Source organism: Flavobacterium subsaxonicum WB 4.1-42 = DSM 21790 (genome assembly GCF_000422725.1).
GTDB classification, from domain to species: Bacteria; Bacteroidota; Bacteroidia; order Flavobacteriales; family Flavobacteriaceae; genus Flavobacterium; species Flavobacterium subsaxonicum.
Genome location: NZ_KE383912.1, coordinates 1 through 57,671, shown reverse-complemented (window position 1 = coordinate 57,671; position 57,671 = coordinate 1). Strand labels below are relative to the sequence as shown.

Genomic DNA, 57,671 nt, shown 5'->3' with positions numbered 1-57,671 from the left:
TGTAAGCAGGTTTCGTTTTTGGCCGTTCTGCTGTTCGTAGGTAAGTTTTTGATAGGTAGTACCTGCAAGGGCAGTAATACTGTGCTTGCCAAAATCTTTAGTAAATGTAATAGTATTTTCAAATAGTTTGTTTTGAGATTGTGCCCTGTTCTGGTTGGTTAAAGAGGGGTCTGCCGGTTGGTTAAGCGTCCAGTTGCCCACCCTGCGCAGGTATACAAAATGGTCAAAACTGGTTTCGTAACCAAAGTTAAAGCGGTATTTTAAAAATTCCCACGGCTGTATCTCTGCCCAGAAATTACCCCTTACCCTAAAGTTTTCTACGTTTTGATCTATCAGGTTGGCAATAGCCACGGGGTTAGCTGCAAACGTGTTTGCCACACCCTGTTCGCCATATCCATAGCCGCCCGGGTTACGGTCGTCTCGTACCGGTATGGTTGGGTACATGCGTATGGCATCAATAAAAGGGTTACCCCTCATGGCTTCCGGCCCACCGGTTTCGTTAACTTTAGAGTTAGACAGAGCCAGGTTTTCGCCCACGCTAAAAATACCTTTTTTGCCGCTGGTGTTTACACGAAAAGACAGCCTGTCAAAATCAGTATCTATAACAGTACCCTCGTTACCAAAATAGTTGGCCGACATAAAAAAGGTAGAATTATCGCCACCGCCCGAAAAACTTACGTTCTGGTCCTGTATCATACCGGTGCGAAATACTTCTTTTTGCCAGTCGGTATTTACGCCAAGATTAAGGTTTTGCCTTGGCGCACCTGCGTTGTCATACGCCATGTTTGTAATGGCTACAAACTCGTCTCTACTGGCAAGGTCGTAAGTAGGCACACTGGTAATACTTAATTTAGAGCTTGCCTCTATTTTAAGCGGCCCTTTTTTACCTTTTTTAGTAGTAATAATAATTACCCCGTTTGCCGCACGCGACCCGTAAATGGCTGCTGCTGCCGCATCTTTAAGTATCTGGATGCTTTCTATATCATTAGGGTTAAAATCACGGTTAGCCGTGGTAATGTTACCATCTATTACATACAGCGGGTTAGAGTTTTGCAGGTTTTTAAGTCCGCGAATTTCAATCCTTGCTTCCTGCCCGGGCTGCCCGCCGCCGCGCACGCTAACACCCGTTGCAAGGCCCTGCAGGCTCTCTGCCACTGTGGTGCTCTGCCTTTTTTGTATCTGGCTGGCATCTACAATAGATATAGCGCTGGTTAGGTCTTTCTTTTTTTGTGTACCGTAGCCCACAACAATTACTTCTTCCAGCTGGGCAACATCTTCCATCAGGGTCACGCTGATAGTAGACTGGTTGTTAACCGCGATTTCCTGGGTCTGGAAACCAATGCTGGTAAACACCAAAATAGCATCTGTAGATGCATTAATAGAATAATTTCCATCCATGTCTGCCGATGTGCCGTTAGACGTACCCTTGACCACAACGTTGGCAAAGGGCACCGGTTTTCCATCTGATGAATTGATAACGCCCGACACCGGCTTGATATCCTGCGCACACATATATTGTGCGCATAGAACAGCCAGCAGTACGAGGCATTTTGTGTTAAAAACAGATTTTAAAATAGTTCTCATAAAATTTCATTTTAGAAATTGTACTGGGTTAGGTTGGTTGAAACGATTTGACGAAATAATTGTACTGTTTTGCGGCTTTAATGCTACTTTTACTATTATAGGGCTATTGTGCAATTGCCAATAAAACAATTAATAGCAGCCTTTTTAATAAATAATAAATTTTAAGCGTAAAAATTTTACAACTATATCGTTTTCAAAAGTAGATTAATTTCGTGCCACACAATAGTATAGAAATGTTTCAATTTTTGTTCAAAACGTGTCAAATGGCATTTTAAATTTTCAAAAAAGCGAATGTGACAGGATTTGTTGAAAAATGACACGCTGTGTATGCTCACGAAAACGTTAACTTGACTTATTTTGCAGGTATGAAAAAGATGTACTTATATGTGTTGCTGCTTCTGATATGTACCGTTGTAAAAGCGCAAAATTATTCGTTTAAGCACTTGCAGGTAGAAGACGGATTGTCTCACAATTCGGTTATTTGCATGTTGCAGGATAGTAAGGGCTTTTTGTGGTTTGGTACTAAAGATGGCCTTAACCGGTACGATGGTTACAGCTTCAAGCTTTTTCAGCACAATGTTAAAGACCCAAAAAGTATTGGCAGTAATTTTATACGCTGCCTGTATGAGTATAACGATTATTTGTGGGTGGGCACAGAGACCGGTTTATTTAGGTACGACGAAAAAACTGAGTCGTTCTCGTTGATAGAAACCACTCGCAACCTGCCAATTATGGATGTGGAGAGCAACATAAACGGCAGCCTGTGGTTTGTGGCCGCAGGTGCCTTGTATAAGCTGGATGGCGATGGCGTGGCTGCAAGGCCGGAGAAATACAATCAGTTTTACGCCAACTTTGTAACCCATAATAAAAAGGGGGAGGTTTTTGTAGCATCGGCTAATGAGCTTTTTAAATATGTGCCCGAAAATAACTCGTTCCAGAAAATGCACGTTGATTTTGGCGATAAGGCGCCTCACGCAATTATTACCTCAATTGCCACCAACGGCAACAACGCTATTTTAATAGGCACTAATAATAACGGTGCATTTACCTATAATTTATCTAACCAGTCGCTGCAATCTATGTTTCCCGAAAAGGAAAACCCGCTCTTCATTCGCGATTTTTTGGTAAAGGGCACCAACGAGCTTTGGGTGGGCAGCGAGTCGGGTATTTTTATTTATGATACTAAGAATCGTACCTACAAAAATTTCAAGAAGAATTATAACGACCCCTATTCGCTATCAGATAATGCTATTTACAGCCTTGTTTTAGATAAGGAAGAGGGCGTTTGGATAGGCAGCTACTTTGGCGGCGTTAACTACTACCCAAAGCCGTATACGCCCATTAACCGCTATTTTCCGAGGGTGGGAGAGAACTCCATAAGCGGCAATGCCGTACGCGAAATTAAAAAAGACAATTTTGGCAACCTGTGGATTGGTACCGAAGATGCCGGGCTCAATAAACTGGACCTTAAAACGGGTGCGTTTGTAAACTATTCATCGTCTAACAGGGGCGGATTATCGCACTATAACATTCACGGGCTGCTGCCGCGCGGCAACGAACTGTGGATTGGCACTTTTGAGCACGGCCTGGACGTAATGGATATTAAAACCGGAAAAATAATCAAGCATTACGGCACAGGGCAGGGCAGGGGCGGCCTTAAGAGCGACTTTATCTTCTACCTTTACGAGACTAAAGCTCACGATATTTATGTGCTTACATCGTACGGGGTGTATAAATACCTGCCGGAGTCGGACTCTTTTAAGCCGGCTGAGGGTTTCCCGGAAATGTTTCATTACACCTACCTTATAGAAGACCACAACGGTGCCCTGTGGGCCGGTACCTACTGGGATGGCCTCTATTACTACAACCCCAAAACCAAAAAGAAAAGCTTTTACCGCTACGAGCGTAATAATGCCACGAGCCTGAGCTCTAATGTTATTAACGGTATTTTTGAAGACAGCCAAAACCGCCTGTGGGTTACTACAGAAAATGGCCTGAACCTTTTTAACCCATCGTCTAAAAATTTTAAGCATTACACTAAAGCTGATGGCCTGCCCAGTAACGTTACCTATTCTATTTTAGAAGATGGGCATCAAAAATTATGGATAAGCAGCTCTAACGGGCTTATAAAATTTGACCCGAAAACCAACGACCTTAAAGTATTCTCTAAATCTAACGGGTTGCTTAGCGGCCAGTTTAACTACTGTTCGGCTTTTCAGGATAGCAATGGCGAAATGTATTTTGGCAGCGTTAAGGGCCTGATTAGCTTTAACCCCGATGCTTTTACCAAAAACACTTTTAACCCGCCGCTTTACATTACCGATATTTTTATTGATAATAAAGATGTGCCCGTGGGTAAAGACGATTCGCCTTTGCAGAAATCAATCATTTTCTCAGATGCTATTACTTTGAGTAATCAGCAGTCTACTTTTAAGCTGGAGTTTGCATCGCTTAGTTTTACATCGACCGAGATGACGCAGTACTGGTATAAAATTGAAGGGCTTAACGATAACTGGATGGCACTGGGCAAAAACCATGAAGTAAGCTTTACCGAATTGCCTGCCGGCGATTATGTTTTTAAGGTAAAATCACTTAACAGCTACGGGGTCTGGAATAAAGAGTATGGTGTGCTGGCTATTACCATTTTACCACCATTTTATGCCAGTAAAGTGGCTTATACGTTGTATTTTATATTGTTGGTTGTAATGGCTTATTATTCGCTGCGCTACTATCACAGGTACACCCGTAATAAAAATAACCTTAAGATTAGCCAGTTAGAGAATGAGAAGGAACGTGAGATTTACCAGGCTAAAATCGAATTTTTTACCAACATAGCGCATGAAATACGTACGCCGCTAACCCTTATTAATAGCCCGTTAGAAAAGCTATTGAAGCAGAAATACAAGTCGCCCGATATTCCTAAAAATTTAGGGATCATGGAAAAAAATACATCGCGCCTTTTAAATCTTGTAAACGAATTATTAGATTTTAGAAAAGCCGAAATGAAGCATATGAAACTAAGCTTTGTGCAGGTTAACGTTGCTGAAGTTTTAGAAGAAACATACGTGCGTTTTAGCCAGCTGATACAGGATAAAAACCTGAATTTCGAGATAAAGAACGACACTCAAAATTTATTGGCATTTGTAGACGAAGAAGCTTTTAGAAAAGTGCTAAGCAACCTGTTTAGCAATGCCATTAAATATTCTAAAAAAAATATTCAGGTGGCACTGCAGTATGATGACACCCATTTTGAAGTCATCGTAAAAAACGATGGGCATATCATCCCTTCGCATCTTAGAAAACGGATTTTTGAGCCATTTTTCCGCCTTCCGGCAGACGCGCAAAGCACGGGTACGGGTATCGGGTTATCATTAGCGCATTCGTTAATAGAATTGCACAACGGTACACTACAGGTAGATGCCAACGAAACCAGGATGAACGCCTTTGTGCTGCGGTTACCCATACATCAAAACGAAGAATTTACCGCCATTAAGGGCTCTCAGGGGGCTACTAAGGCTGTTGCCGAAAATGTTACGGTTAAATTTGACAGACAGGCCCCCGTAATTTTAGTAGCCGAAGACAATGAGGAGTTAGCAGAGTTTATCTATTCTGAACTTTCTGAAAGCTATAATGTGATCCTGACCAAAAATGGCGACGAGGCCTGGAAAATGATCAACAAACACGAGGTGCAACTGGTTATTAGCGATGTAATGATGCCTGTTAAGAATGGTATCGAGCTGTGTAAAGAGATTAAGAAGACCGAGAAAACCAGCCACATTCCTGTTATCTTATTAACGGCTAAAAGTGCCCTTAATGCCAAGATAGAGGGGTTGGAATCCGGAGCCGATGCTTATATTACCAAGCCGTTTTCTATAGATTATCTGTTGGTTCAGATATTTAATCTTATAGAGAACCGTAAAAATATTTTAGGGCATTTTTCGAGTTCGCCATTGGCGCATTTAAAATCGCTTGCCACATCCAATTCAGATAAAACATTCCTTTCTAAACTGGATAAGGCTATAGAAGACAACCTTAAAGACCAGGAACTAAGCGTAGATAAATTAGCCGATTACCTGAACATGAGCCGCTCTACATTATACAGGAGCATTAAAGAGATATCGCATTTATCGCCTAACGAACTGATTAACCTTAGCCGCCTTAAAAAGGCCGCACAGCTTATTAAAACCACCAACATGAAGATTTATGAAGTAGCCGAAATGGTGGGCTATAAATCGCAGACAAGCTTTGGCAGGAATTTCCAGAAGCATTTTGGAATGACACCTACTGAGTTTGAAAAGAGTGACCTCCTGATAGAGGAAAATCAAAAAGCAGAATAAATTACACCGTACGTTTAAGGCATAAAAAAATCCCCAGATCTAAAAGAAATGGGGATTTTTTGTAAAATGCTTTTATGCTTAGCTTGCCGGATTTTCAGCTTTCTTAATAACAACAGAAAGTTCGGTTCCGTTCTCTTCAAGATCCATAAAAATCTCATCGCCACTTGATATTTTAGATGTAATGATCTCTTCCGCCAAAACATCTTCAACATATTTCTGGATAGCCCTTTTAAGCGGCCTTGCACCATACTGTTTGTCAAAACCTTTTTCGGCAATAAAGTTCTTGGCGTTATCGCTAAGCGCAATGTTGTAACCAAGGTCTTTTATCCTTGCATACAGCTTGGCAAGCTCAATATCTATAATCAGGTCTATGTGCTCTTTTTCAAGGGCATTAAACACAATAATATCGTCTATACGGTTAATGAATTCCGGAGCAAAGGTTTTTTTAAGGGCAGCCTCAATAACACCTTTATTGTGGTCTTCGGCCTGTAATTTTTTAGCCGATGTTCCAAAACCAACACCCTGGCCAAAGTCTTTAAGCTGCCTTGCACCAACGTTAGACGTCATTACAATAATAGTATTCTTAAAGTCAATTTTGCGGCCTAAACTATCCGTTAAAAAACCATCATCCAATACCTGCAACAGCATGTTGAAAACGTCCGGGTGGGCTTTCTCGATCTCGTCTAAAAGCACTACACAATACGGTTTCCTTCTTACTTTTTCGGTAAGTTGTCCACCTTCTTCGTAACCCACGTATCCCGGAGGCGCACCCACAAGTCGCGATATGGCAAATTTCTCCATATACTCGCTCATGTCTATACGTACAAGGGCGTCTTCGCTATCAAAAAGCTCTTTTGCAATTACTTTAGCAAGCTGTGTTTTACCAACACCGGTCTGACCAAGAAATACAAACGACCCAATTGGTTTGTTAGGGTCTTTAAGACCCGCACGGTTACGTTGAATAGATTTGGCAATTTTGTTAACCGCCTCGTCCTGGCCAATAACCTTACCACGAATAAGCTCCGGCAGTTTAGCCAGTTTGTTGCTTTCAGTTTGTGCAATACGGTTAACAGGAATACCTGTCATCATACTAACCACATCGGCAACATTATCTTCGGTAACGGTAATACGGTTATTTTTAGAATCTTCTTCCCACTGCTCCTGGGCAATAGCAAGGTCTTTCTCTATGCGTTTTTCATCATCCCTAAGTTTAGCAGCCTCTTCATACTTTTGTTTTTTAACAACGGTATTTTTAAGCTCACGAACCTCTTCAAGCTGCCTTTCAAGATCTAAGATCTGTTTAGGTACATCGATGTTGGTAATATGAACGCGAGATCCTGCCTCATCTAAAGCATCAATAGCTTTGTCCGGCAAAAAGCGCTCGCTCATGTACCTGCTTGTAAGTTTAACACAGGCCTCAATAGCTTCCTGCGTATAAATTACATTGTGGTGATCTTCGTATTTATTTTTAATGTTGTTTAGAATAGTAATCGTTTCTTCTACCGTAGTAGGCTCTACAATTACCTTCTGGAAACGTCTTTCTAACGCGCCGTCTTTCTCAATATACTGGCGGTACTCATCTAATGTAGTAGCTCCAATGCATTGAATTTCGCCCCTTGCCAAAGCAGGTTTAAACATGTTAGATGCATCAAGAGAACCTGTAGCGCCACCGGCACCCACAATGGTATGAATTTCATCTATAAACAAAATTATATCATCGTTTTTCTCAAGCTCGTTCATAACCGCTTTCATACGCTCTTCAAACTGGCCGCGGTACTTAGTGCCGGCAACAAGGCTGGCAAGGTCTAAGGTAACTACACGTTTGTTGAAAAGGATACGCGATACTTTCTTTTGGATAATGCGTAGTGCAAGACCCTCGGCAATAGCCGATTTACCCACACCCGGCTCACCAATAAGCAGCGGGTTATTTTTTTTACGGCGGCTAAGAATCTGAGATACACGCTCAATTTCTTTTTCACGGCCTACAACAGGGTCAAGTTTACCTTCTTCGGCAAGTTCTGTAAGGTCGCGGCCAAAATTATCCAGCACCGGGGTTTTAGATTTTTTATTGGTCTTATTGCCGGCAGCAGGGTTGTTAAATGTGCTTTCGCGCATACTGTCATCCTGTCCGGGATCGTCGTTATAGGACTCCGCTTTTGGCAGATTCTCCATATAGTCTTCTTCGTTTGATGTCATGCTGATAAATTGTTCTTTAACTGTTTCGTAATCAATTTTTAGTTTGTTGAGCAATTTTGTAGTAGGGTCGTTCTCATTGCGCAATATGCATAGCAATAGGTGGGCGGTGCTTATAGAGGTGCTCTGGAAAACTTTTGCTTCCAGGAACGTAGTTCTAAGAGCCCTTTCGGCCTGGCGTGTTAAATGAAGGTTTTTCTTTTCATTATTGCGCTCAGCGTTAGGGTTTGCAGGGCTTAATATTTCAACTTTTTTGCGTAAATGTTCTAAATCTACCTGTATGCTGTTAAGGATAGAAATAGCTTTGCCGTTTCCATCCCTTAAAATTCCCAACATTAAGTGTTCTGTACCAATAAAGTCATGGCCTAAGCGCAGAGCTTCCTCTTTGCTGTAGGTTATTACATCCTTGACCCTTGGTGAAAAATTGTCATCCATAATGTTATCTTTAATAGTGTAAATTTAACTATTTAGTTTAAGAATTTACAAAAACCATACCTACTTAAATACACTGTCAGTCTGCTTAAAAAGTACTGTCATGCTAAGAGACAAAAAATATACGAATAATAAAAGCGTTTTTGTATTAGTTTATGAACTTTTATTTGAGGCACCAATGTTGATAAATGGTTTAAAAATCTTGATTAAAACCAACAAAATCGTAATAAAATTGCGTATATTGGCACGTTTTGAAATAACTATAAATTTTAATATAACTACTTATGGCAGAAGGAGAAAAGTTAATTCCCATTAATATAGAAGACCAAATGAAATCGGCTTACATTGATTATTCAATGTCGGTTATTGTTTCCAGGGCACTTCCAGACGTTAGGGATGGCTTGAAACCCGTGCATAGAAGGGTACTTTTTGGTATGTATGAGCTGGGCGTTTTTTCTAACAGGGCCCACAAAAAATCGGCAAGGATAGTAGGAGAGGTATTGGGTAAGTACCACCCGCATGGCGATACATCTGTATACGATGCCATGGTGCGTATGGCCCAGGACTGGAGCCTTAGGTACCTGCTGGTAGACGGCCAGGGTAACTTTGGATCTATAGATGGCGACAGCCCTGCAGCAATGCGATATACTGAGGCAAGGATGCGAAAAATATCTGAAGATATTATGAGCGACCTTGATAAGGAAACAGTAGACTTTCAGTTAAACTTTGATGATACCTTACAGGAGCCTACGGTAATGCCAACCAGGGTGCCTAACCTTTTAATTAATGGTGCATCGGGTATTGCGGTAGGTATGGCAACCAACATGCCGCCACACAACCTTACAGAGGTTATAGATGGTACTCTTGCTTACATAGATAACAACGAGATTGAGATAGACGAGCTTATGCACCATATTAAAGCACCCGATTTTCCTACGGGGGGTGTTATATATGGGTATGAGGGCGTTCGCGAAGCCTTTAAAACAGGCCGTGGCCGTATAGTGGTGCGCGCTAAAGTTAACTTTGAAGAGGTTGACGGGCGTGAGTGCATTATTGTTACCGAAATTCCGTACCAGGTTAACAAGGCCGAAATGATCAAGAAAACGGCCGACCTTGTAAACGATAAAAAAATAGAGGGTATTGCCAATATTAGAGACGAGTCTGACAGGAACGGTATGCGTATTGTATACATCCTTAAGCGCGACTCTGTGCCTAACGTTGTGCTTAATACCTTATATAAGTATACACAGCTACAATCTTCTTTTAGTGTTAACAACATTGCTCTTGTAAAAGGCAGGCCGCAAATGCTTAACCTAAAAGACATGATCCATTATTTTGTGGAGCACAGGCACGATGTGGTGGTTAGAAGAACTAAATTCGAACTTCGCAAAGCCGAAGAGCGTGCACACATATTAGAAGGTTTAATTATAGCTTCGGATAATATAGACGAGGTTATTAGATTAATAAGAGCCTCTAAAGATGGCGAAGAAGCGCGTAATAAATTAATTGAGCGCTTTAAATTATCTGAAATTCAGGCCCGTGCCATTGTAGAGATGCGTTTAAGGCAGCTTACCGGACTGGAGCAGGATAAACTGCGTGCCGAGTACGAAGAGATAATGAAATTAATTGCCGAATTAAAAGCCTTATTAGAAAGCAAAGAGCTTAGAATGGAGCTTATTAAAGAGGAGTTAATTGAAATTAGGGATAAATATGGCGATGAGCGCCGTTCTCAGATAGAATACTCCGGTGGCGATGTTAGTATAGAAGATCTTATTGCCGATGAAAATGTGGTTATTACCATATCTCATGCCGGTTACATTAAGCGTACCCCGCTATCTGAATACAAAACGCAAAACAGGGGTGGTGTAGGCCAAAAGGGTGTGGCAACGCGCGACCAGGATTTCTTAGAACACCTGTTTGTGGCTACCAACCATAACTACATGCTGTTCTTTACCCAAAAAGGAAAATGTTTCTGGATGAGGGTTTACGAAATTCCGGAAGGTACCAAAACCAGCAAAGGCCGCGCTATACAAAACCTTATTAATATAGAAAACGACGATAAGGTTAAAGCATTTATTTGTACGCAAGATCTTAAGAACGAAGAGTACATAAACAGCCACTACGTAATTATGGCTACCAAGCAGGGTATTGTTAAAAAAACCTTGCTGGAGCAGTACTCGCGCCCAAGGTTAAACGGTATTAATGCTATTACCATCCGCGAAGACGATATGCTACTTGAAGCTAAATTAACCACAGGCGAAAGCCAGGTGCTTATTGCGGTTAAATCGGGCAAGCTGGTTCGATTCGAAGAAGGTAAAACACGACCAATGGGCCGTAGTGCGTCGGGTGTACGTGGTATAACCCTTCAGGATGATAAAGATGAGGTAATTGGCATGGTATCTGTAAATGATATGAACAGCGAAATACTTGTAGTGTCAGAAAAAGGATATGGCAAGCGTTCGAGCCTTGACGATTACAGGATTACAAACCGTGGTGGTAAAGGTGTTAAAACCCTTAATATTACAGATAAAACCGGTAGCCTGGTATCTATTAATAATGTTACCGATGCTGATGATCTTATGATCATCAACAAATCTGGCCTTACCATCAGGATGGCAGTTTCTGACCTTAGGGTTATGGGCCGTGCCACACAGGGTGTACGCCTTATTAATATTAAAGGTAACGACTCTATTGCTGCTGTAACTAAAGTTATGCGCGAAGAAGAAGCAGTAGACGAGGCACTGGCCGAAGGTGATATTGATGCAGAAAATGGTGTAAATGGTATTATTGTACCTGAAGGATCTGATGTGGAAGATCTTGATATAGACCCTGCTGACTTTACAGACGAAGAAGAAACAAACGAATAAATAGTAAATATATGAACATTAAATATGCACTTGTAGCGTCTTTATTGGTATCAATGAGCGCATTTGCACAAAAAGACGAGCTTAAAGCACTTAAAAAATTAAACGAAAAAGGTGCTGCTACGCAAACATATACTCCGGAGTATAAAACACTTTTAGATAAAGCTGAGCCTTTAATTGGCAGCGCATCTAACGACCAAAAGGCTGATTTTTATTTTTACAAAGCACAGTATGCTATTGGCGAAATTAAAAAGAACCAAACGTTAGCGCCGTCGTTGCTTCCGGGTGCTATAGCCGATTATAATCAGGTTTTGGAATTAGAAAAAGGTGGCAAGCAAAACCACACTAAAGATATTAAAGAGGTAATATTACCTACCATTAAAAATATGGTGGTTGGTACTGCAAATACTTTAAACCAGGAAAAAAAATACAAAGAGGCTGCTCCTGTATATGCTTTGGCTTATGAGGTTGATAAAACAGACGGTTCTGCACTTTACAATGCCGCTGCAATGGCCGTTAACGGCCAGGATTATGACAATGCCCTTAAATATTACTTAGAGTTAGACAGGGTTGGTTTTACCGGCGAGGGTACAAACTATTCTGCAACTAATAAAGAAACTAAAGCAGTAGAGTATTTTCCTAACCAGCAAACAATGGACCTTTCTGTAAAGTCGGGTGCATATATTAACCCTCAGCAAGAAAAAATACCTTCGGTAAAAGGAGATATTGTTAAGAACATTGCGCTTATCTATGCCCAAAAAGGCGAGATCGAAAAAGCAAAACAGGCAATGGCTAATGCCAGAAAAGCTAACCCTAACGATACTAACCTAATTATTGCCGAGGCTGAGCTTTACCTTAAAGCTAACGATATGGCGAGTTACAAAAGGCTGATTGCTGAAGCTTCTCAGAAAAGCCCTAACGATCCGGTACTGTTTTATAACCTGGGTGTAGTTAGTGCTGCTGCAGATCCTGCAGAGGCTGAGAAATATTACAAAAGGGCTGTGGAGCTTAAACCAGATCATTTTGATGCGCTTGTTAACCTGGGTGTTCTTGCCATTCGCGATGAGAAGAAAATCGTTGACGAAATGAACAAGCTTGGCAATACTGCTAAAGACAATCAGCGTTACGAAGCACTTAAAAAACAAAGAGAAGGCCTTTACACCAATGCAATTCCGTATTTAGAAAAAGCACACAAAGTAAAACCGAACGATCAGTACGTAATATCTGTGCTTGCAGGTATGTACCAGGCGCTTGATAAAACTGCCGAATACAAAGCAATGAAAGCTAAACAAACAAAAGACTAACACTCTTTGGTTAATTATATTAAAAATGCCCACGCTAAGCGTGGGCATTTTTTTTACATACTAATACATTTAATACAGGATTATTATAATACCTACAAGGTCTTGAAGACCTTGCAGGAGCAAACGTAGTGTAACAAGTACTCTCAACCTGCAAGGTTTCAAAAACCTTGTAGGTTTAAATGAAATAAAACTCAGGTTACAATTGATAGCTTCAGCATACAAAAAATGCCACCCGGTTAAAGGTGGCATTTAATTATAGTATAATAAGTATTATCGTAATTGGGCTCCTGTTTGGGTTTCAAGGTTTTGCCTAATCTTATTCATAATCTTATCTATCTGCTCATCTGTAAGCGTTTTGCTGCTGTCTTGCAGGGTAAAGCTAACTGCATACGACTTTTTGCCTTCGGGCAGGTTCTTGCCCTCGTAAACGTCAAACAGGCTAATGTCTTTAAGCAATGCTTTTTCCGTTTGGCGGGCAACATCAAAAATACTTTCAAAAGTAACACCGTTGTCTACCAATAAGGCAAGGTCGCGGCGCACCTCTGGGAATTTGGATATCTCGGTATACTTAATTTTACCGGCAACCAGTTTAGCAATGGCATTCCAATTAAAATCGGCAAATAAAACCTCCTGCTTAATATCAAAATGCTTAAGTATCGTTTTTTTGATGGTACCAAATTCAACAATAATCTCGTTACCAATAGCAAGTGCAATACCTTCGGCAAAAACATCGTTGGTTAAAGGTTGTGTTTGCACTTTATTAAAACCAAGTCGGCTTAATATCGTAGTCACATACCCCTTAAACATAAAGAAATCGGCATTTTTTTGTTGGTGTGCCCAACTCTCGGCCTGGCGGTTTCCGGTAACGGTAAGCGTTAAATGCTTGTTTTCATCATAACCCGATGGCATTTTGTGGTAGGTCTTGCCAAATTCAAAAAGCTTCAGGTCGGCACGGCGGCGGTTAATGTTAAACGACACAGCCTCCAGTGCACTAAACAACAGCGATTGCCTCATGGCCGAAAGATCGTTACTTAGCGGGTTAAGCATAAGCACGTTAAATTCTTCCTTAAGGTTCTCAGATAATTTAATATATTCTGGCGTTGTAAGCGAGTTGGCCATCATCTCGTTAAAGCCAAGAGCAGTAAGCTGACCGGCAACAACGTTTTGAAGTTTATAATCTTCAGTACGCGATGAGTTGGCAATAGAGGCATTAAACTTTTGGGTAAAAGTAATGTTATTATAACCGTACACACGAAGTATTTCTTCTATAACATCAATTTCGCGCTCTACATCAACACGGTACGAAGGTATAACCAGTCCAAGCCCTTTTTCTGACATGGTGCTGATCTTTATCTCTAACGACACCAGTATTTTCTTGATGGTTTCTTTAGGAAGTTCCTGGCCTATGACACGTGTTACGTTATCAAAGCTAAGAAAAACCGAATGGTCTTCTATTTTTTTAGGGTAAATATCCTCAAGGTCGCAGGTAATCTCGCCACCGGCAGTTTCCTGTATAAGCAGGGCGGCACGTTTAAGCGCATATTGCGTAATGGTTGGGTCGATACCCCTCTCGAACCTAAACGATGCATCGCTGCTAATGCCGTGGCGTTTTGCCGTTTTACGAATTGATACCGGGTTAAAGTAAGCGCTCTCTAAAAATATAACCGACGTACCATCAGATACTCCCGATTTTTTTCCGCCCATTACACCGGCAATAGCCATAGGGCCGTTCTCGTCGCAAATAACAATATCTTCACTGCTCAGGGTGCGCTCAACATCATCAAGGGTAGTAAATTTAGTACCCTCAACTGCATTTTTTACCAACACCTTAAGGCCTTTAATTTTTGCAGCATCAAAGGCGTGCAGTGGCTGGCCCAATTCGTGTAAAACGTAATTGGTAACATCTACCACGTTGTTTTTCGGCGTAAGCCCGATAGATTTAAGCCTGTTCTGTAACCAGTCCGGCGACGGTTTAACCGTAATGCCGCTAATAGTAACCCCGCAATAGCGCGGCACCATTTTATTATCTTCTACCTTAATGTCGATCTTTAGGGTACGTTTATCTACCCTGAAGTTACTAACCGAAGGCGTTATAAGTTCTGTCTGTACATTTTTTTGTGTAAGCCCTGCCCTCAGGTCGCGTGCTACGCCAAGGTGGCTCATGGCATCAGCGCGGTTAGGGGTAAGGCCAATTTCAAAAACCTCATCGGTAACAATATTAAAAACGGTAGAAGCAGGGGTACCCGGCTTTAGGTCGTCTTTAAGTATCATAATACCGTCGTGGCTTTCGCCAATGCCCAATTCATCTTCGGCGCAAATCATACCGTGGCTGTCTTCGCCTCTAATTTTGCCTTTCTTAATCTGGAAACCGTTGCCGTCTTTATCATACAGCGTGGTGCCAATAGTAGCAACAGGCACTTTTTGGCCTACAGCAACATTGGGCGCACCGCACACAATTTGCACAGGTATGCCATCGCCAAGGTCTACGGTAGTAACCCTAAGCCTGTCGGCATTTGGGTGCTGCACGCAGGTAAGCACGTGGCCCACTACAACACCTTCAAGACCGCCTTTAAGCGACTCAAATTTGTCTACACCCTCAACCTCAAGGCCAAGGTCGGTTAGCAGGGCAGCCGTTTCTTCTGATTTCCAGTCTAATTTAATGAATTGTTTTAACCAGTTATAGGATATGCGCATTGGTATCTATTTTTTTAAAGCACGCAAAGATAAGAATTACAGCGCAAAGATTGGCTTAAATAACCTTATGAATGCCTAATAAATTTTACCGGAAAATCTACTTTATTGTACTCATATAATTATTGTACTACTTATAATCGTTAATAAAGTAACGCAGGCTAATGTTTGTATTATTGATTTCCATGAAACAAAAATCGTTGCTCATGTATTTTTTGGATATTAAAAACTGGCTATCTGTATCAAATTGTTGCTGTAGTATTGAACCTGCATTTTGGTTAAAGCTAAAAATTGGCTCTAATTGATTATCTTTTATTTTAGATATGTAGGTTTTGTTTTTACTATAATGTAAGTGGTAAAGAGTATTATCTATAACCAATGATGTTGATATATACACTTCAAAAATATCTATTAATGTTTTTTTTCCTGTGTTAGATTTGCTTTCATTTCTACGCGTTACTCTCTCAATTTTTTTGTTCATTAATAGAGGATTTTCAATTTCAAATACTTGTGATTGCCCCATCATGTGCCCCATATAATCGGTAACAAAATATTTGTTGCGTATCTTGTTGACAACAGTTGGTCTGGAAGAACTTACCTCATAGTTTTTGCCGGATATTTTATGTTTAAAATATGTTGTTCCACCCCATTCTCCACTATAAGTGTATGTAACGCAATAGTTGGCGTCTTCATAAATAAAATTCTCTGTGGGCTTAATTGGCTCAAATGTCAATTTTTGCCTGTCAAAATAAAATGCTTTTTTAAAGATAACGTTATTTAATATAATGCTATCATTCTTAAAATAAATTTTATAGCCATAGCTGTCAAGCACTTTGGGTAGCGCTATATCTTTTTCTACAACACCTTTTTTAGAGATAATATAAAATTGTTTGTATGGAGCGGTGCTAACTGTGGAGTCGGTTTCAAAAAGGGCATAATACTTATTATCAGTGAGAAATGCCGCGGATAAATTGCCTTTTAAATTTACATGAACAGTATCTGCAGTCACGTTAAATTGAGGTTGCTGGGCAAAACAAGTTATAAAATTTATTAATAAAGCAAAAGGTATCAGTCGTATCATATAACATTGATTTAAACAAATATAACAACATATTATTTAGGATTACAAGGCACTGTAAATTTCCTTACATTTGGGTTTTTAACCGCACAACATGAAAAAATTATTTTCGGTATTTATACTGTTGCTAAGCCTTACATTGCAGGCACAGCTTAAAAGCCCCGCCGAATTTTTACCCAACTACGGTAAACAGGTAACCTACTACTACCAACTGGAAAGCTACTTTGCACAATTGGTTCAGAATTCAGATTACATACAACACAAGCCTTACGGGCAAACCAGCGAGGGCAGGGGGCTTAATACCTATTATATATCTACCCCGCAAAATTTAAAAGACTTAGAGAACATCCGCCAAAACCATTTGTACCAGGCAGGATTATCGGATAGTAAACCCGCTGCCACGAGCGATAAAGCCATTATATGGCTTAGCTTTAATGTGCACGGCAATGAACCGGCTGCGGCCGAAAGCGCCATGAATGTAGCTTTTGAGCTTATTAATCCCGATAACGCGGCTACTAAAGAGTGGCTGCAAAATACCATTGTAATTATAGACCCCTGCCTTAACCCCGACGGGTTTTCGCGCTATGGCAACTGGCTGCGTACTGTTAGCGGTAAAGATACCCACCCCGGCCTTAACGACAGGGAGCACATGGAGCCGTGGCCCGGTGGCAGGCAAAACCATTATGCGTACGATCTTAACCGCGACTGGGCGTGGCAGGTACAGCCCGAAACCCGCCAGCGGATGCTACTATATAACGATTGGATGCCCATGGTGCATGTAGATGTGCATGAAATGGGGTATGATGAACCGTACTTTTTTCCGCCGCCGGCAGAGCCTATGCACGATTTTATTACGCAGTCGCAAAAAGATTTTCATACCGCTATTGGCGAAATGACGGCCAAAAAGTTTGATGCCCAGGGTTGGAGCTACTACACCCGCGAGGTGTTCGACCTGTTTTACCCCAGTTATGGCGATACCTATCCAACCTTTAACGGGGCGGTAGGCATGACGTATGAGCAGGGTGGCATTGGTGCAGGCCGTGCCGTGCAAATGAGCAACGGTGGCATACTTACACTACAGGACAGGATTACGCACCACACCACAGCGGTTTTAACTGCGGTAGAAACTACGGCATGGCAAAAAGATAAGCTTATTAAAAACTTCAGGGCCTATTTTAAAGACAGCCGCGAGCATCCTAAAGGCAAATACGAAACATATATTGTTAAGAACAGCGGCAAGAACGAAGAACTGGCTAAACTGCTTACGCGGAATAAAATTCAGTTTGCGTATGCCAACGAAACTAAAAAACTGTCGGGGTACAGCTACCAGGCAGATAAGGATAAAGATTTTACTTTAGAACCTAACGACCTTATTGTTAGTGCCAACCAGCCTAAAGCGGTGCTTACACAGGTTTTGTTTGAGCCGGTACAGCATTTAAGCGATAGCCTGTCTTACGATATTACAGCATGGGCACTACCACACGCTTTTGGGGTTGAGAGCTACGCTGTAAAAAGAGCTATTCAGGTATCAACAAAAAAAGAGGTAAGCTACAAAGGCAAGTTTGAATACGAAAGGGTATATGCCTACTACGTTCCGTGGAATGGCAGGGCATCGGCAAGGGTACTTTCGCTGCTTCATAAAAATAAGATCAATGTACGGTCTGCTACTAAGGCGGCTTTGTACAGGGGCATAAAAGTGAGTCCGGGCGATTTGGTTATCCTTAAAGGCGATAACCCTAATTTGACAGAATTTGAGCAAACCATGAACGTAATGCTCGAAGGCAAACGCGATTTTGAGATTATAGAAAGCGGTTTTGCGGTAAGCGGTGCCGATTTGGGTGCCGAATCGTATCCGCTGCTAAAAGCACCAAAAGTGCTGCTGCTATCGGGCAGCGATGTTAGCGCTACCGATTTTGGGCAGGCCTGGTTTTATATGGACGAGATTATAGACTATCCGGTTAGTATTGTAGATATTCAAAACCTTAAACGTGTGGAGTTTTCTGAATTTAACACCATTATACTGGCCGATGGCTGGTATGATTTTTCGGATACCGAGAAAATGCAACTTGACACCTTTATTAATAATGGGGGCAAGGTAATAGCTATAGGCAGTGCCCTGAATATTTTTGAAGACCGCACCGGCTACAGCCTTACCAAATTTGCCGAAGAAACGGGTAAGGTAACAGAGAAAGAACTGGACGACAAAGAGAGCCTTGATGCCCGTTTTTTTACTACAGAGAGTATGCTGAGGAGAGGGCTTTCGGGGTCGGTATCAGGGGCTATAGTAGAGAATGTTATTGATGCTTCGAACCCGCTTTGTTACGGGCTGGGCAGTAGTTATTTTAGTATGAAAACATCATCGGCATCTTATCAATTACTTAAAGGAGTGCAGAATGCCATTTATATCCCGGCAAAATATAAAAGCTTCGGCTTCATCGGCAGCAACCTTAAAAAGAGACTGGAAAATACCGTAACTTTTGCTGTAGAACAAAAGGGTAGTGGCCAGGTAATTTATATGGTAGATAATCCGCTGTTTCGTGGTTTTTGGGAAAATGGCAACCTGCTGTTTAGTAACGCTTTGTTTTTAGTGCATTAATTGTAAAAGCGAGTTTATGAAAGCATTTTTAAGAAAATACCTTTACATAATTACTATACTGGGCGGGATAGCCTTGACGCTGCCGTTTGTGCAGATAATATCAGATGCCAGTGTTGATGAAGCCCGCGAAGATGGCTACAGCCACATAAGCTACGACCGGCTAAGTGGTTTGGATATACTTTGGGAACGTGCCATAACTTTTTTTGATCAGGGAACGTACCTGCCGGAACAATTAGTTATAGTACTGCTCGTCTTGCTATTTTTTATGAATATTGCACAGATAGTTTCGGCTGTCCGCAGAAATAATAAAATTGTATTGTACACAGCCATAGTTTTGTTTAGTGCACTTTTTACCTTTATGGTATTTATAATAAGGAATACGTTTCAGGTAAATATAACTTATGGTTATTATACCTATCTTATTATGCAGGCAATAATTATTTGGGTAACACCATCATCGACAAAAATTAAAGATAAGCAGGATACCGCATCTTAAAAAATCACTTCATAAAATAAAATCCGTTCTTTGGGGTTATAGTTTTAAACTCCCTTTTATGAAAAATGCAGCTATGGCTTTACTGGTTCTCCTTATTGTTGGATGCAGTAATAATGATGATGATAAAGATACATCCGGAGCTGTGGGCGACCGTGATTTTAAGCAGGACATGCGCGACTTTGTTATCGGCATAAGCCAGACGGCCAAAGCTGTCGATGCCGACTTTTTTATAATTCCGCAAAACGGTATTGAGCTTGTAACTACAAAAGGGGAAGAAGATGGCGCGCCTGCCACTGCTTACCTTAATGCCATAGACGCCAATGGTCAGGAAGATTTACTTTTTGGTTATGATAACGACGATCAGGCAACACCTGCCGAAACGGTATCGTACCTTAAAAGCTACCTTGATATTTCTAAAAACAGCGGCAATACTATTTTGGTGACCGATTATGTTAGTACGCCATCCAAAATTACTACCTCCTATCAAAACAATGCGGCTTCGGGCTATATATCGTATGCTGCGCCAGAAAGGGCGCTAAATGTTATTCCGGCATCGGCACCGCGTAACGAAAATGCCGATGTAATAACATCGTTATCTCAGGCTAAGAACTTTCTATACTTAATCAATCCCGAAAATTATAGCTCTAAACAAGCCTTTATAAATGCCGTTTGCGCCACTAATTACGATGCCCTTATAATGGACTTGTATTTAGAAGATGTCACTTTTACGGCTGCCGAGATAGCCCAGCTAAAAAATAAGGCCAACGGCGGCAAACGTGTAGTTATTTGCTATATGTCTATTGGTGAGGCCGAAGATTACCGCTATTACTGGGATGCCTCCTGGAACAGCACTAAACCATCGTGGATTGCCGCCGAGAATCCTGACTGGCCCGGTAATTATAAAGTACAGTACTGGAATGCCGACTGGCAGGGTATTGTATATAAAAATTCTGATTCGTATTTAAGCAAAATACTGGCTGCCGGTTTTGATGGAGTTTACCTTGATATTATAGATGCTTTCGAATATTTCGAGTAATAAGAATGGCCTAATTGCTTTGGTATTTGGCTATAATTTCTTCGAGTGCCTTTATGGTTAAAGGCTTGCTTTTAAAATCATGGAGGATGCCCTGTGTTTTAGCTAAAGCAAAATCGTCTGGTTGGCCCGTGCTTAGCATTACCACTATAAGGCTGTTTTGTAAAGATGCATCCAGGGTTTTGTAATGGTCTATAAACTCCCAGCCATCCATGCCGGGCATATTAATATCTAAAATTATAATGTCAGGAATGTTAACCTCTGATGATAAATATCCCAAAGCATCTTCTGCCATTGTTTTAGCAACTGTTTTTATTTGCGGATCGTATTTTTTAATAACCCTTTCATGAAAAAAGTTATCGATCTTATTATCGTCTACAAGCATTATACAGTTAACTAATTTCATGGCTTAAGTGCTGCTATTGTAAATTTAAAAGTGCTGCCATTTCCGGGTTCAGACTCCACCCAAATTTTACCGCCATGCATGTCGGCTACTTTTTTGCAGTTAGCAAGGCCAATACCGTAGCCTTCAAAATTATCGTTTTTATTTAACCTTTCGAATATATTAAAAATGCCCTCGCGGTACTCGGCATCAATGCCAATACCGTTATCGGTAACTTCAAACATAAAAAAGCCGTTATGCTTTGTACAACTAATTTGTATTTGAGGCTGCTGCCCTTTTTCACCAAATTTTATAGCGTTGTTTATAAGGTTCTGAAACAATTGTCTTAGCTCTGTATCATAAGCATACAGCGGGGGTAACTCTGTGGTGATAGTGATTAAGGCATTGCTGGATGTAATAAGGCTGTTTAAATCGGCAATAACATTATTAACCAGTAAAGTACAATCTGTCAGGGTTAGCGTTCTGTTATTGCCAAGTTTACCAAAATCTAATAACGACCGTACCAAATGGCTCATTCGGCCCGTAGCGGCACCCATAGCTTGCAGGTGTGCCTTAACATCGGCAGATATTAATTCAGGATAATCTTCTTCCAGCAGCATAATGTAGTTAGACACCGTTCTAAGCGGTTCCTGCAAATCGTGCGACGCTATGTAATTAAAATGCTCCAGCTCTCTGTTCTTAACCTTTAGTTCTATAAGCTGGGTTTTAATAATACTTTCGTTCGTTTTTCTTTGGGTAATATCGGTAATCGATGTAAGCACCATATTGCCCTTACTTGTTTTTACGGGTGTCAACACCAATTCTATAGGAAACTCGGTACCATCTTTATGTTTAGCAAACAACTCTTCGTCTATACCTAATGATATAACCTTGGGCGATTTAAAAAAGTTTTCGTTCATACTACGGTAGCTCTGTCGCAGTTTTTCGGGTATCAAAACCTCAAGGTTGTTGCCGGCCAGGTCTTTACGGCTGTAACCGTAGAGTTTTTCGGCGTGCGGGTTAATGTGTACTATATTAGAATTGGCATCGGATATTATGAGCGCATGCGGAGAAGACTCAACACCAAGCCTAAAGTTTTCTACAGCCACTTTTTTATTAAGATGCAGTTTATTAAGCAGGGTACAGGTTTGCCATACTAATAACAAAATAATAATTATAAACGATATGGTTAGCAGCGCAATGCTAAGTTCTTTTTCAATCCATTGGTACTTAGAATTTAAAAAATGCAGGTAAGCAATAGACAGTATGGCAGTAAGCATTGGCAAAAAAAGCTTTCGTGCCATAACATTGCCAATAAGGTTGCCGCTAAAAATAGCCGCAATACCTTTATCGGGGTTTAGCAGCGATATTGCAACAGACAGCAGCAACAATGCTATAGCAGTGGTAAAAGGCATGGCAGTAAAGTAAGATAGCCTGTAAAAAACAGGCACATTAAATATATAGCCTATTAAAACAACAAAAGCTACTAACGTTACAATGTGCAAACAGTATTGCAATACGGTTTTATAATAGCTTTTAGAGGTGCTAATAATAAAAACAGATGTTGCCACAACGCCAAAACAAATCGCGGTAAGTGCCGACATTCCACCCGGGTGTATGTAATTTTCGCTAATTGCTTGTTTATATGCATTAAATAATGGGTACTTGTGTGTGGTATAGGCTAAAATTTCCTGTACTAAGGCTACTGAACAGCAGGTTGTTATTAATAGGGCAAGTATTCTTGTTACCGGGGTGCCTACTTTATTGTTGTATTTAAAATTAAGTAAAGCCATACCCAGCACAGCTACACAAAAAGCTGTTTTAAACCTCATAGGATAATATCCAGGTACTATACTGGTTAAAATGCTTATGCCGGTTAGCCAGCCAAAAATAACCAGTATGCCAAGTAGTGTAACTGTTAGGCCCGCAAATATTATAAAACGCCTGTATGTAATAGAATCTATAGAACCCATGAGTAGTAGTAAATGTGTAATTTATGTTGAATGGCAATCAAAGTCAGATAATTATACTATCCGGAAGGCGTGCAAATTTATTATATTTATTTAATTTCAATAAAAATTCGAGAAATTTCTTAATCAAAATAAGTAATCATTGATAATTTTATTTACAAAATGAATATTTATTGAATTAGTAACTTGTTTGTGTCATCTTGTCATATTTTTATGCCATTTGCATAATAAATATCTTTGGCACAATCATTGTCTACTACATGTCAAGGTTAAGAATTGTAATTAAAAAATAAAATAAATTTATAACAAGATGAGTAAAATAATCGGAATTGACTTAGGTACAACTAACTCTTGTGTTGCCGTTATGGAAGGTAACGAACCGGTAGTTATCCCTAATGCTGAAGGAAAAAGAACTACTCCGTCAGTAATTGCCTTTGTTGACGGCGGAGAAATCAAAGTTGGTGACCCGGCTAAAAGACAGGCAGTGACCAATCCTACAAAAACCATCGCTTCTATTAAGCGTTTTATGGGTAACAAGTTTACCGAAAGCTCTAAAGAAGCAGGCAATGTACCTTACAGTGTGGTAAGGGGAGACAACGATACACCACGAGTGGATATCGACGGACGCCTTTACACTCCACAGGAGTTATCTGCAATGACATTGCAAAAAATGAAAAAAACTGCCGAGGATTACCTTGGTTACACAGTTACAGAAGCCGTTATTACTGTACCTGCTTACTTTAACGATGCGCAGCGTCAGGCTACTAAAGAAGCCGGAGAAATTGCTGGCCTTAAAGTTAGAAGGATTATTAACGAGCCTACTGCTGCTGCTCTTGCTTACGGTTTAGATAAAGCCGGTAAAGACCAGAAAATTGCTGTTTACGATTTAGGTGGTGGTACTTTTGATATCTCTATCCTTGAGCTTGGAGACGGTGTTTTTGAAGTACTTTCTACTAATGGTGATACTCACCTTGGTGGTGATGACTTTGACCAGGTAATTATCGACTGGTTAGCAAACGAGTTTAACAGCGAAGAAGGTTTAGACCTTCGTAAAGACCCAATGGCACTACAGCGCCTAAAAGAAGCTGCAGAAAAAGCTAAAGTTGAGTTATCTTCTTCTACACAGACTGAGATTAACCTTCCTTACGTTACTGCTACTGCTTCAGGTCCAAAACACTTAGTTAAGCAATTAACAAGGGCTAAATTTGAGCAATTGGCAGACGAACTTGTAAAACGTTCTATGCAGCCGGTAGCTAAAGCATTAAAAGATGCTGGCCTTTCTACATCAGATATCGACGAGGTTATACTTGTAGGTGGTTCTACACGTATACCAAGAATACAAGAAGAAGTAGAGAAATTCTTCGGCAAAAAACCATCTAAAGGTGTTAACCCGGATGAGGTTGTTGCAATTGGTGCTGCCATACAAGGTGGTGTACTTACAGGAGACGTTAAAGACGTATTGTTATTAGACGTTACTCCGCTTTCTCTTGGTATCGAAACTATGGGTGGCGTTATGACTAAATTAATTGAGTCTAACACAACTATACCAACTAAAAAATCTCAGGTATTCTCTACGGCGTCAGATAACCAGCCATCAGTAGAAATACACGTTATACAAGGTGAGAGGCCAATGGCTACAGATAACAAAAGTATCGGCCGTTTCCACTTAGACGGTATTCCACCTGCACAAAGGGGTATCCCGCAAATTGAAGTTACTTTTGATATTGATGCCAATGGTATCATCAAAGTATCGGCTACAGATAAAGGTACAGGTAAATCACACGATATCCGTATCGAAGCTTCATCAGGCTTAACTCCTGAAGAAATCGACAGGATGCGTAAAGAGGCTGAAGCTAACGCTGATGCTGATAAAGCAACCCGCGAGAAAGTTGAAAAACTTAACGAGGCTGATGCTATGATTTTCCAAACAGAAAAACAATTAGCTGAGTTTGGCGACAAACTATCTGAAGGTAACAAAAGTACCATTGGTATGGCGTTAACCGAGCTTAAAATAGCTTACGAAAACAAAGACGTAGCTACAATACAGCCGGCTTTAGACAGGATTAACGAAGCATGGAAAAATGCATCGGAAGAAATGTACAAACAAGGCGGAGACGCTCAAGGCGCACCACAGGGTCAACCTGAAAGTGCACAACCTGAAGGCGACAACGTACAGGATGTAGATTTTGAAGAAGTGAAATAGTTACTGATTAACATCGGTTAGCAATAAAGCTAAACCACTGTGAACTTTAAGTTTACGGTGGTTTTTTTATTTTCATTACTTTTTGTTTCTACTATTTTTTACTTATTTTTGATTATAAATTTGTACCACATTTGTACCGGCACTTAAAAGGAGACAATGTGGCACTTATGTATACTTATGGTACCTTAATGGAGATATATGGGCGATGAAAAGAATAAATAAACAATGTCTTAACTGCGGTGTGGAATTTTTGCCGAAAACAGTGGCTTCTGTTTACTGCTCTCATATATGTAGTAAGAAAGCATACAAACAAAAGATGAAGCGGCGTAAAGATGAAGCAGAGGTCAAAGAGCGGGCAGATAAAATACCAAAGAGCAGGGCATTTATTTCTGTTCCTGAAGCTGGCATACTTTTTGGCATTGCCAAAAGAACCCTTTACCGACTTGTTGACCAGGGAAAAATTCCATCAGTTAATCTGGGGACTAGACTTGTACGGATAGACCGCAGCGTTATGGAAGGAATGTTCGGACCTGCCCGCAACCTGCCGCAGCCTGAGAGCGCACCGAAGAAGAAATTATACAGCCTTGAAAAAGAAGACTGTTATACCATTGGGGAAATATCCGAAAGATTTCAAATATCTGAAAGTTCAGTTAACAGCCATATCAGGAAATATTCAATCCCCACTAGACAGATCGGAAAACATGTATATGCTCCAAAAGGCGAAATTGATAATTTATATAACGGAAATGATTTTATATGAAACAATTAGCAAAAACCAAGGTGACTGTACGTCTTCGAAAAGCAGAAGACCGAAAAGAATGGTATGTTTACATAGAAAGTTATCCTGTCCTAGTTTTCGGAAGGGATACTCCGCAAAGGATCCGTGAATATTTAAACAGATCAGTAACAACAGTGGAGTGGGACAAAAAAAGAACTGCCCGTACAGATGCAGAGGGAATAAAATCCTACAAGCCAAGACGCAGCGATAACGGAATAATCATGTGTAGAAGCGAGAGCGATCGAGAGATAATGCTGTATGCTGAAGGGGTGCGTAAAATACGGCAGAAAGAATACGACAACATAGATTTGTTCACTGACTCTGAGACCTTATTGGCTGAACAGAAAGAAAGAGGCAAAGAGGATTTTATTAAATACTTAGCTGAGACTGCGGCTAAAAGGCACGCGCGAAGTTCAAAATCTATTCAAATAAATTGGGATCGGACCAAAGAGATTTTAAAAAGCTATTCATCAGGCAGTCTAATGTTTTCCCAGATTAACAGCAGAATGGCGGAAGATTTTAAACTGTTTTTGCTGGCTGCACCGCTCGGAGGAGGCAAAAAAGGAACCATTTCGCGCAACACTGCGGCAACATATTTTTCTATATTTAAAGCGGCTTTGAAGCAGGCTTTTATCGACGGATTTTTAACTGTTGATTTAGCTTCAAAAATAAAGGGCATCCCGGAACAGGAATCAAGACGCGAATATCTTACAATAGAAGAATTGAACGGGTTGGCATCAACGCCATGTGAAAAGGATGTCCTTAAAAGGGCAGCGCTTTTCTCAGCGCTTACAGGTCTGAGGCATTCGGACATTCAGAAGCTACGCTGGAAAGAGATTAGTGTGGAAAACGGTATGGCTAAATTGCATTTCACTCAGAAAAAGACAAAGGGTGTCGAATATATGCCTATTTCTGAGCAGGCTTTCCAGCTCTGCGGAGAACCACGACATCTCGACCAGCTTGTTTTTGAAGATCTTACAGACCCATCATGGATTTCAAGGCCTCTGAAAAAATGGGTCGAGTCTGCAGGTATTAAAAAAAATATTACCTTTCACTGTTTCCGCCACACGTTTGCAACTTTGCAGCTGTCGAGCGGGACAGACATTTATACAGTCAGTAAAATGCTGGGGCATACCAATGTAAAAACTACTCAAATCTACGCAAAAGTGATAGATGAGAAGAAAAACAGAGCTTCGCAGGCAATTCAATTGGAATCTTTAAAAAAGAAAGAGCCATGAAAATAAAGTACTTCGAATATATTACAGTTTATCTGTCTGTTTTTTTGGTCTGTATTTTTATAGGCGTGATGGTAAGATCTGTGCTGATTGAAATAGGTATAGATCAGTATACAGCAGGTGTATTTTTCTGGATCAGCAGTGGATTTGGAATTTTAGTGTTTGCAATTCTAAGTTTATTGTTTAACGATTTGGCTGAAAGATTACTGAAGCGTTTTTTAAAGGCTAAAAAAAACGAATCTCCAGAAAACCCAATTCCGAGTGAAGGCTTTGAGAAATTACAAGTGAAGCAGCTGGATGCTTTAGTTGAACCCGAATTGGCTGAAAATAAAAATTCAGACATCGATATTAAACTGGTTAGGGAGGAGCATCAAAATATAGTCAAAAATCAAAGACTAGCTAGAATTGATAGTGCCATCCGTTACGCACAAAAGCAATTTGCACTATATACATCAGACGATGATTTGAAGCAATTGTGTGAGAATCTGATTATATATGCTGAAGACCTAAATTTCGAAAAGATTAAACCGGTAAAAGTAAAAGATTTGTCCAATCTCGATTTATATCATTTTGGCTGGAATATCTGGAATTTTTTTAGAGTTAGCAGGCAGGAAAGAGCCGCAAAATTTTTAAAACTGAGTTTTGCTAACGCTTTAAAAGATGTTGAAGAGAATAGCATAAAAACGCATCTCAAAGACGATGAACATAAAGGGCTTATAAAGATAATTGCAGATTTTAGAGATTTTTAAACGCAAATCATTGTGAAGCACCGTGTTTTTCGAGTGTTTCCTCTGTGATGAAGCACACAGCTGAAACACTTTTTTCATTTGCACCTTAACTATTAAACACGATAGGTATGGACATAAATGAAATATCTTTTGAGAACCTGCCCAAAGCAGTAGCACACTTAGTGAAAGAAATCGGCGAGATTAAACTTCTGATTCAGAATGTTCAGGTATTTGAATCTAAAGAATTAAGTATTCCCATTGGTATTGAAGAAGCAAGCCGGCTGATAGGAAAAGCAAAACCTACAATTTACGCTCTTGTAAGGCAGAGAAAAATTCCATCCTATAAATATGGCAAAAAACTGTATTTTTTTAAAGAAGAACTTTTAGAATGGATTTCGAAAGGAAAGAAGAAAACAATACAGGAAATTGAATCAGAAGTATTGAAATACAATCATAATCGAAATAGAGAAAGTAACCGGAAATAATAGTTATGCCACCCATTAAGCGTTTATTGCAAAGCAATAACTTATCGATGCAGAAATTAGCAAGCCTTGCTATTGCTGAATTTAGTGTGTTTAGGTATATATATGGTACAGCTTTTATCGAAATAACGAAAAACATCACAAACAAACCATCAGTTTGTTAATTAGACGTTTGTAAACTCATGATAGCGGTTATATATGAAAATATAAAGCTTTTAACTAAATTTCATCAATTTTGCGACTTTCTGATGACTTGTGATTTTGTCTAGAGTGGTGACCCCAACAGGACAAATTTCAAACCATCTTATGCAGGATTTGAAGAATTTAGCCTATTTTTTGTTATAATTTGTAAGGTAATTTTTAAATTTAGCGGTTTGGTTGTCCTGTTGGGGATTAGTGCTTTTACGTATCTAGATTTGGCAAATTCATGGCGATTTCTTTTTAGCAAGGACAATCATGTAATCGTGTTCGGTTTCTATTTAGGGTTCGACCTAAGTCCCATCTTGAATTTTTATCATATAGATTCTTGTGGCCTACTACCAATAGTGTAATCTAATTTTAAATATTAAAATGATTAAAGTTCCTTGTAAATTATTGTATAAATTAGCTATATAACTTTTTTTAAGAATAAATATGGAAATTGATAAATTATCTCTAGCTGATTTAAAAGCTGCCTACGATTTTGTATTAATAGACTTAAAAGATCTTGAAACCGCGTCGCGCAGCAAGAATATTAACCCTGAAGATATCCCAGCTTATAAAGAGGTGAAAGCAGTGGAGCATGGTCTGTATCATCAGTTATTAAATATAACAAGAAGTTTACACTAATGCACGAGGCTGAACTATACAATAAAACAAAGGCTATTGTTTTCAGTATACTAAACAGAGATGACGTATTGCCCGCCTATAAAATGCTGGAAAACTATCGCTCAAAACTCCCTATACAAGGTTGGTACGGATTAAAAGCAGAGTTAGATTTTTATACCAAGTATAAGGACAAGTATACCCTAGATCCAACTTTTGACTTTGGTATCAAGTGTGATTTTTCTGGAAATATCGACGGTGACAACAATTGTAGGATAGATATCACAACCAACCTTGATTATAAGAAGCTTGAAAATTATGATGCAATTCAGCGAAAGGATAAGCGGAAATATAAAATCGTGGTTATGGATAAGAATACAGGTGAAATCGCAGATATATTTGACCTTAATTTCCCAATCGACAGTTCCGGTGAGGGGAGAATATTTGAGGTGGCAATTTTTATGCCATCAAGCTCAGGATCCGATGGTTTAAAATATGATTTTTACCAAGATATTATTCAACTGAGCAGCTCAGATCCGGAGGATGATAGTATACTTAAAGAAACGTGTACAGATTGGTATATTCCTGATTTTGAATACATGCTTTCCAATCTTCCCGAAGATGCTGATTCAAGTCAAGAAATTTTAAAGCGTTCTATATCAAGTGCAAAAGTTTTGGATAAATCCACCAGTAGTAATATAGTAGCTTGCGGACAACGGTTCTATGATATATTTGATCCGCACACCGGAGATGGAGAATGGATAACTAAAATTTATTGGAAACATCCAGTGATTGAAAATTACATAGATGATTACATTGATGTTGACCTAAGTGTGTTATATTAAGTATTTTCTTAATTCGCGAATAGCGGGCAATTATTTGCTATAATACGTCAGGGAGTAAAGTATTTTACAACGCCTAATTCATATTATTTTTATTTGGTGTTTTCGGACATTAAACCGTCTGGTATTCCCGAAGACGAACTTGATTTTTTCTTGGAAGTGATGCCTGGCAAATTTATAGAACCGTTAGAGAGTGAAACTCGTATTTTAAAATTTGCTAATCAAGATGCTAAAGACATACACTTACCGCACTTATTAGATAAAAAAGATTTATATCTTAACTTTTTTAAAAATAAATGACGAAATAAAGATAAATATACTACTATTTGTTATGTGTAATATACAACATTAAAATTTCTTAACTAAAATTATAGATGAACATTTCAGAGGTTATAACGGCGGTAAATTCTTATACGGTAAAAAAAATGTCATCGAATTTAGTAAACAAGAATATTACTGATATTGAAGGCATTTTGAAAAAGTTGATCCTTTTTTATATTCGGGAAATGGAGAGTACCTATAAAAACCATTCTCAGTTTTCCAGAAGAAAAAAATTGCCATATAAACTTTATCTTGAACACTATCACTATATTGCATGTATTATAGGAGCAAGATTTGAAAAACACGGCACTATCGGAACTTCACAAGGATTTGTTGATAATTATAAGACATTTGGAGCGGTAAATTCAAAATTGAAACTGTTAGGAAATGTAGGGGCGAGGAGTCCAAAAAAAAATAAAAACGGAAGATTTAATATTATTGGTAAATGTGCTGAAATTAAGGCCGCATATCAATTGAACAGTAAAAGTAAAATTTCACAATTAAAGGATATTGAATTTACCAATGCTTACAGACCCCGTACTTCCCAAATTATAGAAAGATGTTCAACTTGTAAATTCGTCTTCGGAAATGTATAAGCCCTCAACTTATTACGATTATGATTTGTTTATTTTTACTTCAACAGTAAAGATACATATTGCAACTGGCGGAGCCGAAATCCCATGGTCACTGATAAACTTAACCAAGAATAACCCGGCTATTTATGAGTTCTATTCTAAATTTGAAAATGAAGAAATTGAAGTAAACTCAAATTTACAAGATATAGTCTATAGAAGGCAATTTGAGCTAAACAGAGACTTTAGCGTTGAAAACTATCTTAGAAGCTTCGAAAAGTTCGCTAGATATGGATTTTATTCATTTGATAAAACCAATATATCTAATACTAAGGATGCATCCTATCATCTAGTTGCCTACCCTAAAAATCAAAATTTCGAAAAAGTATCACAATTTATAGAAACACAGGAAAATCAAAAGATACTTGGCCGTAGACACTTTATGGATCCATTAATTAAAGAAATAGCATCTTTAAATTTTCAACCGATCCAGTTGATGTACTAGATTAATTATTCTAAAAAGCAAGAAATGAGGATGAATGGCACTCTTTACCAACAAGATGGCAAAAATTATTTTCTACTGAATGATACTGAAATTTATTATAAAAATTTAGAGATAACTTATAACCATATTGTAAACGATATACAGGCAAGCTTTTTATATTTCGCTTATGTTACGTTGTGTGCAAGTACACTGGAAGCTTCATTAAACCAGATCATTTTTGCTTTTTACATAGACAAGTTCGGACCAAATAGTTATAAAAAGTATTCGGAGAGTTTAATTAATATGGGGTTCAGTAATAAGCTACATACAATTCCTAACATAGTTTCAAATTCTAAATTTTGCATAGATACCAATTGTTTTACAATTAAAAAATTGGATGAGTTAATTGTTTTGCGAAATAGAATTCTGCATAAAAAACCAATGTTGAGAGAAACAGATTATGATTTAAATAACATTGAGACTGGAATGGAAGTAACTTTCAAACATGACAATTATATTGAGAAAATTGATAAAAGCCATTGCTTACACTTTCATAAAGCTATAATGAATTTTAAAAAAGATTTTGTGAATCCTTTTTTTGATAAAACTTTATCTCCAAACGGGCTTATCATGGCAGTTTAGATAACTGAGGTATGGAAAAACAGGTGTTTTTACTTATTCCAAACCTAAGTTTATTTTCGTACTTTTCACGATGAAAAATGATACACTTGAGAGTAGTAAGCACTTTTTACTTTCTTTGAAAGTAAAAAGATTGTTATGAAAATTCCATGATGATAAATATGACTGACAAACTTCTTCAACTGCTTAAAGATCGTGATTTCGATCAACTGTTCAGTCTATTAAAAAATGACAGAATTTTTAATAATCTCACGTCCGATCCGGTATTCAAATCGGTTTTCGGAACGTACTTTATTGATGAGCTATTAACGAGTTTCCCTGGTGATCTAAAATATCCTACTTTTCTATTTCACGCTCATAAATCACCGGATTATAAATATGTCTTGCAGGCAGAAGAGTTCGATAAGATCTTGCAGCATTTGATTATCAAGACAGGTGAATATAAGTACGCTAAAGAACTGCCTGATTTTGAGCTTTCAAAGAAAATTATTTCAGATTATAATGAAACAATAACCCGCGAAGCCGAACTCGGAGCGCGTAATGCTGAAAAGAGGAAAGATTTGGATCTTGTTGAGCTATATTCTCAGGACAAAGATTTAATTAAGAAATCAATCTTTAATTCTGAGCAGGAAAAGCAATTCTATCTTGCCAGCTTAGAAGTTTTTCCAGAGTATTTAGTACTACCTAACGTATCATTGACCACCTTATTTAATTCAAGATTTGTACTTGATAAATATCCCAATTATTTCAATTACTACCTAAAAGCGAATGTAGATTTTGTCATAGTAGAAAAGCAAAATTTTGTACCCCTTTACTTTTTTGAGTTGGATAGTGCGACATTCCACGGACAAGAAATGGATACGATGCGTGATGAGATTAAAAATATCCTGATCACCGATTTTGGCGGCAATCTAAATCGTATTACAAGAAGACTGAATAGTCAGGGTTTTAACGAGTTTCGCGATTATTTAAAGATATTTAGAGAGGACAATTGTCGATAACTTGACACTTTTTTCTCTTACGAGTTAATAAGTATTTGATATATATGTATTGTTAGTTTTGAAGAAGTAAAATAATTCTGTTCGATTTAAACATAACAGATTTTAGATTATAGAGAGCGTCCCGCAAATTTGCGGGACGTTTTTGTTATATATAATGCCTGCCTATTTGTAAGATTTAGCTCTTTAAGCAGAGGTTTAGTAGGCTTTGTATAAAAGTAGCGGTAAGTACAGTTTTTGTGTCGGTTAATGCACTTTTTTAAGCTTTTTGGTTCTAATCATTCATGGTATTTTTGAAAATATTTAAATTTTTACCATGAAAAAACAACTATTTTTAGGTGCACTGCTTTTAGGTGCATTTTTTACATTGCATGCGCAAACCCTGTTTTCTTTTGAAACTGCTGAGGCTTTTACAACGGGTACCATTAGTGGGCAAAACTACTGGAGCCTTTATGGCGACACCCCCGAAGAAAACACCCTTGTATCTACAGAATGGGCATCGGCGGGCAGCCAGTCGCTTAAGCTTCAAACATCTCAAAGTTATTTTAGCGACGGAACTGAGTACGGCGTGGTAAGCCCTTTACTTTCGTCGGTTATTACGGCTGATTCGTACACTATAACTCAGGATGTAAGTACCGATTTAGTTAGCTCTAACGGCTCTAACATGTACCTGTACTCATACTATTATGATGCGGATGAATCTACTTATACTATTGTATCTATTGTGTATTTTAATTATGATGGTACTATTTATGTTTACGACATAGAAAATTCTGAATCGATAGAAGTGGGTACTTTTGAAGGAGAGGAAACCTATACTATTACTACCCAGTTTAACGAGGCAGGTACAATTGGCTATTACATTAACGGCGAGTATGCAACATCTATAAATGCGGCTAACGGAACCACTACCAACCTTTTGGTTTACACGATAGATGATTGGGATTCTTCTTATTTTGTAGATAATGTTGCTTACAGCACTTCATTACTTGGGGTAAAAACATCGCTATTGTCTTCGTTATCAGTATATCCAAATCCGGCTAAAGATGTTGTTACCATTTCTAACAACGAAAATGCCCTTATAAACAACGTAGAGGTTACCGATATTAACGGCCGTGTTGTTAAAACTGCTAATTACAGTGGTGTTACCAATGCACAGGTTAATATAGCCGACCTTGCTAATGGTGTTTACATGATGACTATAGCATCAGACAAAGGTACTTCTACCCAAAAGATCGTTAAGAACTAATATACATATGATTGTAAAGCAAAACGCCCCACAATTGTGGGGCGTTTTTGTTTTTTATAATTTTATTGATATTATATTTAACATCAAATACGCAGATATGAAGTTTATCATACTATTATTACTTTTTGCTCTCCAGGGTTACTCCCAAAAGACAAATTTTTACGAAGAAGATACCAAAGTAAATTTGTTTGCTTTTATTGGGCAGAAAATTTCAATTGAAGAGTTTGATCCCAATTTGGATAACAAAAAAACAATAATTGAAATTGATAAAAATACCGGTGATACAGTTACAAGTGTTAAGACTTCTTATTCTATGGATAGGGCTTTCATCGCAAAATATAAAGTTATTCAGCCAGTATTTAATAATCTAAAACAGGATACAATTTCTTTTGCTGTTTATGATCATTATGGAACTCCGGAATTTGCAGAGTTTGACAATGTAATTATTTACATATCTGCCTACAATTAAGAAGGTAAATCCGGATATTATCATCAAAAATATCAGTTTGATCCTGTATTTGTAAATTCACAAGGGGACTGGACAGCAATATTTATATTTAGAAATGTGAGCTCTCATGATAGTGCACTTAAAATCAAATCATTTCCAATAAATACAAATTTATTTGATGAAGATATTAGTGATTACAATCAGGAGTATATCAATATTGCTTTTCCAAAACCATTTTACAAGATTAAAAACAACATTGCTAAGCCAGTTTTAGGAACTACAATTAAAAGCGTTTTTGAAGAAAGGAAACAAAGAGTATTTAAACCTAAAGGTTTATTTTGAAAATAGAGAAGCCGCACATTTTGCGGCTTCTCTATTAATATGACAAAAGAAAAATTTACTCAACTTTCAGTCCTAATCCTTCAATATATCCTTTATTCTGGAAGCAGTTCTTGTATAAACTATTTTTTAAAAACTGGTTAAGTGCTTTTTGAACCTTAACCCTGTCCGGCATATTTTTACGTACATTCTCGAAAGAGCTACGGTCGCTATCGGCATATTTAGTGATTAGTGAGTAATCTTCCGGTTGCTTGAAGTTCATGATACCGCGCAGGTTGTCCATTTTTTTATACGGCCAATATGCCCAGTTAATTTGGTTTTTGTCGAGCAGGATAGTAAACTCCTTAATCCACTCATCGGTATTCTCGCCGGTTTCGCCAATATAAATGGGCACATTGTGCTTGTCTCTAAAATCGACATATTTTTGGATGGCCTCTTGGTTAATATCAAACCAGTACTTGTGGAATTCGTATACCACGTTATCGTCCAGCACCCTTTCAAAAACACCAAAATCGCCTGCCCAGACAGATCCGTTAAGAAATATGGCGTGTTTTTTATCGACTTTTCTAATATCGGCCACAACGCGCTCGTAAACCATAAAAAGGCGGTGGTTGTAATCTTTTATATCTGATGTAAAATAATGCGCGAAAGGCTCGTTAACAACGTCGTATCCTATAACAATCGGGTCATTCTTGTAGCGCTCTGCAATTTTCATCCAAATGTCGCTCAACTGGTCCTGGCTCGATTTGCTAAAGTACAGCCATGGGTAGCCCATGCTATCGTCTATATTATCGCCGGTCTGGCCTCCGGGGGCACAATGCATATCCAGCAATACATAAACATTTTCCTGGCGGCACCATTCAATAACCCTGTCAAAATACTCAAAGCCGGAGTTGCGCTTGCCCATATACAAATCGTTAGTAAACATTTTGTAATGAAATGGCAGCCTTAAGTGGTTAGACCCAATACGCTTTAAATACTTAATATCGTCGTGCGTAACATAGCTGTTAAGGTAACGGTCCCAAAAAGTGGCAAGGCTGTCGGGGCCAATCATTTCGTGCAGCAGCTCGTCTATTTTTGTAGGAGAGCTAACCTTGCCGGTTTTAAACATGTAGCCTTCGGGCACCAGCCAGTTGCCCAGGTTTGTACCCTTAAGGGTAATGGCGTTGCCATTAGGCTCAATAATTTGTGTACCCCTGGTTTTTACCACAGCAGTAGCTGCACTGCCCGTTGAAGTACTTTTACAGGACACAAATAGCCCCGTGATTGCTACTAATAGCAAAAGTTTTGTTTTGTTTCTCATTTTGAATGCAAATTTATGGATGTGATGGAAAATTTGCTCTAAAGATAAGAAATGTATTATAATTTAGTCGAAGTAAATTTTTGCTTAAACTAAAAAACCGCACTTGTGGGTGCGGTTTTAAACAAAGTAACGTAACAAATATATATAACCTAAACGGTAACGGCTACCGGTGTAGCAGGAGTTTCAAACTCCATTACAACCTGGTTACGTATTATATCTTCAAAAGTTTCGCGTTCTCTAATAAGGTGGCCTTTACCTTCGTACCAAAGCACTTCGGCAGGGCGCACGCGGCTGTTATAGTTGCTGCTCATGCTAAAGCAATATGCCCCTGCATTGCGAAAGCACAACAAATCGCCCTCTTTAATTTCCGGGATACGGCGGTTATTAGCAAAAGTATCGGTCTCGCAAATGTAGCCCACCACGCTGTAAAAACGCTCTTTACCCTTAGGATTACTAACGTTTTCTATATGATGGTGGCTGCCGTAAAGCATTGGGCGTATAAGATGGTTAAAACCACTGTCGATACCCGCAAATACGGTAGACGTTGTTTGCTTAACCACATTTACCTTAGCCAAAAAGAAACCGGCCTCGCTAACCAAAAATTTACCCGGCTCGAAAGTAAGGGTAAGGTCGCGGCCATATTCTGCACAGAATGCATTAAAGCGTTTGCCCAGTTTTTTACCCAGCTCTTCCACATCGGTCTGAATATCGTCTTTTTTATACGGCACTTTAAAGCCACTGCCAAAATCAAGAAACTCCAGCTCTTTAAACTGCGCTGCGGTTTCAAATAATATCTCGGCTGCGTACAAAAATACTTCGATATCTAAAATATCAGATCCTGTATGCATGTGGATACCGTTAATGTGCATGCCCGTGTTTTGAACTATGCGCAATAAGTGCGGCATTTGGTGTATAGAAATACCAAATTTACTGTCTATATGCCCAACAGATATATTGCTGTTACCACCCGCCATTACGTGCGGATTTATACGTATACAAACCGGGGTAGTGGGGTGTTTGGCACCAAACTGCTCCAAAATAGACAGGTTGTCTATATTTATTTGTACACCCAGTAAGGCAACTTCTTCTATCTCTTCCATCGATACGCCGTTAGGGGTATAGATGATCTTTTCGGGAGAGAAGCCTGCCAGTAAACCTAACTGTACTTCTTGTATGGATACGGTATCTAAACCCGACCCCATTTGCTTTAAAAGCTTAAGTACAGATATATTGCTTAGTGCCTTTACGGCGTAGTTAATTCTTAAATGTTCTACTCTGGAGAATGCCTTTTCGAGTTTGTTGTACTGCGACTGAATTTTTGCAGCATCGTACACGTATAACGGGCTACCAAATTGTTCTGCCAGTTGTACCAGTTGTTTCGCTTCCATAATTATATCCTTAATAAGCTACAAAATTAGGTATCAAACAGCACGCAAACAAGCAAATAACACATCATTAACAAAAAATAACAAAATGTTATAAATATAACAATACTAAAAAGTAACTATTATATTTATAACTCTTTTGCGTTGTTTAGATTGTTCTACCACCAGTTTTCGTACCATGCGCCAGAGTAATCTTTGTTGTCGTCATCATTACGGTAAAAAAATATTACCGGAATAGCTAAAATTAAAATCAGAATCTCTTTCATACTTTTTTTGATTTAGGTGAGGGCACTACTATAGTGCCTAAAGTTAGTATTGAGTATAAAAGCAAGGTGAAAAGCCTTTTAACCCCGGGGCAGGCCCCAAGTCTAAAAAATATATAGTGTTAATCTAAGGTCATTATTCTGTTAAAGGTAAGAACGTAGCCATCGGACTCATTTTGCGTTAACACAATGGTGTTGCCATTGTTAACAAAGCAGCCAAAATCCAGGTTACCGGCATTAAATGTTTCGGCACAGGTTTCCGGGGTAACGGTATTGGCATCAAAACTATATGTGTAGGTGCCACTCTCCAAGAAATCTTCAACTGTTTCATCTGCATCATTATTAACAACGCTAAGAATGTGGTGTTCAGTATCAAAATTCCATATAATAGAACCATCATAGTCGTGGTCTATGCCTGCAATGCTACCGCTAACATGCGCCAGTACCCACATGCCATCATAATTTTGGTAGTCGTATACTTTGGGGCTGTCATCATCTTTACTGCATCCTGTAGCAAAAGCGGTGCCTGCGAGTACAAGTAAAAATAGTGCTTTTTTCATGCTTGATTTTTGTAGTAGATGCGCAAAAATCAAAAGGGTTGCGTTAAAATAATGTTAACGCACAAAAATAAAGTTGTAGTGTCCGGCGTATGCATTGGCTACAGTAAGGGTATCATTGCTTACAGTAGCGCAGCCCCCAATACCATTATTGTTTTTAATGGTTAAAACTTTGTCGCAATGGGTTTGTGCGTTGGCAAGAATACTATAGCTGTACCTGCCGGATTGCATGCCCGAATAGTCTTTAGTTGCGGCATTGTTAGAAACCACAACCTGCTGATTGCCTTGTGCAAACTGCCAGATGATAGTACCTTTTTCAAAAGAAGATTCGGGTTTGCCTATAGAGCTTGTAATTTTAATAAGCTGCCATGCCCCATCTATGCCAGTGCTGGCAACAGGATTATCGGTTGGCTCATTGGTATCGTCTGTACAGCCTGTAATAAGCAGTAGCGGAAGCACCATATATAAAATTACTTTCATCATACCTTAAAGGTAAACAAAAGTTGTACCAATAACTATAACCTTATCGTAAAGTGTTGTTAACTAATGTTAACGCACAAAAGTGTATCGAGGGCCATCTACATATTCTTTGGTAGCTATAAGGGTATCGCCGCTAATGGTAAGGCAGCCATAATCGCTTTCTTCAATAAAAAGGGCCTCGTTGCAGGCATTGGTTTCTGCACCAATGGTATAGCCGTAAGTACCGGTAGATAAACCCGCATCATTATTGCCCGAATTATTAACCACATCGATCTCACGGTCAATTTCGTTAAACGTCCAAACAATACTGCCTTTTTCAAAAGTCTGGCTGTTGGCAACAAAAGGTGTATAAATTTCTATAAGGTTCCACTGGTTTTCAAGACCTATGGTATTTATGGGTTCATCGTCGCTGCAGCCGGTAATAAACAGGGCCGGTAACAGTAAAAGTAAGAATGCTTTTTTCATGGTTTGGTTTTTTAAGTAAGATGCTATTTGCCTGTAATGGTTGCCTAAAATTACTGTAATTTTTTTAGTAATGCGCAGCTATACTTTTTTAGCAGGAAAAAAACTAAAAACCTTTCGGCTATTGAAATGTAATTTGCTATTTTTGTTCCACTTTAAATAAGATAAACGCATTTAATATGAATTTACACGAATATCAGGGAAAAGAAATACTGGCAAGCCACGGCGTGCGCGTGCAGCGTGGTATTGTAGCTAACAGCCCGGCTGAGGCAGTTGCTGCTGCTAAAGAGCTTACTGCCCAAACAGGTACAGGCTGGCATGTTATTAAAGCACAGGTACATGCGGGTGGCCGCGGTAAAGGTGGTGGCGTAAAGCTTGCTAAAAACCTACAACAGGTGGAAGAGATTGCAGGACAAATTATAGGTATGGACCTTATTACCCCGCAAACGCCTCCAACCGGTAAAAGGGTACACAAAATACTTGTTGCCGAAGATGTTTACTATCCCGGAGAAAGTGAAACTTCTGAGTTTTATATATCTGTTCTTTTAAACAGGGGCAAAGGCCGTAACATGATTATGTATTCTACCGAAGGTGGTATGGATATTGAAGAAGTTGCAGAGCACACGCCAGAGCGTATTTTTACCGAAGAAATAGACCCGGCTGTAGGCCTACAGGGCTTCCAGGCGCGTAGAATTGCTTTTAACCTTGGCCTTAGCGGCAATGCGTTTAAAGAAATGACTATTTTTATTGCTGCTCTTTACAAAGCGTATGTAGACAGCGATGCATCGATGTTTGAAATTAACCCGGTGCTTAAAACATCTGATAATAAAATTCTTGCTGTAGATGCTAAAGTTGTTCTTGACGACAATGCATTATACCGCCAGAAAAAATATGCAGAAATGCGTGATGTTCTTGAAGAGAACCCTATTGAAGTTGAAGCTAAAGAAGTTGGCCTTAACTACGTAGATCTTGATGGTACTGTGGGTTGTATGGTTAACGGCGCTGGCCTTGCTATGGCAACTATGGACCTTATTAAATATGCAGGCTTTGAGCCGGCTAACTTCCTGGATGTGGGTGGTACTGCCGATGCTAAGCGTGTAGAAACTGCTTTCCGTATTATCTTAAAAGATCCTAACGTTAAAGCTATCCTTATCAACATTTTTGGTGGTATTGTTCGTTGCGACCGTGTTGCTCAAGGTGTTGTAGATGCTTACAAAAATATGGGCGATACTATTAAAGTGCCTATTATTGTACGTTTACAAGGTACTAACGCAGAGCTTGCTAAAGAAATTATCGATAACTCTGGCATGCCAATACTTTCTGCAACCCAGTTTCAGGAAGCTGCAGACCAGGTTAAAGCTGCTTTAGCATAATTATTACATAGACTATTCTATATACAGAAAATCCTGGGCGAAAGCTCAGGATTTTTTTATACCAAAACTATCTTTTAGTAGTTTAACATATATTTTACAGGCAGTTGCGCAACCATTGCTAACTTTATGCACCTAACCAAAAACAATACAACCTGCTGTTATGAAAATAAAGTACTTTTTTTCCGCCCTTATAATTGCTGCCCTTGCGGGATGTTCTGACCCCGATAATAATGGCTTTACACAGGAGCAAATGCTTGTGGGCACCTGGAAGCTTGATGCGTGGTACAGCGATACCCCACAGGATATTGATAACGATGGCAATGCGTCTACCGATTTGCTTTCGCAATGGAATGGCTGCTATAAATACAGCACCGTGCAGTTTAGTGCCGATATGTCTTCTTCCATTACCTATATAGGGCCGGAGAGCAACCCTAAATGCCCACCGGGATTATTGCCTAACGACAATTACAACGGATTGCCGTGGTATATTGATAACTCGTATGCGGAATATCCTAACGGCGAAATTATCTTTACAGGATCTGATTACTTAGAGTCGTACGAAATTGTAAGGCTTACCGATACCGACCTGATTATTAAAGGCGCAGGTCTTTTGGTTAATGCAGAACCCGATAATTCGTATTATACCGATGGCTACCTTAGGTTTACCAGAGAAGGTTTACCGAGATAAAAGCAATGAGCAATCAGCAATAGGCAATAGGCGATGGGCAATAGGCAATAGACAATAGACAATTTGCAATAGGCAACTGGCGATGAGCAATAGACAACTCAATTGGCACAGGCAATTTGCAAAACAGAAAAAGACGCGTATTAATGCGTCTTTTTTCGTTTTAAACTATATTTTTTCGTTTATTCAGATACACTAACTTATTGCAAATTGCCAATTGTCTATTCTATTGTTATTGCTTATTGCCTGTCGCCCATTGCAAATTGCTCATTGCCGTTTGTCTGTGCCAATTGCAAATTGCTCATTGCCAATTGTCCATTATCTATTATTTTCTCAAATCTAATACTCTTTTCACTTCTTTTAGCAATAGTGGATAGGCAGGGTCGGCCATGTTGTGCCCGTAGCCATCCAGTTCGAAATGGCGGGTATCTTTGTGGCCGTTAATTTTCATCATGCGGGCCATGTAGGCGTTTTCGTCAAACCTCCCCAACATTTCAAGCTCGCGGTCGCCGGTAATAAGCAGTAGGGGCGGAGCATCGCCACGTACCCAAAATAGCGGTGCAAATTGGTCTATGGTAGGCTGTTTCTCGGGGATGCCCTGTTCCAGCCTTACCGTAAAATGTGTTACGCATTGCGGACTAAATGGTATCAGCCCCGCCACCTTATTAGCGTCTATATTATACTTAGCAAGCCATTTTTTATCCAAGCCCACCATTAAATCCAGATAACCTCCGGCAGAATGCCCTGAAAGGAATATTTGCGATGGGTCGCCACCATATTTTGCAACATTGTTAAATGCCCATGCTATGGCAGCAGCGGCATCTTCTATACACTTAACCGCCATTACATTGGGGTTAAGGCGATAGCCCACACCTATAATGCAGTAGCCTTTATCTTTTAATGCCTGCGGAATTTCTTTACTGCCCTGTGTTAACCCACCGCCATGAAACCATACAATGGTAGCAAAATTCTTTACATTTTTAGGGTAGTAAATATCCAGGATGCAACGCTCTGCGGCGTAAGCATCATTTTTATACTGGGCATCATCATAATACCTAATGTTGGTTTTTGTATCGTAGTCGGTTTTTTGGGCAAAAGTTAGTGTGCCGGTAAGCAGCACAAAAAGTACAAGAAGGTTTTTCATTATAAAATGGATGTTTGATTGGAATAGCTAAGATAGGGATTTTAAGGAAAATCATGCTACAGATAGCCGCATAGAAGTAAAGTTGCTACAACTCCGGGCTCGTCATCGCGAGGCACGAAGCGATCTCACATTTTGGTTTACACCGAGTGAGGCCGCCTTGAGCTTCACTCAGACTTGCCTCACTTTGCGAATCTTTGTGTCTTCTTTGTGAATCTTTGCGAAATAACTTATTACTTCACTACAGAACTTCCCTCCAGTTGGGTTAAAAATTCCAGTACCTTATCTACACTTTTAACCCTGTATTTAGCAGCGGTGTTACCCGGACCTACCTTAACGGAGAATTCGGCATCGCCGGTAAGTTGTTCAAACAAATCTTCATCGGTTTTATCATCGCCAAAAGCCAGTACAAAATCATGCGGATTGCACAAAATGCTGTTGCGGCAGGTAGTGCCTTTGTGTGCCATAAAGTGTTTAACCTCTATAACCTTATTGCCGTCTATAATTTGGGTGGGCGAGTTGTACAGGTGGTTTTTAAGTAGTGTAAGCATCTCGCGCGATGTAAGGAAACCCTGCTTTTCGTCTACATTGCGGTAATGCCATGCCACGCCAAACTCTTTAACCTCAATAAAACTCTCGGCATTGGTGTCTACATATTCCTGCATAACGCTAATAACGCGGTCTTTCCATTCGGTGCCGCCCTGTATAATAGGCTCCCAGGTATCATCGCGTTTAATGTAACCGCCATGTTCGGCTACCAGGCCAATAGGCAGGTGCCCCAGCCATTTTTGCAAGAAGTTCTTATCGCGCCCGCTGATAATCCAGACCTCATTTTTAGGGTCGGCAGCCAGGTTGGTAAGCAGCGTAATCAGTTTAGCATCGGGTACGGCGAGTTCCGGCCTTGCGGCGAGTTTAACCAGTGTACCGTCAAAATCCAATAGTAAAAGTCGGCTGTTAGCCTGCTCAAATTTCTGGAACATCTCAGTTTTAAAGTCGCCTTTTAACTGCTGCGCTTTATTATCGTGACTGTGCATTTCTTCGGTTTCGCTTAAAAAGTTACTGGCCCACCTAAACACATCGTGGGTTTTAAGATAGCCCTGCATGCGCTCCATGCGGCGCTGTTGCTCTTCTTCCGGCATATTTAATGCCAGGTTTATCTTATCAGCAATAAGTTCGGTATCGAACGGATTAATGGTAATAGCTTCCTGAAGCTCTTTGGCAGCACCGGCCAGTACGCTTAATAGCAGCACACCACACAGGTCTTTACGGGCGGCCACATATTCTTTAGCAACAAGGTTCATACCATCGCGTACAGGGGAGATTAACGCCACATGGGCGCTGCTATATAGTGCAATTAGCTTATCAAAATCGACTGACTGGTACTGGTACACCACAGGTGTCCATTTATAGTTGCCAAGCGCGCCGTTAATGCGGCTAATGTTGTTTTCTATCATGCGTTTGCGTTCGCCGTACTTGCCAATTTCTTCGCGCGACGGAACGATAACTATTACAAACACCACTTTTTCCTTCCACTCCGGATACTTCTCTAAAAAGCTCTCAAAAGCGTAGAGGCGGTTGTTGATGCCTTTGCTGTAATCCAGCCGGTCTACCGAAAAGATGATCTTTTTATCGTGATACAGTTCGCCAATCTCCTCGCGAAGGGCTATAACGTTAGGTTTATCGTAAGCATCGTGAAATTTATCAAAGTCGATACTGATAGGGAAGGAGCCCACTTTGGTACGATGGCTGTCCTGGCTAAATACAAAGCCGCGTTGGTTAAGGCCTAATATTTTCTCTACACATTCGGTAAAGTGTATGGCGTTATCCCAGGTGTGGAAACCCACAAGGTTAGCACCCAGCATGCCCTCTAACAGGTAGCGCTTAACTTTGTTGGGCATTATCCTGAAAATTTCGAAGTTAGGGAAGGGTATGTGTAAAAAGAAGCCAATTTTAGCATCGGGGTGCTGTTGGCGAACAAGATTGGCAAGGCCAAGAAAATGGTAATCGTGTATCCATACAATATCGCCGGGTTCGTAAATTTCGTTTACTTTTTGCGCAACAATTTCGTTGGCGGTTTTGTAGGCTTCAAAAGCTTCATCATTATATTCCATATACGATGGAAAGTAATGGAACAGTGCCCATAAAACGGAATTGCTGAATACATTATAAAAATTCTTGTTCAGTTTTTTGTCGAGGAACACAGGCTCAATTTCAAAATTTTTGCTGAAACTATCCTTATGATTTTCCCATGTATTTTTTTCGAAATCGGCTACACCCACCCACGTAAGGTTGGCATTGCTTTTTTCTGAATACGAAAGTATTGCTGTGGCCAGCCCTCCGGCGCTTTGTGTAATTGTAGTCTTGCGGTTTTGCTTTTTGATAGACAGGGGCAACCTGTAAGAAATGGTAATAATTTTCATGTATAGAAATTTTGCGCTACAGGTTTAAAACCATGTTGCAGCACTATTTCTATAAAGTTACAAAACCCTTATTGCACAAGAGGTTTAATAAATGTTAGTTAACATTTTATTAGGGCTGTTTTAGGGGTATCGTAACTATAGTTATAAAATATTGCCAAATAAAAACCTTAAAAAATTAAACATTAAATTCTAAAAGTGCTGTGTAAGGATTGCCCTCAATGCCCAATAATTGAGCAAAAGCAGGCTCGGTTTTTAGTCCCGATTGCTTAAGTGCTATTACCTGCTGCCTGAAATTGTCGCCTTTTTTAGATAAGATTTTATATTCAATAATCATGTGGCGGTAGGCCATTTGCTGCTTAACGGGAATGTTTTGCCCAAACACTTCGACCTCTAAACCATCGGCAAAAAAGTTGGTAATAATGGTGTGTTGGTTGTTGATGGTAACTTCCCGTAAGGTAAAATTTTCGAAACCTGAAAAGCTGTTGGTTACATGTTGCTTAAAATGCCCTGCTTCCTGCCAGTAGCATAAAACATCGAGGTCGCTGCCGGGCACAGCAATATCCAGCGGAAATGTGCCTGCCAATACAGGCCGGTATTGCGCCAGTAGCTCTATAATTTTATGATGGGAGAGCACCCTAAAAGCTTCGCGCTGTTTAGGGGTGCCAACTGAAAGGTATTCTATAGTATCAAACTTTTTCAGGTAAGATGCTTTAGATAATTATCCTTTTTTATTCTTGCCGTTATTGTACTTAACCTGCTCTACAATGGGGGCCGGTTTTTTGGCTTTGTCGAATTTTTTGTTTTGAGAAGGGCCTTTAGCAGCAGGCTTTTTAGCCTTTGGTCTTGGAGCTGGGGCACCTTTAGAGGGAGCTGGCCTATCTGTAGGAGCCGACTGGCTTTTTATGGCAGCCCTGTTTTTTTCGATAACATCCATGGCATTGGTAGGATTTTCTTTAGTGCCACGCAAATGAATTACAAGACCGTTTAAAAAGTTACGCAACACCTGGTCGCCGCACTCCATGAAGTTAGGGTGGTCTTCGGCACGAAAAAACGCACCAAGCTCTGCCTTAGAGATCCTGAAATCTACCAGTTCTAAGATGGCTACAATTTGGTCGTCGCGAAGCTGCAATGCTACACGTAATTTTTTAAATACGTCGTTGTTATTCATAAAGTATGTTTTTGCAAAGGTAGTCTTTTTGAGTGGAATATGTGCATAGTATGTAGCTATTCCCCTCTTTTGGAGGGGTGGCTGAAAGCCGGGGTGGTTTATTGTTTACAGGAAACCACCCCGCCCTGCGGGCACCCCTCCAAAGGAGGGGAATACCCACTTGCACTAAACCCCAAACTCCAAACCCCAAACCCGCATCCCGTAACTCAAAACTATTTCTCCTCTGCCATGAGCCAGACAATTGCTGCGGCAAACTCTTTGCTCCAAAGGGCTTCGTTGTGTTTGCCGCCAGGCACGATCTTTTTTTTGAGGCAGTTGGGCTTGCGGTCAATTTTGCGAACCAGCTGGTACATACGGTTCAGGTCGGGTACCATGTCGTTGCTTTCTTTATCGCCGGCCATAAAATAGATCTTAGCGTCGAGGGCATCAAGGTAATCCGTCAGTTCAAAAATATCTTTAGTAAACCAAAAAGAGGGCGAAAACACCCCTGCCTTGCCAAAGGTATCAGGATAATTGAGCAGCCCGTAATACGACACCAATCCGCCAAGCGAACTGCCAAAGAGCGCCGTGTTTTCGCGGCCTTTTTTTGTGCGGTACCGGCTGTCTATATCGGGTTTAAGGGTATTCATAATAAAATCGAGGTAAGTATCGGCACCGCCGCCACCCAGTTTCTCGTTTTTGTAAGGGGTAAGCTCTTTGGTGCGGTTATCACCCCCATGTTCTATGCCTATTATAATTACTTCGGCTTTAAGGCTGTCCAGAGTTTCGTCTACACGCCATTCGCCGGCAAAAGAGGTTGAATTATCAAACAGGTTCTGGCCGTCGTGCATGTACACAACAGGGTAGCTTTTAGAGGTTTTACTGTAGTTATAGGGCAGGTAGACCCATATTTTTTTAGGGCCGTTAAGCTCGTGCGCATAAATGCTGTAGGTACTTACATTAGGCGATGTTGTTTTTTGCTGGGCATGCGTAGTGTGCAGCGCAAACAGGGCAAAAAATAAAAACAAGTAAGGTTTCATAAAATGGTTTGTTTTTTTAGGCCAAAAAAGATATTTTAGCAAACAAAATAGCTGATATGAATACATACGAAGAAAAGCTGAGTTTATTGTCTGAAATGATTGCTTTTGCAAAAATTGATGGCGAGGTGCACGAACGCGAATACCGCTTTTTAAATATTGTTGCCATGCAGCTGCGTATAGAAACTCCCGTTTTTGAAGGCCTTTTTAAAAAACCGGCCCCTAAAATAGTTATAAAATCAGAACACGAGCGCATACTACAGTTTTACAGGCTTGCGCTGCTTATGCAGGCAGATGGGGTATTGCACGCCAACGAGCAAAAGGCCATACGCGAAATGGGAATTAACATGGGGCTTAGCCCGTATGCCATGAAAAGTGTGCTTAACGAAATGCAACGCTCTGAAACCGGCCTGATTGACCCTGAAATTTTACTGGCGTTGTTTAGGGCGCAGCAAAATTAGTACTACTTTAGTTTTAATTTATTTGGATTTCTTCGGCTATCCCAAAGGGTTAGAACAGTAATATTATTGTCGCTTATTTTATAAAAAATAAAATAGTCTCTAATTATTTTTATCCTTATATCTGCTGCCTCAGTAGGTTTACCTATTTCAGGCTGTTTTAAAATTAGCCTTAAGTTACTTTTAAAAAGTGTATATAGTTTTGTACTATATGTTTTTGATCCTGTACGCTCAAACCAGTATTCAAGAATATCATCACGATCGTTAATAGCCTTTTCAGTCCAAATTACTCTTCCAACCATTTATTGAATCGTTGATTAGCTTCTTCATCAGATATTACCCTTCCATTAATAATATCTTCTTCCGCTTCCTTAATTGCTTCCTTTTGTTCTGCATTAAAAGCATAGACTTCAGTGTCTAATTCAAAATCAAGCAGTAGCTTTATTTCTTCTAAAATAAATTCTTTGTCAGTGTTTCTTATGCTGTTTATCAGATTCTCTTTCAGTTTTGCCGTTGTCATATCCAATGTGTTTAAGTATCAAATATACAAATTTAATTAATCCATAAGCCAACTGTAGGCATCGGCAAATTCTTTGCTCCAAAGGTTTTCGTTATGCTTGCCGTTGTGCACTATCTTTTTGTGTATGCGGCTCTTGTCCTTTACTTTTTGATAGATAAGCTCTTCCATGTGCTCAATATCCGGAACCATGCCCATGCTTTCGCGGTCGCCGGCCATAAAGTAAATGCGCCCATCTATATGGTCTATGGTTTCCATCAGGTCGAAAATTTCGTGGCTAAACCAAAAAGAGGGCGAAAACACCCCTGCGTTGCCAAATACATCAGGAAACTTCATCAGTGCATAAAACGATATCAGTCCGCCCACCGAACTCCCAAAAATAGTGGTACTCTCTTTATCGGGTAACGTTTTGTAGTGTTCGTCTACGTAAGGCTTAAGGGTGGTTACAATAAAATCAAGGTAATCATCGGCGTGGCCGCCACCGTATTTTTCGTTCTTATAGGGCGTCATTTCGTCTATGCGTCGATTGGTTCCGCCATGCTCTATACCTATAATTATAGCCTGCGAGTGCAGGTCGTTTAGCTTATCCTCTACATGCCATTCGCGTTTGGCCGATTCGGTATGGTCAAAAACATGCTGGCCGTCGTGCATATAAATAACGGGGTAGCGCTGGGGGCTGTCCTCATAATTATAAGGCAGGTATACCCATATATTTTTATCGCGGCCCAGTTGCGGGGCGGTAAGGGTAAACTCTGTTACGGTGCCTAAAGTGGTGTTTTGCGGTACTGCTGTTTTCATACCCTGAAAATAGTACTTTAGCTGCAAACAGGGTAGGGGTTTGGGTTATTTTTAACCTGAGCTAATTTTAGGGTGCTAACGCTCTTAATCATAATCTTAACCCAATTGCAGGATTTATACTTAAATATGGCAGTACCTTTAAGAAAATAACAAAACAGAATGTCAGGAAAAAAACAGTTTGGTGTATGGATGGATTCGCATAACGCCACCATAGTAGGAAGAGAAGATATTACCGAAGGTGAATTTATTGTACTGGGCCATGCCACTAATGCGGGTGCCGACGGTAACAGCAGCGAGAATGCCGCCAACAATCATGAAATTACGCTTCAGCATAAATTTTTTAAAGAAATTACAGCTTTTATGCAAAATGTAGATGTTATACATATAACAGGTACGGGCGATGCGCAGGAGCAGTTTATAAAATACCTTTCGGAAACGCCGCAGTATAAAAATGCGGTGGCGGACGAAAGTACATCGAACAAAATGAGCGATGAGAAGTTTATCGAAATGGTTACTGCTAAGTTTAATTAGCTTTCGTAAAAAATACATTATTAAAACTGCCTTAGCAAATAAGGCAGTTTTTTTATGGGCTTTGGTTAACAATGCCGACTTATTATTATATTTGAAAACCTAACCAATACTGCCTTATGAAACACCTATTACTACTTTGCGCCTTTTTATGCACGCAATTTACTTTTGCCCAGGCTGTGGCCGATACTACCGCAAAACCCAATGTTAACGTTAGTATTAAACCGGTAGACGCTGCCATTATTAGCAAGGTTGCGAAGGAGTCGGGCAAGAAAAATACCCTGTTCTATACTTTTGGTGTTTGGTGCGAGCCGTGCCGTGTGCACCTGCCTACAGCCATTAAACTGGCTAAAGATTATAATATGGAGTTTTATGTATTGCTTGTAGATGCGCAAAGCAATACCAAATATATTACGGGTGCAGTAGACTACCTTTATAAGTTAGACCCTACTATTAAAATTGCGGTTTTAAAAGATGACGTGTATGGCGTAAAAACCAATAAGCGCAACAAGAAATTTGTGACCGAAATTACCCCGCCGCAGTTTGAAAATATAGACGATTTTTCTAAATATATTGTTTTAGACAGCGAGGGCAAGGTTGTAATGGTTACCACTTGGAAAGACTATAATGGTAACTGGAAAGACAACGATTACATTATACAAAACAGGATAGTGCCGGTGCTTACAAAATAATTAAGGGGCAATCTTTAAATTATCGAAACCTGTCCCTTTGGCAAACAAGGTGCTATCTTTTTTACTGATGAAATATTGAGTTGTAAACAAGCTGTCCGTTATCTTAGAAAGATTATCTCTTTCAAGGTATAAAGTATCATTTACAATGGTATAGTTACCCTGAAATGTTTCCGAAAAATCAGCGTATAACCTGGTGGCTGCAAAACTGTTGTTTTTATACAGCGTTAAAGATCCTCCGCTTGTATGCTGATTTTCTATATTGGCCCCCAAAACTTTATTTGTCCAGAATTTATGGCCATCTGCTGCTAATGCTATCCAGGCTATCAGTAAATAGCAGGCAATAATTAGTAAGGGTATAAAATCGTAGTCTTTTTGGCCTCTATAAAGTGCAATGCCAAAGCGTAGTGCCACAATTATAAATGCCAGGATAAGGATGCTACCAAATAATACAAGTGCCAAGCCAGAACCCATGCCCCTGCCATAATCGCCCATAGGAAGTATATTGTAAAGCAGCAACGTACCAATGAGAAATAGCGTACCGTATTTAATTAATTTCTTCTTTCTCATTACCAATATAATTTTGAGATTTTTTAAATATAAAATTTCCCAGCCGTACTAAAAGCCAGCCACTGCAAAAGGTTATAATTACAAGTATGAGTATTCCTATAAAGCCGCCATCCATACCTAAAAAAACAATATTATAAACACCCCATAATGCTACTATTAGGCTTGGAAATAGTAAAATACAGGTAAAAATAGCCATAGCACTAACAATTAGCGGGCTTTTACTTATAATTTTTGGAAATGTACGTAATACTATATGATTGGCGCACATATACACTATTAATATATAGTGTATTGCCTGGAAATGAAGATTCTCTTTCATTGTAAGGCTAAGCATAAAGAAGAATAAAACTATACATGTTATCAATAAACAATAAATAAAAGCAACTGTTTTATAGTGGTTTACCATGTAATTATCCTTAGCTCGTTTTTCCACCTACTTCAGCTTTTTAACAATCTCTATAATACCATCTACCGTGCCTTGATAATAGTCGTTGTTTTTAAATTTAGGAATACAGAACGCATCAATAATAAGGCGGGTTTCGGCATCCGAAATCTGTTCCTTTACCTTGTTGCCATTTTGTATGCGCATGCGGTGCAGGCCTTTGCCTATGGCCAGTAAAATGCCGTTATCTTCGGCGGTAGTGTTGGCCCATTTGTGTGCATCATGCAGGGTAAGGGCATCGAATTTCTCGGCGGTAGCCACAGCAATTATTACAATCTCTACGCCATTGCGTTTTCTGTAGTCGGTTATAATTTCGTCCAGAAAACGTTCCTGGTCGGGCGTATAAATGTCTTCCTGGTCTATAATGTAGTTTTCGGGCTTGTTAAGGCTTTCCCACAGCTCTTTGTTTTTGGCATCTTTATCTTTTGTTGTACTCTGGGCGAAGGCTGTAGTGGCAGAGAAAAGAAGCAAAAGGGCAATATAAAATTTCATTACTATAATTTAAGTATAAACGTTAACGCTATATGCAGTATTATAGTGTAAAATTAAGCATTATTGCCTTATTATTCTTCTGTTAAACGCTAACTGCGGTTAACACGCAATTAACTAAATGCCGTATTTAATATTTAAATAGAATACCTATATTTAAACCCTAAGAAATACGGTGTGTACCATGATAAAAACTATTGAAGTTACAGTTGATGAGGATGCGCGTTTGGGTAACTTGCAAAGTTTTGGAATACTGGATACATTTTCGGAAAAAGACTACGACGATATTACCCACATGGCCTCTATAATTTGCGAGGCGCCCATTGCCCTGATAAGTTTTGTGGATGACGACAGGCAATGGTTTAAGTCGGCGCGCGGGTTATCGGCCAGCCAGACGGCGCGAGAGCATTCGTTTTGCTCGCATGCCATTATAAACACACAAGAACCTTTTATTGTAACCGATTCGCGTATAGACGAGCGCTTTAAGGATAACCCGCTGGTTACCGGAAACCCCAATATTGTTTTTTATGCGGGTGTACCGCTGGTGAGCAACGACGGTTTTGGGCTGGGTACCGTTTGTATTATAGACACCAAACCGCGCGAACTTACAGAGCAGCAGCTTAATGCGCTGCACATACTTTCAAGGCAGACCATAAACCTTTTGAACCTTAGAAAAGCCAACCAAAAACTGGCGCATGCCACGCAGGAATTAGAGGTAAAACTGGAAAACCACATATCTGAAAGGATGCAGGAGGTAGAGGCCCAAAACATAGAACTGGAGCGTATAAACGAAGAGCTACGATCGTTTAGTTATATTTCCAGTCACGATTTGCAGGAACCGCTGCGCAAAATACAGATATTTTGCTCGCTGATACTGGAAAAGGAGTTCGGCAACCTATCTGGGCAGGGCAAGGAGTATTTTAACAAGATACAGAAGTCGACATCGCGAATGAGCGCGCTGATTAAAGATTTGCTTACGTATTCGCGTACAACATCTACCGAAAGGGTTTTTGAAACCGTAGCCTTAAAGCAGCTTATTGATGAGGTGGCCGCCGACCTGCACGAAGAAATGGAGGCCAAAGGCGCGGTAGTTGAATGCAATTGCGATGTAGATGTTAGCGTAATACACTTTCAGTTCAGGCAACTGCTGTACAACCTGTTTAGTAACGCGCTTAAATTTTCTAAAGAGGGTGTAGCACCGGTTATAACCGTGGGCACTGCGCACCAAACCGGTAAAGAGTTTGGCATTGCTGCACTAAACCCGGCACAGCTGTATACCTGTATTAAAGTAACCGACAACGGTATTGGTTTTGACAATCGGTATGCCGAAAAGATATTTGAGCTTTTTCAACGTTTGGATACCGCCGATAAACAAATGGGTACCGGCATTGGGCTTACCATTGTAAAAAAGATTATAAGCAACCACAACGGCTACATTAAAGCCAATGGCTCTATACCGCATGGCGCTACATTCGAGATTTATTTGCCGGAGTAGGGGGATAAACCGCTACTTTAAATCTACAATTTTACCTACTTTTTCTTTTTCGATATCAAAAAGCACAGGCTCGCATTTGTTTAGAGGAGTGTTGCAGCCTTTTATAATGTTTTTTATAAACGACTGTACATCGAGCACGCTGAAAATTTTATTGTAGATCTTCATTTCTAAAGAAGTTACATCTATAATAGCCAGTTGCTGTACGGTGCCTACAAATATTTTGCGTTTCCAGAGGGGCAGGGCAAAGCGTTTGCCATCGGGCTCCCAAACCGGGGGGCCACCGCACCAGCCGCCTAATTTAATGCTGCGCCCGTTAGGGAAATGTAAAAAGCACTGGCCGTTTAGGGGTGCACCAATAGCCATTTCTTCCAGGTCGCTGTAGGTTACAGTATGTGTATTATCCGGCGATGGGTAGGCCGAGTCGAAATTCCACGGGTCAATCTTCGTATTATTCATAATAGTTAAACCTTCTGCCTGAAGCGCTTAAGTTATTTTTTCAATTTCATAGCCTGTAAAAGTACATCTTTTAGGCTTTTCATCATCATTTATAGAGCCGAAATTATAAACACGCAAAAATTTGCAATTATTTTTTTGCTATCCTTACATTAGCCATGTGTAAATTTTACATTTATTAAGATTAGGCTGCTGCAAGTTTAGAAATATGGGGTGGCATTCCAAATTCTGACTTATTAACACACTTACCTAAAGCTAATAAATCTTTAGAGAATTCCAGCAAATCCCAATAGATAATAAGAACATCGCCGTTAAAAACAAACTCCATCCAGCCTTCGGCAATAAAGTTTCCGTCATTGTCATCAATTATTATATATGAATAATTTTCGAGGCTGCCATCAAGGTAATCGGCTGTATCGCCCTCAACAACACTTTTAGACCAGTCGAATTTTACAGCATTGCACTCAGGGTAATAGATAAGCAGGTCGGCATACAATTGGTCTTCTGTATACGCCCGTAACTTTGGCCCCATAGGGCTCGAAAAGCCGTAGGATGTGTATTTGTTGGTGTAGTACATTGTGATGCTCTCTATAAAGGTTAATATCTAAATCAATTCTTTGGTTGATTGAATAAACTATCAATTTTTTGCCTGTTATAATCAAGAATAAGGCTGTTGTGCTTAATGTAGTTGGCTCTTAATGTCTCTTTATTAGATGCTATTACATCAAGGCCTCTATCATCATACATACTAAAGATAAGTTTTTTATCTACATTAATAAAATAAATACTTTTACTGCCTAAAGTCTCTATTATTCGAGGGAAATCGCGATATGATATTGCTTTGAGTATATTTTGGTAGCCAATATTTTTAGCGATGGTTTGTACTATAGCAACATTATGTTGGTCAAACGGATAGTTTAGAGATTCCTCGTCAAAAAAGTTTTTAATGCGATAATAGTCAATATCCTGTCTTTTTAAATTTTGGATCTGATTAAATATGTAATTAAATCGCCTGATCTTTTGCCTTTTAAATTTATGCTCTATCACTACCATGTAAACGGAGTCGTCGGCATCAAAAAAGCTTTCAAATAAAAGCGAAGCCCTTTTAACTACTTCCTCAAAATAACTATCAGATTCCTCAAAATAACTATCAGAATCAGCAGTCTTACTCTGTAAATTAAACCTAAGCCCATTTTGCCATCTATAAAACAACGGCGGCTTGATGGTTAATCCATCAAAATTATCGTCTAAAAATTTAAAATATTCCTGTTTTATATTCATAATTACACCTTCTCCTGTAACGCTTTAATCTCATCCCTTAACTTGGCAGCCTGTAAAAAGTCGAGCTCTTTGGCGGCCTTTTCCATGCTCTTGCGCTTATCGCGGATAATTTTTTCGATATCGCCCTTAACCATGTAAGTAGTATCAGGTTCGGCGGCCACTTTTGGAGCATGCTCCAGCTTGTAGGCGTTGCTTTTGCCCAGGGTATTTTTCTCTATCTTCTTGTTAAGCGCAATTGGCACCTTGCCATGCTCTATATTGTAATTATGTTGCTTTTCGCGCTTATAGTTGGTCTCATCTATAGTGCGCTGCATGCTGTCGGTAATTTTATCGGCATACATAATGGCCTTGCCGTTAACGTTACGTGCGGCACGCCCCACGGTTTGGGTAAGCGAGCGGTTGCTACGCAAAAAGCCCTCTTTATCGGCATCTAAAATAGCCACTAACGATACCTCGGGTAAATCAAGGCCCTCCCTAAGCAGGTTAACGCCAATAAGCACATCAAAAATACCCTTACGCAAATCCTGCATAATCTCTACACGCTCCAGCGTATCTACTTCGCTGTGAATGTAGCGGCACCTTATAGATACTTTTGTAAGGTATTTGGCCAGCTCTTCGGCCATACGTTTGGTAAGGGTGGTAACCAGCGTACGCTCGTCCAGCTCTACACGCTGCTGAATTTCTTCAATAAGGTCGTCTATCTGGTTAAGGCTTGGGCGCACTTCGATAATAGGGTCTAACAGGCCGGTAGGGCGAATAATTTGCTCTACATACACACCGCCGCTTTTTTGCAGCTCGTAATCGGCCGGGGTGGCGCTAACATACACCACCTGGTTTTGCATGGCCTCGAACTCTTCAAACTTAAGCGGGCGGTTGTCCATTGCCGCCGGCAGCCTAAAGCCGTATTCAACAAGGTTTTCTTTACGCGAGCGGTCGCCGCCATACATGGCATGCACCTGGCTAACGGTAACGTGGCTTTCGTCTATCACCATCAGGAAATCTTTAGGGAAATAATCCAGCAGACAGAACGGGCGTGTGCCCGGCAGCCTGCGGTCTAAGTACCTCGAATAGTTTTCGATACCCGAGCAGTAGCCCAGTTCGCGAATCATCTCTAAATCGAAATTGGTACGCTCTTCGAGGCGTTTGGCCTCCAGGTGCTTGCCAATTTCTTTAAAGTAATCTACCTGTTTTACAAGGTCCTGCTGAATATCCCATATAGCACCCTGAAGCACATCGGGACTTGTAACAAACATGTTGGCCGGGTAAATATTTAACCGGTCGTATTTTTCTATAACCTTAGATGTTGCTTTATCAAAGGCCTCAATGTCTTCTATCTCATCGCCAAAAAAGTGAATGCGGAACGGCTCATCGCCATAACTCGGAAAAACCTCTACCGTGTCGCCTTTAATACGAAAGGTGCCGGGTGTAAAATCGGCTTCGGTACGGGCATAAAGGCTTTGCACCAACCTGTGCAGCAGCTTGGTGCGGCTTATAACCTGGTCTTTGTGTATAGACACTACGTTTTTTTGGAACTCCACCGGGTTACCAATACCGTACAGGCACGATACCGATGCTATTACAATAATATCGCGACGGCCGGACAGCAGCGATGAGGTAGTGCTCAGTCGCATTTTTTCCAGCTCCTCGTTAATCGAAAGGTCTTTTTCTATGTACGTTCCGCTAACGGGTATGTAGGCTTCGGGCTGGTAGTAGTCGTAGTATGACACAAAATACTCTACCGCATTGTTAGGAAAAAACTGCTTAAACTCGCTATACAGCTGCGCCGCCAGCGTTTTGTTGTGCGCCAGTACCAGCGTGGGCTTTTGCACCTGCTCTATAACGTTGGCCATGGTAAAGGTTTTACCAGAGCCCGTAACGCCCAACAGGGTCTGGAACGGTTCTCCGGCCTGTATGCCGGCCGTTAATTGCTTAATAGCCCCGGGTTGATCGCCCGTGGGCTTATAATCCGATACAACATTAAATTTCATTCTGTTAGCTTTTATACAAAGATAGTAATAAGTGGTCAGTGTTCAGTAGCAGTTAACAGTCGGTTAAGTTGCTTTAAACCTGTTAACCTGACCGCTGCATAATTAGCAACAACTGTGCCCAAATATCGAATTTTCAGGAGCGAAAGGCATGCGCATTTTAGCCATCCGTGTTCCTGCTATCGCCTTTATCTCTACGCTGCGCTGCGAGGATACCGGCTCTATCAGGGCTGGGAGCTTACCATGAGGCCAAGACCTCACCCCCGGCATAGTATATAGTCCTCTCCCCAACCCCTCTCCGAAGATTCTGTGTTGATTTACAAGAAAAATAATAATTTTTTCTATTTTTGTATTCTTAGGAAGCCTTGAGCTATCCTGTATAGAGCCTTATACTATTTGTATCTGCGCTCTATTTTTTTGCTTATTTTCTTCATAGTTTTTATCATAGTTTTCTTTTCGTTTAAAGATCACATATATAGTTTCAAGCAGCTTTCGTTGTACTGCTACTAATCCTTTCATTTTAATTCCCTGTTTTGCAACGATCCGGGCATATAAGGCCCTAAAAGTATCATCCCATTTTACCGCTGTCAATGCAGGCAGGTACATAGCTTTTCTTAAGTACCTGTTCCCT

Annotated in this window: 51 protein-coding genes and 1 pseudogene (1 of these 52 running past the window's edge); 25 read left to right on the top strand and 27 right to left on the bottom strand. The window is 39.9% G+C overall.

Features of this window, described 5'->3' with window-relative positions:
* A protein-coding gene (locus G509_RS0120175; protein WP_026993197.1) for a SusC/RagA family TonB-linked outer membrane protein crosses the window boundary here: on the bottom strand, positions 1 to 1,584 show its 5' portion. Its footprint begins 1,443 nt before the window's first position; 1,584 of the gene's 3,027 nt are visible here — the first part of the coding sequence; it begins with the start codon at positions 1,582 to 1,584; the stop codon falls past the left edge of the window.
* Between the two features lie 365 nt (positions 1,585 to 1,949).
* Between G509_RS0120175 and G509_RS0120170 the strand changes: the two genes are divergently transcribed.
* Entirely contained in the window at positions 1,950 to 5,921 is a 3,972-nt protein-coding gene (locus G509_RS0120170; RefSeq protein WP_026993196.1) for a hybrid sensor histidine kinase/response regulator transcription factor, read from the top strand.
* A 78-nt stretch (positions 5,922 to 5,999) separates the two neighbouring features.
* Here G509_RS0120170 and G509_RS0120165 read toward each other — a convergent pair whose 3' ends face one another.
* Positions 6,000 to 8,549, bottom strand: a complete 2,550-nt coding sequence (locus G509_RS0120165; RefSeq protein ID WP_026993195.1) for an ATP-dependent Clp protease ATP-binding subunit — start codon at positions 8,547 to 8,549, stop codon at positions 6,000 to 6,002.
* A 281-nt stretch (positions 8,550 to 8,830) separates the two neighbouring features.
* Here G509_RS0120165 and gyrA point away from each other — a divergent pair, with 281 nt between their 5' ends.
* Entirely contained in the window at positions 8,831 to 11,413 is a 2,583-nt protein-coding gene (gene gyrA / locus G509_RS0120160; RefSeq protein WP_026993194.1) for a DNA gyrase subunit A, read from the top strand.
* A gap of 11 nt (positions 11,414 to 11,424) precedes the next feature.
* Positions 11,425 to 12,714: a tetratricopeptide repeat protein gene (locus tag G509_RS0120155; protein ID WP_026993193.1), complete on the top strand. Its 1,290-nt coding sequence runs from the start codon at positions 11,425 to 11,427 to the stop codon at positions 12,712 to 12,714.
* Between the two features lie 270 nt (positions 12,715 to 12,984).
* On the opposite strand, the gene pheT is transcribed toward G509_RS0120155, so the two are convergent.
* Together pheT and G509_RS0120140 are read right to left on the bottom strand one after the other, a co-directional pair.
* Positions 12,985 to 15,408, bottom strand: coding sequence for a phenylalanine--tRNA ligase subunit beta (pheT, locus tag G509_RS0120150; protein ID WP_026993192.1), 2,424 nt, complete (start codon positions 15,406 to 15,408; stop codon positions 12,985 to 12,987).
* Between the two features lie 127 nt (positions 15,409 to 15,535).
* Entirely contained in the window at positions 15,536 to 16,486 is a 951-nt protein-coding gene (locus G509_RS0120140) for a hypothetical protein (RefSeq protein ID WP_026993191.1), read from the bottom strand.
* 91 nt (positions 16,487 to 16,577) lie between these two features.
* Here G509_RS0120140 and G509_RS0120135 point away from each other — a divergent pair, with 91 nt between their 5' ends.
* The 3 genes from G509_RS0120135 to G509_RS0120125 are packed head-to-tail and all read left to right on the top strand — an operon-like array spanning position 16,578 to position 20,611.
* Positions 16,578 to 19,079: a M14 family metallopeptidase gene (locus tag G509_RS0120135; protein WP_026993190.1), complete on the top strand. Its 2,502-nt coding sequence runs from the start codon at positions 16,578 to 16,580 to the stop codon at positions 19,077 to 19,079.
* A 16-nt stretch (positions 19,080 to 19,095) separates the two neighbouring features.
* Complete coding sequence (locus G509_RS0120130) at positions 19,096 to 19,575, top strand: hypothetical protein (RefSeq protein WP_026993189.1); 480 nt, start codon at positions 19,096 to 19,098, stop codon at positions 19,573 to 19,575.
* Between the two features lie 58 nt (positions 19,576 to 19,633).
* Positions 19,634 to 20,611, top strand: coding sequence for an endo alpha-1,4 polygalactosaminidase (locus G509_RS0120125; RefSeq protein ID WP_026993188.1), 978 nt, complete (start codon positions 19,634 to 19,636; stop codon positions 20,609 to 20,611).
* Between the two features lie 10 nt (positions 20,612 to 20,621).
* On the opposite strand, the gene G509_RS0120120 is transcribed toward G509_RS0120125, so the two are convergent.
* Positions 20,622 to 21,014 (bottom strand): response regulator, encoded by a 393-nt coding sequence (locus G509_RS0120120; protein ID WP_026993187.1) that lies wholly within the window; start codon positions 21,012 to 21,014, stop codon positions 20,622 to 20,624.
* On the bottom strand, positions 21,011 to 22,963 hold the full coding sequence (locus G509_RS23040; protein WP_051200392.1) for a sensor histidine kinase: 1,953 nt from the start codon (positions 22,961 to 22,963) through the stop codon (positions 21,011 to 21,013). Before G509_RS23040 ends, G509_RS0120120 begins: the two co-directional genes overlap by 4 nt.
* 307 nt (positions 22,964 to 23,270) lie before the next feature.
* Here G509_RS23040 and dnaK point away from each other — a divergent pair, with 307 nt between their 5' ends.
* The 13 genes from dnaK to G509_RS0120045 all read left to right on the top strand — a co-directional run bounded on the left by dnaK (position 23,271) and on the right by G509_RS0120045 (position 34,764).
* Positions 23,271 to 25,163 (top strand): molecular chaperone DnaK, encoded by a 1,893-nt coding sequence (gene dnaK, locus G509_RS0120110; RefSeq protein ID WP_026993186.1) that lies wholly within the window; start codon positions 23,271 to 23,273, stop codon positions 25,161 to 25,163.
* 205 nt (positions 25,164 to 25,368) lie between these two features.
* A complete protein-coding gene (locus G509_RS0120105; RefSeq protein ID WP_117590908.1) occupies positions 25,369 to 25,923 on the top strand; it encodes a helix-turn-helix domain-containing protein in 555 nt (184 codons plus the stop codon).
* Positions 25,920 to 27,179 (top strand): site-specific integrase, encoded by a 1,260-nt coding sequence (locus tag G509_RS0120100; RefSeq protein WP_026993184.1) that lies wholly within the window; start codon positions 25,920 to 25,922, stop codon positions 27,177 to 27,179. Before G509_RS0120105 ends, G509_RS0120100 begins: the two co-directional genes overlap by 4 nt.
* Complete coding sequence (locus G509_RS0120095) at positions 27,176 to 27,925, top strand: hypothetical protein (RefSeq protein WP_026993183.1); 750 nt, start codon at positions 27,176 to 27,178, stop codon at positions 27,923 to 27,925. Before G509_RS0120100 ends, G509_RS0120095 begins: the two co-directional genes overlap by 4 nt.
* A gap of 107 nt (positions 27,926 to 28,032) precedes the next feature.
* The gene (locus G509_RS0120090; RefSeq protein ID WP_026993182.1) at positions 28,033 to 28,389 is read left to right on the top strand and encodes a helix-turn-helix domain-containing protein; all 357 of its coding nucleotides are present in this window, start codon (positions 28,033 to 28,035) and stop codon (positions 28,387 to 28,389) included.
* A gap of 630 nt (positions 28,390 to 29,019) precedes the next feature.
* Complete coding sequence (locus G509_RS0120085) at positions 29,020 to 29,214, top strand: hypothetical protein (RefSeq protein WP_026993181.1); 195 nt, start codon at positions 29,020 to 29,022, stop codon at positions 29,212 to 29,214.
* A complete protein-coding gene (locus G509_RS0120080; RefSeq protein ID WP_026993180.1) occupies positions 29,214 to 30,035 on the top strand; it encodes a hypothetical protein in 822 nt (273 codons plus the stop codon). Before G509_RS0120085 ends, G509_RS0120080 begins: the two co-directional genes overlap by 1 nt.
* A 371-nt stretch (positions 30,036 to 30,406) precedes the next feature.
* The gene (locus G509_RS0120070) at positions 30,407 to 30,949 is read left to right on the top strand and encodes a hypothetical protein (protein WP_026993178.1); all 543 of its coding nucleotides are present in this window, start codon (positions 30,407 to 30,409) and stop codon (positions 30,947 to 30,949) included.
* Entirely contained in the window at positions 30,942 to 31,430 is a 489-nt protein-coding gene (locus tag G509_RS0120065) for a hypothetical protein (protein ID WP_026993177.1), read from the top strand. Before G509_RS0120070 ends, G509_RS0120065 begins: the two co-directional genes overlap by 8 nt.
* Positions 31,431 to 31,460: 30 nt before the next feature.
* The gene (locus G509_RS0120060) at positions 31,461 to 32,051 is read left to right on the top strand and encodes a hypothetical protein (RefSeq protein ID WP_035739399.1); all 591 of its coding nucleotides are present in this window, start codon (positions 31,461 to 31,463) and stop codon (positions 32,049 to 32,051) included.
* Between the two features lie 158 nt (positions 32,052 to 32,209).
* A complete protein-coding gene (locus G509_RS0120055) occupies positions 32,210 to 33,049 on the top strand; it encodes a DUF2726 domain-containing protein (RefSeq protein WP_161627189.1) in 840 nt (279 codons plus the stop codon).
* A 313-nt stretch (positions 33,050 to 33,362) separates the two neighbouring features.
* The gene (locus G509_RS0120050) at positions 33,363 to 34,295 is read left to right on the top strand and encodes a T9SS type A sorting domain-containing protein (protein ID WP_026993174.1); all 933 of its coding nucleotides are present in this window, start codon (positions 33,363 to 33,365) and stop codon (positions 34,293 to 34,295) included.
* A gap of 97 nt (positions 34,296 to 34,392) precedes the next feature.
* Entirely contained in the window at positions 34,393 to 34,764 is a 372-nt protein-coding gene (locus G509_RS0120045; protein ID WP_131450768.1) for a hypothetical protein, read from the top strand.
* A 376-nt stretch (positions 34,765 to 35,140) separates the two neighbouring features.
* Here the strand turns inward: G509_RS0120045 and G509_RS0120035 are convergent, their stop codons facing one another.
* The 5 genes from G509_RS0120035 to G509_RS0120010 form a co-directional block, all read right to left on the bottom strand.
* Positions 35,141 to 36,385 (bottom strand): glycoside hydrolase family 5 protein, encoded by a 1,245-nt coding sequence (locus G509_RS0120035; protein ID WP_051200391.1) that lies wholly within the window; start codon positions 36,383 to 36,385, stop codon positions 35,141 to 35,143.
* Between the two features lie 149 nt (positions 36,386 to 36,534).
* Complete coding sequence (lysA, locus tag G509_RS0120030; RefSeq protein WP_026993170.1) at positions 36,535 to 37,773, bottom strand: diaminopimelate decarboxylase; 1,239 nt, start codon at positions 37,771 to 37,773, stop codon at positions 36,535 to 36,537.
* A 382-nt stretch (positions 37,774 to 38,155) separates the two neighbouring features.
* Complete coding sequence (locus tag G509_RS0120020; protein ID WP_026993169.1) at positions 38,156 to 38,593, bottom strand: hypothetical protein; 438 nt, start codon at positions 38,591 to 38,593, stop codon at positions 38,156 to 38,158.
* Positions 38,594 to 38,647: 54 nt separating this feature from the next.
* A complete protein-coding gene (locus G509_RS0120015; protein ID WP_131450769.1) occupies positions 38,648 to 39,073 on the bottom strand; it encodes a hypothetical protein in 426 nt (141 codons plus the stop codon).
* Between the two features lie 66 nt (positions 39,074 to 39,139).
* Positions 39,140 to 39,535, bottom strand: a complete 396-nt coding sequence (locus G509_RS0120010) for a hypothetical protein (protein ID WP_026993167.1) — start codon at positions 39,533 to 39,535, stop codon at positions 39,140 to 39,142.
* Between the two features lie 176 nt (positions 39,536 to 39,711).
* Here G509_RS0120010 and sucC point away from each other — a divergent pair, with 176 nt between their 5' ends.
* On the top strand, positions 39,712 to 40,905 hold the full coding sequence (sucC, locus tag G509_RS0120005) for an ADP-forming succinate--CoA ligase subunit beta (protein WP_026993166.1): 1,194 nt from the start codon (positions 39,712 to 39,714) through the stop codon (positions 40,903 to 40,905).
* Positions 40,906 to 41,065: 160 nt separating this feature from the next.
* On the top strand, positions 41,066 to 41,593 hold the full coding sequence (locus G509_RS0120000; protein ID WP_026993165.1) for a lipocalin family protein: 528 nt from the start codon (positions 41,066 to 41,068) through the stop codon (positions 41,591 to 41,593).
* Positions 41,594 to 41,915: 322 nt separating this feature from the next.
* Here G509_RS0120000 and G509_RS0119995 read toward each other — a convergent pair whose 3' ends face one another.
* From G509_RS0119995 to G509_RS0119975, 5 genes are all read right to left on the bottom strand, one after another.
* Positions 41,916 to 42,734, bottom strand: a complete 819-nt coding sequence (locus G509_RS0119995) for an alpha/beta hydrolase (protein ID WP_026993164.1) — start codon at positions 42,732 to 42,734, stop codon at positions 41,916 to 41,918.
* 230 nt (positions 42,735 to 42,964) lie between these two features.
* The gene (locus G509_RS0119990) at positions 42,965 to 45,151 is read right to left on the bottom strand and encodes a bifunctional alpha,alpha-trehalose-phosphate synthase (UDP-forming)/trehalose-phosphatase (RefSeq protein ID WP_026993163.1); all 2,187 of its coding nucleotides are present in this window, start codon (positions 45,149 to 45,151) and stop codon (positions 42,965 to 42,967) included.
* Positions 45,152 to 45,326: 175 nt separating this feature from the next.
* Complete coding sequence (locus G509_RS0119985) at positions 45,327 to 45,785, bottom strand: DUF4269 domain-containing protein (RefSeq protein WP_262486794.1); 459 nt, start codon at positions 45,783 to 45,785, stop codon at positions 45,327 to 45,329.
* 84 nt (positions 45,786 to 45,869) lie between these two features.
* On the bottom strand, positions 45,870 to 46,319 hold the full coding sequence (locus G509_RS0119980) for a DUF1456 family protein (protein ID WP_026993161.1): 450 nt from the start codon (positions 46,317 to 46,319) through the stop codon (positions 45,870 to 45,872).
* A 212-nt stretch (positions 46,320 to 46,531) separates the two neighbouring features.
* On the bottom strand, positions 46,532 to 47,338 hold the full coding sequence (locus G509_RS0119975) for an alpha/beta hydrolase (RefSeq protein WP_026993160.1): 807 nt from the start codon (positions 47,336 to 47,338) through the stop codon (positions 46,532 to 46,534).
* A gap of 56 nt (positions 47,339 to 47,394) precedes the next feature.
* Here G509_RS0119975 and G509_RS0119970 point away from each other — a divergent pair, with 56 nt between their 5' ends.
* Positions 47,395 to 47,796 carry a hypothetical protein gene (locus tag G509_RS0119970; RefSeq protein WP_026993159.1) on the top strand — a complete coding sequence of 134 codons (402 nt, stop codon included), beginning with the start codon at positions 47,395 to 47,397 and terminating at the stop codon, positions 47,794 to 47,796.
* Between the two features lie 2 nt (positions 47,797 to 47,798).
* Here the strand turns inward: G509_RS0119970 and G509_RS0119965 are convergent, their stop codons facing one another.
* The 3 genes from G509_RS0119965 to G509_RS0119955 are packed head-to-tail and all read right to left on the bottom strand — an operon-like array spanning position 47,799 to position 49,108.
* On the bottom strand, positions 47,799 to 48,095 hold the full coding sequence (locus G509_RS0119965) for a type II toxin-antitoxin system RelE/ParE family toxin (protein WP_026993158.1): 297 nt from the start codon (positions 48,093 to 48,095) through the stop codon (positions 47,799 to 47,801).
* A complete protein-coding gene (locus G509_RS0119960) occupies positions 48,080 to 48,313 on the bottom strand; it encodes a hypothetical protein (RefSeq protein WP_026993157.1) in 234 nt (77 codons plus the stop codon). Before G509_RS0119960 ends, G509_RS0119965 begins: the two co-directional genes overlap by 16 nt.
* Before the next feature lie 36 nt (positions 48,314 to 48,349).
* On the bottom strand, positions 48,350 to 49,108 hold the full coding sequence (locus G509_RS0119955) for an alpha/beta hydrolase (RefSeq protein ID WP_035739397.1): 759 nt from the start codon (positions 49,106 to 49,108) through the stop codon (positions 48,350 to 48,352).
* 159 nt (positions 49,109 to 49,267) lie between these two features.
* Here G509_RS0119955 and G509_RS0119950 point away from each other — a divergent pair, with 159 nt between their 5' ends.
* Together G509_RS0119950 and G509_RS0119945 are read left to right on the top strand one after the other, a co-directional pair.
* Positions 49,268 to 49,639, top strand: a complete 372-nt coding sequence (locus G509_RS0119950) for a hypothetical protein (RefSeq protein WP_026993155.1) — start codon at positions 49,268 to 49,270, stop codon at positions 49,637 to 49,639.
* A 116-nt stretch (positions 49,640 to 49,755) separates the two neighbouring features.
* Positions 49,756 to 50,328: a TlpA family protein disulfide reductase gene (locus tag G509_RS0119945; protein WP_026993154.1), complete on the top strand. Its 573-nt coding sequence runs from the start codon at positions 49,756 to 49,758 to the stop codon at positions 50,326 to 50,328.
* On the opposite strand, the gene G509_RS0119940 is transcribed toward G509_RS0119945, so the two are convergent.
* The 3 genes from G509_RS0119940 to G509_RS0119930 all read right to left on the bottom strand — a co-directional run bounded on the left by G509_RS0119940 (position 50,329) and on the right by G509_RS0119930 (position 51,829).
* On the bottom strand, positions 50,329 to 50,895 hold the full coding sequence (locus tag G509_RS0119940) for a hypothetical protein (protein ID WP_026993153.1): 567 nt from the start codon (positions 50,893 to 50,895) through the stop codon (positions 50,329 to 50,331).
* Positions 50,873 to 51,091, bottom strand: coding sequence for a hypothetical protein (locus G509_RS23505; RefSeq protein WP_131450770.1), 219 nt, complete (start codon positions 51,089 to 51,091; stop codon positions 50,873 to 50,875). Before G509_RS23505 ends, G509_RS0119940 begins: the two co-directional genes overlap by 23 nt.
* Before the next feature lie 237 nt (positions 51,092 to 51,328).
* Positions 51,329 to 51,829, bottom strand: a complete 501-nt coding sequence (locus G509_RS0119930) for a TPM domain-containing protein (RefSeq protein ID WP_026993151.1) — start codon at positions 51,827 to 51,829, stop codon at positions 51,329 to 51,331.
* A 181-nt stretch (positions 51,830 to 52,010) separates the two neighbouring features.
* On the opposite strand from G509_RS0119930, the gene G509_RS0119925 reads away from it, so the two are divergent.
* On the top strand, positions 52,011 to 53,321 hold the full coding sequence (locus G509_RS0119925; protein ID WP_035739396.1) for a GAF domain-containing sensor histidine kinase: 1,311 nt from the start codon (positions 52,011 to 52,013) through the stop codon (positions 53,319 to 53,321).
* 12 nt (positions 53,322 to 53,333) lie between these two features.
* Here the strand turns inward: G509_RS0119925 and G509_RS0119920 are convergent, their stop codons facing one another.
* From G509_RS0119920 to G509_RS23545, 5 genes and pseudogenes are all read right to left on the bottom strand, one after another.
* Positions 53,334 to 53,777: a hypothetical protein gene (locus G509_RS0119920; protein WP_026993149.1), complete on the bottom strand. Its 444-nt coding sequence runs from the start codon at positions 53,775 to 53,777 to the stop codon at positions 53,334 to 53,336.
* Positions 53,778 to 53,958: 181 nt separating this feature from the next.
* The gene (locus G509_RS0119915) at positions 53,959 to 54,351 is read right to left on the bottom strand and encodes a hypothetical protein (protein WP_026993148.1); all 393 of its coding nucleotides are present in this window, start codon (positions 54,349 to 54,351) and stop codon (positions 53,959 to 53,961) included.
* A gap of 32 nt (positions 54,352 to 54,383) precedes the next feature.
* Positions 54,384 to 55,055 (bottom strand): DUF3885 domain-containing protein, encoded by a 672-nt coding sequence (locus G509_RS23035; protein ID WP_026993147.1) that lies wholly within the window; start codon positions 55,053 to 55,055, stop codon positions 54,384 to 54,386.
* Between the two features lie 2 nt (positions 55,056 to 55,057).
* Positions 55,058 to 57,043, bottom strand: a complete 1,986-nt coding sequence (gene uvrB / locus G509_RS0119905) for an excinuclease ABC subunit UvrB (protein ID WP_026993146.1) — start codon at positions 57,041 to 57,043, stop codon at positions 55,058 to 55,060.
* Between the two features lie 384 nt (positions 57,044 to 57,427).
* Positions 57,428 to 57,671, bottom strand: a pseudogene (locus G509_RS23545) (IS110 family RNA-guided transposase); the annotation flags it as partial.

Bases quoted from the DNA above. Each gene is read 5' to 3' on its own strand.
- G509_RS0120170 (WP_026993196.1), top strand. From the start codon at position 1,950: ATGAAAAAGATGTACTTATATGTGTTGCTGCTTCTGATATGTACCGTT.
- G509_RS0120165 (WP_026993195.1), bottom strand. From the start codon at position 8,549: ATGGATGACAATTTTTCACCAAGGGTCAAGGATGTAATAACCTACAGC.
- gyrA (WP_026993194.1), top strand. From the start codon at position 8,831: ATGGCAGAAGGAGAAAAGTTAATTCCCATTAATATAGAAGACCAAATG.
- G509_RS0120155 (WP_026993193.1), top strand. From the start codon at position 11,425: ATGAACATTAAATATGCACTTGTAGCGTCTTTATTGGTATCAATGAGC.
- pheT (WP_026993192.1), bottom strand. From the start codon at position 15,408: ATGCGCATATCCTATAACTGGTTAAAACAATTCATTAAATTAGACTGG.
- G509_RS0120140 (WP_026993191.1), bottom strand. From the start codon at position 16,486: ATGATACGACTGATACCTTTTGCTTTATTAATAAATTTTATAACTTGT.
- G509_RS0120135 (WP_026993190.1), top strand. From the start codon at position 16,578: ATGAAAAAATTATTTTCGGTATTTATACTGTTGCTAAGCCTTACATTG.
- G509_RS0120130 (WP_026993189.1), top strand. From the start codon at position 19,096: ATGAAAGCATTTTTAAGAAAATACCTTTACATAATTACTATACTGGGC.
- G509_RS0120125 (WP_026993188.1), top strand. From the start codon at position 19,634: ATGAAAAATGCAGCTATGGCTTTACTGGTTCTCCTTATTGTTGGATGC.
- G509_RS0120120 (WP_026993187.1), bottom strand. From the start codon at position 21,014: ATGAAATTAGTTAACTGTATAATGCTTGTAGACGATAATAAGATCGAT.
- G509_RS23040 (WP_051200392.1), bottom strand. From the start codon at position 22,963: ATGGGTTCTATAGATTCTATTACATACAGGCGTTTTATAATATTTGCG.
- dnaK (WP_026993186.1), top strand. From the start codon at position 23,271: ATGAGTAAAATAATCGGAATTGACTTAGGTACAACTAACTCTTGTGTT.
- G509_RS0120105 (WP_117590908.1), top strand. From the start codon at position 25,369: ATGAAAAGAATAAATAAACAATGTCTTAACTGCGGTGTGGAATTTTTG.
- G509_RS0120100 (WP_026993184.1), top strand. From the start codon at position 25,920: ATGAAACAATTAGCAAAAACCAAGGTGACTGTACGTCTTCGAAAAGCA.
- G509_RS0120095 (WP_026993183.1), top strand. From the start codon at position 27,176: ATGAAAATAAAGTACTTCGAATATATTACAGTTTATCTGTCTGTTTTT.
- G509_RS0120090 (WP_026993182.1), top strand. From the start codon at position 28,033: ATGGACATAAATGAAATATCTTTTGAGAACCTGCCCAAAGCAGTAGCA.
- G509_RS0120085 (WP_026993181.1), top strand. From the start codon at position 29,020: ATGGAAATTGATAAATTATCTCTAGCTGATTTAAAAGCTGCCTACGAT.
- G509_RS0120080 (WP_026993180.1), top strand. From the start codon at position 29,214: ATGCACGAGGCTGAACTATACAATAAAACAAAGGCTATTGTTTTCAGT.
- G509_RS0120070 (WP_026993178.1), top strand. From the start codon at position 30,407: ATGAACATTTCAGAGGTTATAACGGCGGTAAATTCTTATACGGTAAAA.
- G509_RS0120065 (WP_026993177.1), top strand. From the start codon at position 30,942: ATGTATAAGCCCTCAACTTATTACGATTATGATTTGTTTATTTTTACT.
- G509_RS0120060 (WP_035739399.1), top strand. From the start codon at position 31,461: ATGAATGGCACTCTTTACCAACAAGATGGCAAAAATTATTTTCTACTG.
- G509_RS0120055 (WP_161627189.1), top strand. From the start codon at position 32,210: ATGACTGACAAACTTCTTCAACTGCTTAAAGATCGTGATTTCGATCAA.
- G509_RS0120050 (WP_026993174.1), top strand. From the start codon at position 33,363: ATGAAAAAACAACTATTTTTAGGTGCACTGCTTTTAGGTGCATTTTTT.
- G509_RS0120045 (WP_131450768.1), top strand. From the start codon at position 34,393: ATGAAGTTTATCATACTATTATTACTTTTTGCTCTCCAGGGTTACTCC.
- G509_RS0120035 (WP_051200391.1), bottom strand. From the start codon at position 36,385: ATGAGAAACAAAACAAAACTTTTGCTATTAGTAGCAATCACGGGGCTA.
- lysA (WP_026993170.1), bottom strand. From the start codon at position 37,773: ATGGAAGCGAAACAACTGGTACAACTGGCAGAACAATTTGGTAGCCCG.
- G509_RS0120020 (WP_026993169.1), bottom strand. From the start codon at position 38,593: ATGAAAAAAGCACTATTTTTACTTGTACTCGCAGGCACCGCTTTTGCT.
- G509_RS0120015 (WP_131450769.1), bottom strand. From the start codon at position 39,073: ATGATGAAAGTAATTTTATATATGGTGCTTCCGCTACTGCTTATTACA.
- G509_RS0120010 (WP_026993167.1), bottom strand. From the start codon at position 39,535: ATGAAAAAAGCATTCTTACTTTTACTGTTACCGGCCCTGTTTATTACC.
- sucC (WP_026993166.1), top strand. From the start codon at position 39,712: ATGAATTTACACGAATATCAGGGAAAAGAAATACTGGCAAGCCACGGC.
- G509_RS0120000 (WP_026993165.1), top strand. From the start codon at position 41,066: ATGAAAATAAAGTACTTTTTTTCCGCCCTTATAATTGCTGCCCTTGCG.
- G509_RS0119995 (WP_026993164.1), bottom strand. From the start codon at position 42,734: ATGAAAAACCTTCTTGTACTTTTTGTGCTGCTTACCGGCACACTAACT.
- G509_RS0119990 (WP_026993163.1), bottom strand. From the start codon at position 45,151: ATGAAAATTATTACCATTTCTTACAGGTTGCCCCTGTCTATCAAAAAG.
- G509_RS0119980 (WP_026993161.1), bottom strand. From the start codon at position 46,319: ATGAATAACAACGACGTATTTAAAAAATTACGTGTAGCATTGCAGCTT.
- G509_RS0119975 (WP_026993160.1), bottom strand. From the start codon at position 47,338: ATGAAACCTTACTTGTTTTTATTTTTTGCCCTGTTTGCGCTGCACACT.
- G509_RS0119970 (WP_026993159.1), top strand. From the start codon at position 47,395: ATGAATACATACGAAGAAAAGCTGAGTTTATTGTCTGAAATGATTGCT.
- G509_RS0119965 (WP_026993158.1), bottom strand. From the start codon at position 48,095: ATGGTTGGAAGAGTAATTTGGACTGAAAAGGCTATTAACGATCGTGAT.
- G509_RS0119960 (WP_026993157.1), bottom strand. From the start codon at position 48,313: ATGACAACGGCAAAACTGAAAGAGAATCTGATAAACAGCATAAGAAAC.
- G509_RS0119955 (WP_035739397.1), bottom strand. From the start codon at position 49,108: ATGAAAACAGCAGTACCGCAAAACACCACTTTAGGCACCGTAACAGAG.
- G509_RS0119950 (WP_026993155.1), top strand. From the start codon at position 49,268: ATGTCAGGAAAAAAACAGTTTGGTGTATGGATGGATTCGCATAACGCC.
- G509_RS0119945 (WP_026993154.1), top strand. From the start codon at position 49,756: ATGAAACACCTATTACTACTTTGCGCCTTTTTATGCACGCAATTTACT.
- G509_RS0119940 (WP_026993153.1), bottom strand. From the start codon at position 50,895: ATGAGAAAGAAGAAATTAATTAAATACGGTACGCTATTTCTCATTGGT.
- G509_RS23505 (WP_131450770.1), bottom strand. From the start codon at position 51,091: ATGGCTATTTTTACCTGTATTTTACTATTTCCAAGCCTAATAGTAGCA.
- G509_RS0119930 (WP_026993151.1), bottom strand. From the start codon at position 51,829: ATGAAATTTTATATTGCCCTTTTGCTTCTTTTCTCTGCCACTACAGCC.
- G509_RS0119925 (WP_035739396.1), top strand. From the start codon at position 52,011: ATGATAAAAACTATTGAAGTTACAGTTGATGAGGATGCGCGTTTGGGT.
- G509_RS0119920 (WP_026993149.1), bottom strand. From the start codon at position 53,777: ATGAATAATACGAAGATTGACCCGTGGAATTTCGACTCGGCCTACCCA.
- G509_RS0119915 (WP_026993148.1), bottom strand. From the start codon at position 54,351: ATGTACTACACCAACAAATACACATCCTACGGCTTTTCGAGCCCTATG.
- G509_RS23035 (WP_026993147.1), bottom strand. From the start codon at position 55,055: ATGAATATAAAACAGGAATATTTTAAATTTTTAGACGATAATTTTGAT.
- uvrB (WP_026993146.1), bottom strand. From the start codon at position 57,043: ATGAAATTTAATGTTGTATCGGATTATAAGCCCACGGGCGATCAACCC.